This window comes from Paenibacillus sp. CR_12, from assembly GCF_041953985.1.
Lineage (GTDB): Bacteria > Bacillota > Bacilli > Paenibacillales > Paenibacillaceae > Paenibacillus_AQ > Paenibacillus_AQ lautus_A.
Window position 1 is genome coordinate 1,209,908 of the sequence record NZ_JAVFHO010000002.1, and the last position, 57,671, is coordinate 1,267,578.

59 protein-coding genes (2 of these 59 running past the window's edge) are annotated in these 57,671 nt (G+C 51.2%); all 59 read right to left on the bottom strand.

The annotated features are described in order from the left end of the window. Positions 1-160, bottom strand: the 5' end (the start) of a protein-coding gene (truB, locus tag RB297_RS09215; protein WP_375120304.1) for a tRNA pseudouridine(55) synthase TruB. 752 nt of this gene lie to the left of the window's left edge; only the first 160 of its 912 coding nucleotides appear in the window; it begins with the start codon at positions 158-160; its stop codon lies off the left edge, out of view. After that, positions 157-1,134: a DHH family phosphoesterase gene (locus RB297_RS09220; RefSeq protein WP_096774500.1), complete on the bottom strand. Its 978-nt coding sequence runs from the start codon at positions 1,132-1,134 to the stop codon at positions 157-159. Before RB297_RS09220 ends, truB begins: the two co-directional genes overlap by 4 nt. A 30-nt stretch (positions 1,135-1,164) precedes the next feature. After that, a complete protein-coding gene (rbfA, locus tag RB297_RS09225; RefSeq protein WP_090908225.1) occupies positions 1,165-1,518 on the bottom strand; it encodes a 30S ribosome-binding factor RbfA in 354 nt (117 codons plus the stop codon). A gap of 19 nt (positions 1,519-1,537) precedes the next feature. Further along, positions 1,538-4,222, bottom strand: coding sequence for a translation initiation factor IF-2 (gene infB, locus RB297_RS09230; RefSeq protein ID WP_192571287.1), 2,685 nt, complete (start codon positions 4,220-4,222; stop codon positions 1,538-1,540). Then, the gene (locus tag RB297_RS09235; RefSeq protein WP_175320809.1) at positions 4,215-4,538 is read right to left on the bottom strand and encodes a YlxQ family RNA-binding protein; all 324 of its coding nucleotides are present in this window, start codon (positions 4,536-4,538) and stop codon (positions 4,215-4,217) included. The genes infB and RB297_RS09235 overlap by 8 nt, the downstream gene beginning before the upstream one ends. Beyond that, positions 4,531-4,842 carry an RNase P modulator RnpM gene (rnpM, locus tag RB297_RS09240; RefSeq protein WP_009594698.1) on the bottom strand — a complete coding sequence of 104 codons (312 nt, stop codon included), beginning with the start codon at positions 4,840-4,842 and terminating at the stop codon, positions 4,531-4,533. Before rnpM ends, RB297_RS09235 begins: the two co-directional genes overlap by 8 nt. A gap of 25 nt (positions 4,843-4,867) precedes the next feature. Next, positions 4,868-5,965 (bottom strand): transcription termination factor NusA, encoded by a 1,098-nt coding sequence (nusA, locus tag RB297_RS09245; protein ID WP_009594773.1) that lies wholly within the window; start codon positions 5,963-5,965, stop codon positions 4,868-4,870. A 32-nt stretch (positions 5,966-5,997) separates the two neighbouring features. Further along, a complete protein-coding gene (rimP, locus tag RB297_RS09250; protein WP_009594781.1) occupies positions 5,998-6,459 on the bottom strand; it encodes a ribosome maturation factor RimP in 462 nt (153 codons plus the stop codon). Positions 6,460-6,638: 179 nt separating this feature from the next. Continuing rightward, positions 6,639-10,955 carry a PolC-type DNA polymerase III gene (locus RB297_RS09255; RefSeq protein ID WP_096774502.1) on the bottom strand — a complete coding sequence of 1,439 codons (4,317 nt, stop codon included), beginning with the start codon at positions 10,953-10,955 and terminating at the stop codon, positions 6,639-6,641. A gap of 250 nt (positions 10,956-11,205) precedes the next feature. Then, on the bottom strand, positions 11,206-12,663 hold the full coding sequence (proS, locus tag RB297_RS09260; RefSeq protein WP_375120305.1) for a proline--tRNA ligase: 1,458 nt from the start codon (positions 12,661-12,663) through the stop codon (positions 11,206-11,208). A 221-nt stretch (positions 12,664-12,884) separates the two neighbouring features. Next, the gene (rseP, locus tag RB297_RS09265; protein ID WP_374705884.1) at positions 12,885-14,153 is read right to left on the bottom strand and encodes an RIP metalloprotease RseP; all 1,269 of its coding nucleotides are present in this window, start codon (positions 14,151-14,153) and stop codon (positions 12,885-12,887) included. A 137-nt stretch (positions 14,154-14,290) separates the two neighbouring features. Next, positions 14,291-15,430, bottom strand: coding sequence for a 1-deoxy-D-xylulose-5-phosphate reductoisomerase (locus RB297_RS09270; RefSeq protein ID WP_096774503.1), 1,140 nt, complete (start codon positions 15,428-15,430; stop codon positions 14,291-14,293). Positions 15,431-15,447: 17 nt separating this feature from the next. Next, positions 15,448-16,248 carry a phosphatidate cytidylyltransferase gene (locus RB297_RS09275; protein ID WP_015736308.1) on the bottom strand — a complete coding sequence of 267 codons (801 nt, stop codon included), beginning with the start codon at positions 16,246-16,248 and terminating at the stop codon, positions 15,448-15,450. Between the two features lie 20 nt (positions 16,249-16,268). Further along, a complete protein-coding gene (locus RB297_RS09280) occupies positions 16,269-17,036 on the bottom strand; it encodes an undecaprenyl pyrophosphate synthase (RefSeq protein WP_009594721.1) in 768 nt (255 codons plus the stop codon). Positions 17,037-17,109: 73 nt separating this feature from the next. Continuing rightward, positions 17,110-17,664 carry a ribosome recycling factor gene (gene frr, locus RB297_RS09285; protein WP_009594750.1) on the bottom strand — a complete coding sequence of 185 codons (555 nt, stop codon included), beginning with the start codon at positions 17,662-17,664 and terminating at the stop codon, positions 17,110-17,112. Then, complete coding sequence (gene pyrH / locus RB297_RS09290; RefSeq protein WP_006211297.1) at positions 17,664-18,392, bottom strand: UMP kinase; 729 nt, start codon at positions 18,390-18,392, stop codon at positions 17,664-17,666. The genes frr and pyrH overlap by 1 nt, the downstream gene beginning before the upstream one ends. 297 nt (positions 18,393-18,689) lie before the next feature. Further along, positions 18,690-19,340: a translation elongation factor Ts gene (gene tsf, locus RB297_RS09295; RefSeq protein WP_009594741.1), complete on the bottom strand. Its 651-nt coding sequence runs from the start codon at positions 19,338-19,340 to the stop codon at positions 18,690-18,692. 234 nt (positions 19,341-19,574) lie between these two features. Further along, a complete protein-coding gene (rpsB, locus tag RB297_RS09300; RefSeq protein WP_009594753.1) occupies positions 19,575-20,273 on the bottom strand; it encodes a 30S ribosomal protein S2 in 699 nt (232 codons plus the stop codon). A gap of 238 nt (positions 20,274-20,511) precedes the next feature. Continuing rightward, positions 20,512-21,126: an endolytic transglycosylase MltG gene (locus RB297_RS09305; protein ID WP_145037611.1), complete on the bottom strand. Its 615-nt coding sequence runs from the start codon at positions 21,124-21,126 to the stop codon at positions 20,512-20,514. Further along, a complete protein-coding gene (locus tag RB297_RS09310; RefSeq protein ID WP_375120306.1) occupies positions 21,123-21,668 on the bottom strand; it encodes a DUF6115 domain-containing protein in 546 nt (181 codons plus the stop codon). Before RB297_RS09310 ends, RB297_RS09305 begins: the two co-directional genes overlap by 4 nt. A gap of 25 nt (positions 21,669-21,693) precedes the next feature. Next, the gene (locus RB297_RS09315) at positions 21,694-22,005 is read right to left on the bottom strand and encodes a hypothetical protein (protein ID WP_015736311.1); all 312 of its coding nucleotides are present in this window, start codon (positions 22,003-22,005) and stop codon (positions 21,694-21,696) included. 58 nt (positions 22,006-22,063) lie between these two features. Beyond that, entirely contained in the window at positions 22,064-23,473 is a 1,410-nt protein-coding gene (locus RB297_RS09320) for a flagellar assembly protein A (RefSeq protein WP_096774505.1), read from the bottom strand. 30 nt (positions 23,474-23,503) lie between these two features. Beyond that, positions 23,504-24,292 (bottom strand): FliA/WhiG family RNA polymerase sigma factor, encoded by a 789-nt coding sequence (locus RB297_RS09325; protein ID WP_009594718.1) that lies wholly within the window; start codon positions 24,290-24,292, stop codon positions 23,504-23,506. 15 nt (positions 24,293-24,307) lie between these two features. Then, the gene (locus tag RB297_RS09330; RefSeq protein WP_375120307.1) at positions 24,308-24,712 is read right to left on the bottom strand and encodes a hypothetical protein; all 405 of its coding nucleotides are present in this window, start codon (positions 24,710-24,712) and stop codon (positions 24,308-24,310) included. A gap of 2 nt (positions 24,713-24,714) precedes the next feature. Next, entirely contained in the window at positions 24,715-25,212 is a 498-nt protein-coding gene (locus tag RB297_RS09335) for a chemotaxis protein CheD (RefSeq protein WP_015736313.1), read from the bottom strand. Continuing rightward, positions 25,205-25,798, bottom strand: coding sequence for a chemotaxis protein CheC (locus tag RB297_RS09340; protein WP_285857496.1), 594 nt, complete (start codon positions 25,796-25,798; stop codon positions 25,205-25,207). The genes RB297_RS09335 and RB297_RS09340 overlap by 8 nt, the downstream gene beginning before the upstream one ends. A gap of 36 nt (positions 25,799-25,834) precedes the next feature. Further along, a complete protein-coding gene (locus RB297_RS09345) occupies positions 25,835-26,296 on the bottom strand; it encodes a chemotaxis protein CheW (protein ID WP_009594767.1) in 462 nt (153 codons plus the stop codon). Positions 26,297-26,347: 51 nt separating this feature from the next. Beyond that, positions 26,348-28,417: a chemotaxis protein CheA gene (locus tag RB297_RS09350; protein WP_192571281.1), complete on the bottom strand. Its 2,070-nt coding sequence runs from the start codon at positions 28,415-28,417 to the stop codon at positions 26,348-26,350. Between the two features lie 23 nt (positions 28,418-28,440). Beyond that, positions 28,441-29,775 (bottom strand): protein-glutamate methylesterase/protein-glutamine glutaminase, encoded by a 1,335-nt coding sequence (locus RB297_RS09355; RefSeq protein WP_192571280.1) that lies wholly within the window; start codon positions 29,773-29,775, stop codon positions 28,441-28,443. Between the two features lie 38 nt (positions 29,776-29,813). Further along, positions 29,814-30,704: a MinD/ParA family protein gene (locus RB297_RS09360; protein ID WP_213579192.1), complete on the bottom strand. Its 891-nt coding sequence runs from the start codon at positions 30,702-30,704 to the stop codon at positions 29,814-29,816. Beyond that, on the bottom strand, positions 30,701-32,140 hold the full coding sequence (flhF, locus tag RB297_RS09365) for a flagellar biosynthesis GTPase FlhF (RefSeq protein WP_192571279.1): 1,440 nt from the start codon (positions 32,138-32,140) through the stop codon (positions 30,701-30,703). Before flhF ends, RB297_RS09360 begins: the two co-directional genes overlap by 4 nt. Beyond that, positions 32,137-34,170, bottom strand: coding sequence for a flagellar biosynthesis protein FlhA (gene flhA / locus RB297_RS09370; RefSeq protein ID WP_009594696.1), 2,034 nt, complete (start codon positions 34,168-34,170; stop codon positions 32,137-32,139). The genes flhF and flhA overlap by 4 nt, the downstream gene beginning before the upstream one ends. 24 nt (positions 34,171-34,194) lie before the next feature. Next, on the bottom strand, positions 34,195-35,283 hold the full coding sequence (gene flhB / locus RB297_RS09375; protein ID WP_192571278.1) for a flagellar biosynthesis protein FlhB: 1,089 nt from the start codon (positions 35,281-35,283) through the stop codon (positions 34,195-34,197). Between the two features lie 20 nt (positions 35,284-35,303). Further along, positions 35,304-36,092: a flagellar biosynthetic protein FliR gene (gene fliR, locus RB297_RS09380; RefSeq protein WP_015736320.1), complete on the bottom strand. Its 789-nt coding sequence runs from the start codon at positions 36,090-36,092 to the stop codon at positions 35,304-35,306. A gap of 11 nt (positions 36,093-36,103) precedes the next feature. After that, on the bottom strand, positions 36,104-36,373 hold the full coding sequence (gene fliQ, locus RB297_RS09385; RefSeq protein WP_009594725.1) for a flagellar biosynthesis protein FliQ: 270 nt from the start codon (positions 36,371-36,373) through the stop codon (positions 36,104-36,106). A 40-nt stretch (positions 36,374-36,413) separates the two neighbouring features. Beyond that, positions 36,414-37,166 carry a flagellar type III secretion system pore protein FliP gene (gene fliP / locus RB297_RS09390; protein ID WP_009594726.1) on the bottom strand — a complete coding sequence of 251 codons (753 nt, stop codon included), beginning with the start codon at positions 37,164-37,166 and terminating at the stop codon, positions 36,414-36,416. Further along, complete coding sequence (locus tag RB297_RS09395) at positions 37,163-37,687, bottom strand: flagellar biosynthetic protein FliO (protein ID WP_015736321.1); 525 nt, start codon at positions 37,685-37,687, stop codon at positions 37,163-37,165. Before RB297_RS09395 ends, fliP begins: the two co-directional genes overlap by 4 nt. A gap of 11 nt (positions 37,688-37,698) precedes the next feature. Next, the gene (locus RB297_RS09400; protein ID WP_006211317.1) at positions 37,699-38,064 is read right to left on the bottom strand and encodes a response regulator; all 366 of its coding nucleotides are present in this window, start codon (positions 38,062-38,064) and stop codon (positions 37,699-37,701) included. Between the two features lie 29 nt (positions 38,065-38,093). Beyond that, entirely contained in the window at positions 38,094-39,356 is a 1,263-nt protein-coding gene (gene fliY, locus RB297_RS09405; RefSeq protein ID WP_192571276.1) for a flagellar motor switch phosphatase FliY, read from the bottom strand. Beyond that, on the bottom strand, positions 39,346-40,344 hold the full coding sequence (fliM, locus tag RB297_RS09410; protein WP_009594751.1) for a flagellar motor switch protein FliM: 999 nt from the start codon (positions 40,342-40,344) through the stop codon (positions 39,346-39,348). Before fliM ends, fliY begins: the two co-directional genes overlap by 11 nt. A gap of 35 nt (positions 40,345-40,379) precedes the next feature. Then, a complete protein-coding gene (locus RB297_RS09415; protein ID WP_009594755.1) occupies positions 40,380-40,844 on the bottom strand; it encodes a flagellar basal body-associated FliL family protein in 465 nt (154 codons plus the stop codon). Further along, complete coding sequence (locus tag RB297_RS09420) at positions 40,841-41,065, bottom strand: flagellar FlbD family protein (protein WP_009594749.1); 225 nt, start codon at positions 41,063-41,065, stop codon at positions 40,841-40,843. Before RB297_RS09420 ends, RB297_RS09415 begins: the two co-directional genes overlap by 4 nt. Positions 41,066-41,116: 51 nt before the next feature. Continuing rightward, positions 41,117-41,941, bottom strand: a complete 825-nt coding sequence (locus RB297_RS09425) for a flagellar hook-basal body complex protein (RefSeq protein WP_090908202.1) — start codon at positions 41,939-41,941, stop codon at positions 41,117-41,119. A 74-nt stretch (positions 41,942-42,015) separates the two neighbouring features. Then, positions 42,016-42,405, bottom strand: a complete 390-nt coding sequence (locus RB297_RS09430) for a TIGR02530 family flagellar biosynthesis protein (protein ID WP_090908201.1) — start codon at positions 42,403-42,405, stop codon at positions 42,016-42,018. Further along, on the bottom strand, positions 42,402-42,962 hold the full coding sequence (locus RB297_RS09435) for a flagellar hook capping FlgD N-terminal domain-containing protein (protein ID WP_090908200.1): 561 nt from the start codon (positions 42,960-42,962) through the stop codon (positions 42,402-42,404). The genes RB297_RS09430 and RB297_RS09435 overlap by 4 nt, the downstream gene beginning before the upstream one ends. 20 nt (positions 42,963-42,982) lie before the next feature. Further along, complete coding sequence (locus tag RB297_RS09440) at positions 42,983-44,332, bottom strand: flagellar hook-length control protein FliK (protein ID WP_096774513.1); 1,350 nt, start codon at positions 44,330-44,332, stop codon at positions 42,983-42,985. A gap of 46 nt (positions 44,333-44,378) precedes the next feature. After that, positions 44,379-45,311, bottom strand: a complete 933-nt coding sequence (locus RB297_RS09445; RefSeq protein WP_096774514.1) for a MotE family protein — start codon at positions 45,309-45,311, stop codon at positions 44,379-44,381. A 38-nt stretch (positions 45,312-45,349) separates the two neighbouring features. Further along, complete coding sequence (gene fliJ, locus RB297_RS09450; RefSeq protein WP_009594763.1) at positions 45,350-45,793, bottom strand: flagellar export protein FliJ; 444 nt, start codon at positions 45,791-45,793, stop codon at positions 45,350-45,352. A 9-nt stretch (positions 45,794-45,802) separates the two neighbouring features. Continuing rightward, positions 45,803-47,122: a flagellar protein export ATPase FliI gene (gene fliI, locus RB297_RS09455; RefSeq protein WP_009594717.1), complete on the bottom strand. Its 1,320-nt coding sequence runs from the start codon at positions 47,120-47,122 to the stop codon at positions 45,803-45,805. Next, positions 47,106-47,960, bottom strand: coding sequence for a FliH/SctL family protein (locus RB297_RS09460; protein ID WP_277746393.1), 855 nt, complete (start codon positions 47,958-47,960; stop codon positions 47,106-47,108). Before RB297_RS09460 ends, fliI begins: the two co-directional genes overlap by 17 nt. Next, positions 47,953-48,969 carry a flagellar motor switch protein FliG gene (gene fliG / locus RB297_RS09465; protein WP_015736330.1) on the bottom strand — a complete coding sequence of 339 codons (1,017 nt, stop codon included), beginning with the start codon at positions 48,967-48,969 and terminating at the stop codon, positions 47,953-47,955. Before fliG ends, RB297_RS09460 begins: the two co-directional genes overlap by 8 nt. 11 nt (positions 48,970-48,980) lie before the next feature. Further along, the gene (fliF, locus tag RB297_RS09470) at positions 48,981-50,561 is read right to left on the bottom strand and encodes a flagellar basal-body MS-ring/collar protein FliF (protein ID WP_009594716.1); all 1,581 of its coding nucleotides are present in this window, start codon (positions 50,559-50,561) and stop codon (positions 48,981-48,983) included. Between the two features lie 34 nt (positions 50,562-50,595). Beyond that, positions 50,596-50,904, bottom strand: a complete 309-nt coding sequence (fliE, locus tag RB297_RS09475) for a flagellar hook-basal body complex protein FliE (protein WP_009594713.1) — start codon at positions 50,902-50,904, stop codon at positions 50,596-50,598. A 44-nt stretch (positions 50,905-50,948) separates the two neighbouring features. Further along, positions 50,949-51,398: a flagellar basal body rod protein FlgC gene (gene flgC / locus RB297_RS09480; protein ID WP_009594707.1), complete on the bottom strand. Its 450-nt coding sequence runs from the start codon at positions 51,396-51,398 to the stop codon at positions 50,949-50,951. A gap of 6 nt (positions 51,399-51,404) precedes the next feature. Then, on the bottom strand, positions 51,405-51,812 hold the full coding sequence (flgB, locus tag RB297_RS09485; protein ID WP_015736331.1) for a flagellar basal body rod protein FlgB: 408 nt from the start codon (positions 51,810-51,812) through the stop codon (positions 51,405-51,407). Positions 51,813-52,269: 457 nt separating this feature from the next. Further along, entirely contained in the window at positions 52,270-53,676 is a 1,407-nt protein-coding gene (hslU, locus tag RB297_RS09490; RefSeq protein WP_096774516.1) for an ATP-dependent protease ATPase subunit HslU, read from the bottom strand. A 49-nt stretch (positions 53,677-53,725) separates the two neighbouring features. Further along, positions 53,726-54,268 carry an ATP-dependent protease subunit HslV gene (gene hslV / locus RB297_RS09495; RefSeq protein WP_006211334.1) on the bottom strand — a complete coding sequence of 181 codons (543 nt, stop codon included), beginning with the start codon at positions 54,266-54,268 and terminating at the stop codon, positions 53,726-53,728. Positions 54,269-54,297: 29 nt separating this feature from the next. Beyond that, a complete protein-coding gene (trmFO, locus tag RB297_RS09500; RefSeq protein WP_375120308.1) occupies positions 54,298-55,632 on the bottom strand; it encodes an FADH(2)-oxidizing methylenetetrahydrofolate--tRNA-(uracil(54)-C(5))-methyltransferase TrmFO in 1,335 nt (444 codons plus the stop codon). Positions 55,633-55,647: 15 nt separating this feature from the next. After that, positions 55,648-57,671: the 3' portion of a type I DNA topoisomerase gene (gene topA, locus RB297_RS09505; protein ID WP_096774518.1), read on the bottom strand. The gene runs 76 nt beyond the window's last position; only the last 2,024 of its 2,100 coding nucleotides appear in the window; the start codon falls outside the window, past its right edge; it ends in the stop codon at positions 55,648-55,650.

The following is a 57,671-nucleotide window of genomic DNA, read 5'->3' on the forward strand; positions in this document are numbered from 1 at the left end:
TCCCCAAGCATAACGGAAGCACGCCCGTCACTTCAGGGTCCAGCGTCCCGGTATGTCCGATCCGCTTCAAACGAACCATTCCCCGAACTTTGGCTACCACATCGTGGGAGGTCCATCCGGCCGGTTTGTGAACGGCCAAGATGCCTTCTAATTGCGTCATAGCTTTAATCTCACCTGCTCTACTACTTTAGGGATGATGTCTTGAAGGGAACCTTCCATGCTGCACCCTGCCGCCCGGACATGGCCGCCACCGCCAAAAATTTGGGCCAACGCGGCAACATCCACTTTGCCGGCTGAACGCAAACTCGCCTTGACCATTCCGGATCTCAGCGATTTGAACAGGATCCCGACTTCGACTCCCTGAATGTTTCGGGGATAATTGACGATCCCTTCAAGATCCTCGCTAACGGCACCGCATAGTTCCATATGCTCGGGGGTTACGTACACCCAGGCTATTTTACCGTCATCCGACAGACTCAACGTGTTTAACGCCTGAACCAACACCTTCATCTGCGGGAGCGTCATTTCCTCAAGCAGCGTTTCCGCAATTTCGGGGCCGTTCACGCCATAGGATAACAGATCGGAAGCCATGCTCATGACCTTGGGCGACGTATTGGAATAACGAAAACCGCCGGTATCCGTTAACAATCCGGTATATATCGCAGTGGCGATTTCGGCATCCCAATCGATTTCAAACAAATTCAGCAAATCATAAAGGATTTCTGCGGTTGCAGCCGCCTCGGGCACAACCAGGTTAACGGCTCCGTAACGATCATTCGTTGGATGATGGTCAATATTAACGATGCTCGCATGATCGGCAAACACCTGCTGCGTATAACCTACTCTCGCAAAATCCGCGCAATCCACGCAAATGACGTTTGAAAACGTCCTTCCCGGCTGCTGTTCGGACAGATTGAGAATGTCTTCTGCATGCCACAGCTTTTTCATGCGCTTCGGGATAGGCCCTTCGTTGATCATCGTGAATTTCTTGCCCAGACATGAGAGAAGCCAGCCCACCGCAAGGGTGGAACTGACTGCATCTCCATCGGGCTGAACATGCGACACAACCAAATAATCATCGTGCTCCAGCAGAAACGACTTCACCTGCTGCAGCTCTTGTTCATAGGTCTGCATTCGCCCTCTCCTTTATAAACAAAAACTACTCTATTTCTCTTCGCGATCCACGATTTCAGTCAGCAGCTTCTCAATATGGCTGCCATATGCAATGGATTCGTCGAATTTGAAGATCAGCTCCGGAACATGCCGGAGGCGAATCCGCTTGCCCAGTTCGGAGCGGAGGAAGCCGCTTGCCTTCTCCAGCCCTTTCAAGGAAGCCGCCTTCTGCTCGTCGTCCCCGAGCACGCTAAGGTATACCTTCGCTTGGGACAGATCGTTAGTTACATCCACGCCGGTCACGGTAATAAAACCGATTCTCGGGTCTTTCAATTCCGTTTGGATCAGTTGGCTGAGCTCTTTTTTAATCTGCTCGCCTACGCGCCCAGTTCTGATTTTTGCCATGGTCTGATCACCTCATTCGTTAGCGCTCTACCGTCTCCATGATGAAGGCTTCGATTACGTCCCCTTCTTTGACGTCGCTATAGCCTACCAAGGTAATACCGCACTCGTAACCCTGTGCCACTTCTTTAGCGTCATCTTTAAAGCGCTTGAGGGAATCGATCTTGCCTTCATGAACGACAATGCCGTCACGGATCAAGCGAGCTTCTGCGTTACGCGTAATTTTACCGGATGTCACCATACATCCTGCAATCGTACCCACTTTGCTCACTTTAAAGGTGTTGCGGACTTCCGCATGACCGATCACGGATTCTTTATACTCCGGATCGAGCATCCCCTTCATAGCTTGCTCAATTTCCTCGATTACATTATATATTACACGGTGCAGACGGATATCAACCTTCTCCTGCTCGGCGGTTTGCTTCGCTTGAACGTCAGGACGAACGTTAAACCCGATTACGATCGCGTTAGAGGCAGCTGCCAAAATAATATCGGATTCGGTGATGGCACCGGCACCGCTATGGATAATCTTGACGCGCACGCCTTCCACTTCGATTTTGTTCAAGGAACCTTTCAGGGCCTCGACGGAACCTTGCACGTCACCTTTGATAATCACGTTAAGATCCTTGATTTCGCCATCTTTAATGTGCTGGAAGAGATCATCCAGCGTCACCCGCGTATTCGTGTTCAATTCGGACTGACGATGGGTAATCGCACGCTTATCCGCGATATTACGCGCTTTACGCTCATCCTCGAACACCATGAACGGATCGCCGGCGCCCGGAACTTCAGTCAAACCGGTAATTTCGACCGGCGTAGATGGTCCGGCTTCTTTTAAACGACGGCCTTTATCGTTCACCATGGCGCGAATACGTCCAAAGCAGTTGCCGGCTACGAAGGCGTCGCCCACTTTCAACGTACCATGCTGAACGAGGATGCGGGCTACCGGTCCTCTGCCTTTATCAAGCTCAGCTTCAATCACGGTACCGCGCGCGCGTTTATCAGGGTTTGCTTTATATTCGTTCACTTCTGCTACCAGAAGGATCATTTCAAGCAAGTCTTCCAGACCCATCCGCTGTTTCGCCGAAACGTTAACGAAGATGGTATCTCCGCCCCACTCTTCAGGCACTAACTCATATTCCGTCAATTCTTGTTTGACTTTATCCGGGTTAGCGTCCGGCTTATCGATTTTGTTCACGGCAACGATGATCGGCAAACCTGCCGCTTTAGCATGGTTAATCGCTTCGACCGTCTGTGGCATCACGCCGTCGTCGGCCGCGACCACGATGATCGTCATATCCGTTACTTGCGCACCGCGGGCACGCATGGCCGTAAACGCTTCGTGACCCGGTGTATCCAGGAACGTAATCTTCTTGTTATTGATCTCGACTTGGTAAGCACCGATATGCTGCGTAATTCCGCCAGCTTCGCCACTAGATACGTTCGTGGAACGGATCGCATCCAGCAGCGTCGTTTTACCGTGGTCAACGTGACCCATAATCGTAACGACCGGTGGACGCTCTTTCAGTTCTTCCGGAGCATCGTTTTCTTCAACGGTCTCAAAACGATCTTCCTCTACCGGAATTTTCACTTCGACTTCTACACCGAATTCGCCAGCGAGCAATAGAATCGTATCGATATCCAGCTCCTGGTTGATGGTGGCCATCACGCCGAGGAAAATCAGCTTCTTGATGACTTCGGAAGCGTCCTTATGAAGCAGCTTCGCCGTTTCACCGACGGTCATGTTGCCACGGACGATAATTTTCTTCGGCGTGTTGTCGATTTTCTCACGAGGCGGCTGCTGATTATGTTGATTCCGGCCGCGGTTGTTCTTGCCACCGCGATTGTTTCCACGGAATCCTCCCTGACGGTTGTCATCAAAACGCTTGGAGTCTGAACGATTGTTATTGTTGTTTCTGGAACCGCGGTTCTGGCCGTTGCTGTTATTGGATCCTGAGAATCCGCCTCCGGTTCCACCCGGCTTGCTCTGAGGACGCGCTCCGCCTTGGTTGTTGCCGCCCTGCGGACGCGATCCTCCTTGATTATTGCCTTGCGGACGCGATCCGCCCTGATTATTGCCTTGCGGACGCCCGCCGCCTTGACCTCCGCCTTGTGGACGGGATCCGGTCTGCGTGCTGCTGCCGCTCGGTCTGGAGCCTTGGCTGCGATTATTCTGCTGGCTTCCTTGTGCGGAGCCAGATTGGTTTCTTCGGGTATCCTGCCCTCCTTGGGGACGCTGGGAACCTGAAGCATGTTGTGTGTTTGAATTCGTTCTACTATTCATACCTACCTGCTTTTCCTGTTGTTTTTTGGGCTGGCTTTGACCTTGTTGTCCTGATACTCGTTGTCCTGAATGACGCATACCGTCCTGCCCATTACGGTTGCCGTCTGCACTCACGTTAGTGGAAGTGCCTTCTGTTTTAGCATTGGATACGGATGCGGCTGCATTCGCTCCGGAACCCGAAGGTTTGCGGTTCTCGGTTCGGGGAGCGTCGCCACTGTCCCGCTTGGCTGCCGCATTCGATTTGATATCTTTGAAGAACTGCTCTACCTTCGACACCGTATCGTTTTCCATTACGCTCATGTGGTTATTGACCGGAACGTTCAAACGCTTAAGGATCGTGATAATTTCTTTACTGCTCATGTTCAACGATTTAGCATATTCGTACACTCGAAGTTTATTGTCTTTGTTTTCCTGTTTACTCAATATACTCCACCTCCGACATTGTCTCCATTTTCTTGGAGATCATTTCTGCGAATCCTTGATCCGTAACTGCCAGCACAACCCGCTCGGGTTTACCTACACTTGTGCCCAGACTTTCCCGGTCAAATCCGATTACCAGAGGGATATTGTAAGAACCGCATTTGTCGCGGAACTTCTTTGTTGTATTATCTGAGGCGTCACCCGCCAGAATAACCAATTTTGCTTCAGAAGACCGGATGGCTTTGAGCACGATCTCATCTCCGGTAACCACCTTGCCTGCCCTCATGGCCAGGCCGAGCTGAGAAAGCGCCCTATTCATCATCGGCAGCACTCTCTTTTGCAGCCAGGAATTCATCCTCAACCTTGATGAAATCCTGTGCCAACTGTTCGTAGATCTCAGGCTTCACATGTTGTTTCAACGCTCGATCCAGTGCTTTATTTTTGTGTGCCAGCTTGAAGCAGGAAACCTTGCCGCATAGATACGCTCCCCGTCCCGACTTTTTGCCGGTGAGATCGATCAGGACAGCGTCATCGGGAGTCCTGACAATTCGGATGAGCTCTTTCTTCGGCATCATTTCCTGACACGCCACACATTTACGCAGCGGTATCTTTCTCTGTTTCAAGACGACAACCCCCCGTCATTTGGAATTAATCGACAGAGACGGAATCCTGGTGCATTTCACCTGATTGGGACTTCGGTCTGCCAAATTCCTGCTCCGCCTGACTTTCGCTCTTAATATCAATCTTCCAGCCGGTCAGCTTCGCCGCGAGACGAGCATTCTGGCCTTTGATCCCTATCGCCAGCGAGAGTTGGTAATCCGGAACGATTACGCGCGCCATCTTCTCATCTTCAAATACTTGGACTTCAAGCACTTTGGATGGGCTCAGCGCATTGGCCACGTATTCTTCGACCTGGTCGGAATAACGCACGATGTCGATTTTTTCGCCGCGAAGCTCATTGACAATCGTTTGTACGCGCAATCCCTTAGGCCCTACGCAAGAGCCGACCGGATCGACTTCATCGTTGCGGGAATACACCGCAATTTTGGAGCGGAATCCCGCTTCGCGCGCAACCGAGCGAATTTCCACGACGCCGTCGAAAATTTCCGGCACTTCCAGCTCGAACAGGCGCTTCAAAAGGCCCGGATGCGTACGGGACAGCATAATCTGCGGCCCTTTGGTTGTGTTCTCAACCTTCGTAATGTACGCTTTGATCCGGTCGCCATGCTTGAACTTCTCGTTGGGCATAAGCTCGGTAAGCGGCAGCGCCGCTTCGATCTTGCCAAGGTCGATATAGATGTTGCGCAAATCCTGACGCTGCAGCGTACCCGTAACGATATCGTCTTCCTTGTCAATAAAAGCGCTGTAGATCAGGCCGCGTTCGGCTTCTCTAATGCGCTGGGTAACAACCTGCTTTGCCGTTTGAGCGGCGATCCGTCCGAAATCACGCGGCGTAACCTCGATTTCCGCTATATCTTCGATCTGAAAATGCGGATTGATCTCACGTGCGGCATGCAGCGAAATTTCAGTGCGCGGATCCAGAACCTCGTCCACGATCAGCTTCCGTGCGAACACCTTGATAACACCCGTGTTGCGATTCATGTCTACCCGTACATTTTGCGCGGTGTTGAAATTGCGCTTGTAACTTGAGATCAGTGCCGCTTCAATGGCTTCAAACAGCACATCCTTGCTGATGCCCTTCTCTCTTTCCAACTCATTCATCGCTTCAATAAAATCCATACTCATTGAAAATCGGTTCCCCCTTTCAAAACTTCCGTTTAAAAAATGATGGCCAATCTGGCACTGGCTACTTTTGCATATGGAATCACGTGCTGCTTCTTCGCGGTCTGAATGACCAGCTCCTCGTTATCAAAGGATTCCAGCTTGCCTTCAAACTCCTTCAACCCGTTAATCGGCTCGTATACCGTAACAAACACGTTCTTGCCGACCGACTTCGCAACATCCTCTTTTTTCTTCAGGGGACGTTCCGCGCCAGGAGAAGAGACTTCAAGAAAATAAGCCGTCGGAATCGGATCGTTCTCGTCCAGCTTCTGGCTCAGGTGTTCACTGATTAAACCGCAATCGTCAATGTCAATGCCGCCGTCCTTATCAACAAACACGCGCAAGAACCAGTTGCTTCCTTCCTTAACGTATTCCACATCTACCAGTTCAAAGCCGTGTTCGTCCAAATACGGCTGCACCATTTCTTCCACAGTCGTTTTAATCTTTGATGTGCTCAAAGAACATAACCTCCAAGTTGATTTCCTATATACCAAAGAGTAAAGAGTGGGTTGCCCCACTCTTTACACAACGGTTTTATCTCCATGATTACCAAAAAAATTATAACATAGTCTGGTAATAGTGACAAGTATGACTCCTTGACTGTCAAGGCGTCACGGCCATGAAAGAATGACAAGAATCAGAACAATGACAACTGGTTGCTCTCCGGCAGACCGCGGAAGCATCCCATTTGAGTCAACAGCTCCACGGCGGTTTTGCTTGCCTTCGATTTTTGCTGGAAATCCTCGATGGAGAGGAATTCTCCGAATTCACGCGCGGCGGCAATATTGCGGGCAGCGTTATCGCCGATTCCCGCAAGCGCCGAGAACGGCGGAATGAGCGAGTCTCCATCCACCTTGAATTTCAAGGCGTCGGATTGATACAAATCGATGTTCTTGAATGAGAAGCCCCTTGCCGTCATTTCCAGCGCCATCTCCAGAATCGGCAGCATGCCTTTTTCCTTCGGGCTCGCCCCGAAGCCGAGCTGCTCGATCTCTTCAATCCGGCGATAGATCGCCTCATAGCCCTGACAGCATAATTCGATATCAAAATCCTCGGCGCGGACCGAGAAGTAGGTTGCGTAATATTCAATCGGATAATACAGCTTGAAGTAAGCCGTTCGCACCGCTGAAATAACATATGCGGCGGCGTGGGCTTTCGGGAACATGTACTGGATTTTGAGACAGGAATCAATGTACCACTGCGGCACTTTGCATTTCTTCATCTCGTCGATCCATTCCTGGGACAACCCCCGGCCTTTACGCACGCTTTCCGTAATCTTAAACGCGAGGCTCGCGTCCATGCCGGCCTTGTAAATCAGGAACAGCATGATGTCATCGCGGCAACCGATAACGGTTTTGATGTTGCAGGTTCCATTCTTGATGAGCTCTTGTGCGTTGCCGAGCCATACGCCGGTTCCGTGTGAAAGTCCCGAGATTTGCAAAAGGTCAGCAAAACTCGACGGCTGCGACTCCACCAGCATCTGGCGCACGAACTTGGTCCCCATCTCCGGCACGCCGAAGGTGGCCACCGGCGAGCGTATTTGCTCCGGCTTCACGCCCAGCGCCTCCGTTGAATTGAACATGCTCATCACTTTCGGATCGTTCATCGGGATGGTCGTTGGGTCCACTCCGGTCAAATCCTGGAGCATTCTCATCATCGTCGGATCATCGTGTCCGAGAATATCCAGCTTGAGCAAATTCGCTTCAAAGGCATGGTAATCGAAATGCGTCGTTTTCCACTCCGCGTTGACATCATCGGCAGGGTACTGCACAGGCGTTATCTCTTCAACCTCGATGTAGTCCGGCACAACGACAATACCGCCGGGATGCTGGCCCGTGCTTCGCTTGACGCCGGTACAGCCTGACGCCAGCCGGTTTAATTCCGCGCCGCGCCAGCGCTTGTTGTTGTGCTCCTCGTATTTCTTGGCAAAGCCGAACGCCGTCTTCTCCGCCACGGTGCCGATGGTACCGGCACGGAATACGTTCTTCTCGCCGAACATCTCCTTGGTGAAATTATGGGCATGCGGTTGATATTCGCCGGAGAAGTTCAAATCGATATCGGGAACCTTATCCCCTTTGAAGCCCAGGAAGGTTTCGAACGGGATATCCTGTCCTTCGCCCTTCATCATGTTTCCGCATTCCGGACAAGCCTTGTCCGGCAAGTCGAATCCGCTCGGCACGCTGCCGTCCAGGAACCATTCGCTGTGCTTGCAGTCGCTGTTCAAGCAAATGTAATGCGCTGGCAGCGGGTTAACCTCGGATATGCCGAGGAACGTCGCAACGACGGAGGAGCCAACGGAACCCCGGGAACCAACCAAATAGCCGTCCCGATTCGATTTTTTCACCAGCTTCTCGGAAATCAGATAGTTCGCGGAGAAGCCGTATCTAATAATCGGCTCCAGCTCTTTCTCCAACCGGGCCACAACGACCTCGGGCAGGTTCTCCCCATAGATCGACTTGGCCGTGTCGTAGCAGGTGTTGCGGATTTCTTCGTCGGCTCCCTCCAGGATCGGCGTAAACAGCTTATCCGGGAACAGTTCCAAATCTTCAAAACGGTCGGCCAATTCGCTTGTGTTCGTCACCACGACTTCATAGCATTTGTCCTGACCCAAAAACTCGAACTCTTGCAGCATCTCTTCCGTCGTCCGAAAATGCGCGTCTGGCTTGCGCATATCCTTGAGCGGGCTGAAGCCGGTAATGCCATGGATGGTGATGTCCCGGAACAGCTTGTCCCGCGGTTCCAGATAGTGCACATTCCCTGTAGCGATGACCGGTTTGTTCAGCTTTTCGCCGATGCGCACGACTTTGGAAATCGCGGTTTTGATCTCTTCGGGGCTGCCTACCAGGCCTTTGTCCACCAAATGCATATACATCGTCAACGGCTGGATTTCCAAAACGTCGTAAAAGCCTGCAATCTCTTCGGCTTCCTCCTCCGTCTTGTTCAGCACAGTTTCGAAGAACTCCCCTTTTTCGCAGCCGGACAGCACCAGGAGTCCGTCCCGCATCTCTTGGAGCTTGGATTTCGGGATGCAGGGCACCCGCTTGAAATATTCGGTATGCGACATGGAGACCAGTTTGTACAGATTCTTCTTGCCCGTCATGTTCAAAGCGTAAATCCCGCAATGGAACGGACGGGTATTGGACAGGTCCATGCCCACGTAATCATTAAGACGGTCCAGCATCTTCACGCCTTTGGTTTTGTCTACGTCGCTGAGGAGCCCGTTCAGGATTCCCGCCAGCGCAATTGTATCGTCGATCGCGCGGTGATGGCTTTCCAGCAGCACCTTGTACTTATCCGCCAATGTGTTAAGGCGGTGATTCTTAAGTCCCGGATGCACCAGTCGGGCCAGCTCCAAAGTATCCAAATACGGATTCTCCAGCGTGTCCATGCCTGCATTCTTGAGTGCTGCCTGAATGAACCCCATGTCAAACCGCGCGTTGTGAGCCACGAGCACGCCATCGCCGACGAATTCAACAAATTCCTTCAGTACCGGCTCCAGTTCAGGAGCATCCTTGACCATATCGTCATTGATGTTCGTCAATTGCTGGATATGGTACGGAATTCGCTCGTGCGGATTAACAAACGTGGCGTACCTGCCAATCTCCTTGCCTTCGTGCATCTTCACGGCTGCAAGCTCGATGATCTTGTTCGCGGTGATGGACAAACCCGTGGTTTCAATATCGAATACCACGTAAGTCGCGCTGCTCAGCTCAATCGGCTGTGCCTGTTCCACGATGTTGACGGCATCATTCACGACATTGGCCTCGATGCCGTACATCATTTTGATTCCATGTTTCTTGGCGTTCTTGGCTGCGTCAGGATAACACTGCACGCCGCCGTGATCACTTACGGCAATCGCTTTATGTCCCCAGGCGGCCGCGGTTTTGATGTACCGGTCGATCGGCGTGACCGCATCCATCGTGCTCATAGTGGTATGGAGATGGAATTCCACCCGCTTCTCGGCAGCGTTATCCTTGCGGGAAGGGGGCGCCTTGACTTCATTGAGGTCGGACGGGATCATGACCAGCTCCGGCACCTGCATAAACCGGTCATATTCCACGCGTCCGCGTGCCTTCACCCATTTGCCGTTCTCAAGAAGGCTCAGGACCTTCAAGTCATCCTTCGTTTTGCCAAACATCTTCATCTGCAAGGAATCGCTGAAATCGGTTAAGTTGAAGGTAAACAGCGTGCTGCCGTTTCGGAGCTCCTTGCGGTCCAACCCGAAAATGGTACCCTGGATCGTAATTTTCTTCTCTTCGTCCTGGATCTCCTGGATCGAAACCGGCTGATCCTTGATATCATATCCGACCTGCAGCCGAATCTCACCTTCTTCCTCGTCCTCGGCATCCAGCTCCGCTTCCATGCTGCTCATGATCTGTTCGATAACCTCGCGCTCTTCCTCGCGCTTCCTCTGCTCGAACTCCTCGTAAGCGGCCTGGCCGTTATCGCCGACCTGCATCTTCACGCGAAGTGTCAGATCGAAGTACTGCCCGAAGAATCGGGTTATGGCGGTATCGATCTGTTTCTTGCGGGCAAGTTCAAGCGACATGCCATCCGACATGGAGAGAAGGACCTGCCCGTCTTCCACCTCGTGTTTCGCCCTAGTCATCCAGCCATTGACCGATGGAATCTCCCGGTGTGCCCACTCCAGAAACAAGCCCCAATACTCCTGCACGATATCGGCCTCCGGAACGCCGCTTCCATACCGGAACACAAATTTGATCTTAGCGATATGTCCCATCTTCTCCTGAATCCTCAGGCAAAATGTGCGATAAACTTCGGCCGGGACCAAGGTCTCCTTCTGAACGGTTATCCTCCAGTCCTTGCTGTTCCTGCTGGTCTCTACTTGTTCAATCACACCGTCTAAAAAATAGGGTTCCACCAGATTGGCCGGAACTTCTCCCTGCTTGATCAGCAGTTCAAATCGCTTCCTTTTATCTTCAGTCGTGCCCATGGTTCCCTCCCCCTGCATAACATAAAGCTGTAAGAAAAACTTCTATCGACCTACATCCACAGAAGACAGACCGCGTTTAGCGGATAAAAAACAGAATAAAGCTTCCGCCGGCAGCACTCCATCGTCCTGCCCCGAGAAAGAGAGCGTCCGTCATACTGCCATCCGGAAGCTTACTCCAGATGATGAATCCCCGACGCGGACGAAAAATTGCCCTTCGTCATGCAAGTCGGAAACTCATAATATCGAATTCCTAGTACGCTCTCGCGAACAGCACCGTATGCTTCGCATCCTCGCCGCATACGAGACACTTCGTTTTGTTCTCGGCCGGTTCAAACGGAATGTTTCTGCTCGTCGCGCCGGTTTCTTGCTTCACGGTGTCTTCGCAAGCTTCCGAACCGCACCATCCTGCCAAAGTAAACCCGCGCTTGTCCTCCATGCTGTCCTTCATTTCATCCAGCGTCTCCACGGAATAGAAATGATCCTCGCGGAACTGCTTTGCACGATCGAACATTTCCTGATGCACCTGCTCCAGCATGCTCTGCACTTCCTGGATCAGGTTGCCCTGCTCCACAACCTTCTTCTCGCCCGTAATGCGGGAAACGAGCACGCAGACGCCATTCTCCATATCACGAGGCCCGATCTCCAGACGAACCGGAACGCCGCGCATTTCGTACTCATTGAATTTCCAGCCTGGACGCACATCCGGATTGTCGTCCACCCGTACGCGGATCCCGGCGGATTTCAGTTCACGGAACAGCTCGTCCGTACGGCCCACGACGGCGTCTCTCGTCTTCGGAGGCCCGATTGGAATCATGATTACTTGAGTCGGCGCAACTTTTGGAGGAAGCACCAAGCCCCGGTCGTCCCCATGGACCATGATCAAGGAGCCGATAAGACGCGTGCTGACTCCCCAGGAAGTCGTATGTGCGTATTCCAGCGTATTTTCACGGTTCAAATATTGAATATCAAAAGCTTGCGAGAAATTGGTACCCATGTAGTGTGATGTGCCTGCTTGTACAGCCCGACCGTCTTTCATCATCGCTTCGATGGAGAACGTGTCCACGGCACCCGCGAATTTCTCCGAAGGCGTCTTCTGCCCCTTGATCACCGGAATCGCGAGATAGTCCTCTACGAATTGCTGATAGATATCTAGCATTTGCATGGTTTCCCCTCTTGCTTCCGCTTCCGTTTCATGAGCGGTATGCCCCTCTTGCCATAAAAACTCGCTGGTGCGGAGGAACGGCAGCGTGCGTTTCTCCCAGCGCACCACGTTGGCCCACTGATTGATCAGCACAGGAAGATCACGATAGGATTGAATCCATTTGGAATACATGTGCCCGAACATCGTTTCGGAAGTCGGACGAATAGCCAGACGCTCTTCAAGCTTCTCGCCCGCCGCTTCGGTCACCCAAGGCAGCTCTGGATTGAAACCTTCCACATGCTCCTTCTCTTTCTGGAAAAAGCTCTCCGGAATGAACAACGGGAAATAAGCGTTCCGATGTCCCGTTGCCTTAAAGCGCCGATCCAGCTCCGCCTGGATATGCTCCCAAATTTCATAACCGTCCGGTTTAAAGACGATGCAGCCCCGGACTGGGGAATAATCCATCAAGTCCGCTTTTTTGATGACATCGATGTACCAGCGCGAGAAATCTTCTCCTTGCGGCGTGATCTCCGTCACGAATTGTTTATCCTTCGATTCCTTAGACATATAAATCGTGTTCCTCCCATTAATAAAACGCGTGGTCTAAGCCGTTCATTCAGGCGGCTTGACTGGACGTTATTGGCGATATGTGTGAACGGGCCGCGGCTATAAAACCCGCCCTGTGTTATAGAACTCCATGCTGGATATCGTTATGCGTGAAACTCTGCTAACAATAGAAAAAGGTACGGCTTTCGTCGCGGCTGGCGCACCGAGCCGTACCTTAAGGTCTATCCGTTGATCAAACGCAAAATATCGTTATAGGTGACGGCAATCATTAACAGGAACAGCATCGCAAACCCGATAAAGTGAACCATGCCTTCCCTGTTCGGGTCAACCGGCTTGCCCCGTAATGCCTCGATCCCCAAGAATACGAGCCGGCTTCCATCCAGCGCCGGAATCGGCAGCAGGTTGAATATGCCCAGGTACAAGCTTAGAATGGCCGCCCAATAGGTCAGCTGTTCGATACCCTGTTTGGCGATTTGACCCGTGACCTCAAAGGTGCGCACCGGACCGCCTAAATCATCCATGGAAAACTTCTGAATCAACTGTCTGAAGCCCTGGAAAATAATATTGGTGGTGTCAACCATCGCCGTCCCGGAGCCGGTAATCGTCTCTCCAAGCCCTGCGGATCGGGTAGGAAGCTCAGGAACGATCCCGACCTTGCCGCCTTCCTGGCCCTCCATGGTCCGAGGCGTCAACGTCAAATCGAAAGATTCCTCTCCTCGACGTACGGTCCATTCCATCGGCTTGTCCTTGGAGGCCGCAATCAATTCGATCATCTTCTGATAATCGGCCCCAATCGCCGTTCCGTTGATGCTCTCGATGATGTCGCCCTCTTTCAGATTGGCTTCGTCTGCTGGCATGCCTTTCGTAATCTCGCCTATCTGTACGTAGGTTGGATTCTCGACCGGTATACCGGCCATCTGAATGTGAAGGGCAAACAGCACGAAGGCCAAAATAAAGTTCATGACAGGACCGGCAAATATCGCAAGCGCTCTTTGGCCGACGGTCTTGCTGCCGAACTGGCGGTCTCTCGGTGCGATCTGCGTCTCGACACCTTTAGCTACCGTTAATGCTTGCGGATGGATCTCGTACTGCTGAAATTCACCATCCACATCAAGCCTCACCGACAAACGGTCCACCATGTCGATAAACTGGACTTCGCCGCGAATGACATTTTTACGGTTGTCGAGTTGATCCAGATAAATCTTTTTCACTTGATTCTCTGCATTCACTCGAACCGCAATCGTCTGACCGGGCTGAATCTCGACAAGTTCCGGATCTTCCCCGGCCATGCGGGCATATCCGCCGAACGGGAGAAGACGAAGCGTGAACTGCGTTTCATGGCGTTTATATGAGAACAGCTTAGGACCAAATCCAATCGCGAACTCGCGTACCAAGATTCCGGCACGCCGGGCAAAATAATAGTGACCCCATTCGTGCACGGTAACGATCACAAAAAACATGAGCACCGTTAAAAAAACGACCCGAACCATTTCCAATTCTTTACATCCCCCTTTTCCTCTGAGAACGCAGTATGTCCCTATAGATTATCATTATTCTCCTGTCGTCCACAAGAGAATCACAAGCTGTCCGCTTTTTTTCAAGGGAGATTTCAAAAACACTTCAAAACTTATAGTCGGGAAGCTATTTCACGTGCAATCCGATCATTCTCTTCAATCGTCTCCAGCGCCGGTTCCGGCACGTTATGGTGACTATGCAGCACTTCCTCGATAATCTCTTCGATTCGCAGAAAAGAGATTTCGCCGCGGAGAAAGCGGGCGACCGCGATTTCATTGGCCGCATTGAATACCGTTGGCGCTGTACCACCCATTTTACCACATTCATAAGCGAGCCTTAAACAAGGAAAACGCTCAAGGTCCATTTCCCGGAAGTGCAGCTTTCCTGCTTCTGCCAAGGAGAGCCTTGGTGCAGGCGAAGACCACCGCTCGGGATAAGTCAGCGCATATTGAATCGGGACCCGCATGTCCGGGTTGCCGAGCTGCGCGATAATGCTGGAATCGCGGAACTCCACAAAAGAATGGATGATGCTTTCCGGGTGGAGAAGCACGGAAATATTGTCGTACGGTATGCCGTACAACCAATGCGCTTCAATGACCTCAAGCCCTTTATTGACCATGGTCGCTGAATCGATCGTGATTTTGGCGCCCATGGACCAGTTTGGATGCTTAAGCGCATCCTCCACCGTAACGTTGACCAGCTGATCGCGGGTGTAATCCCGGAACGACCCGCCGGAAGCGGTCAGCGTAATCCGTTCGATATCTTCATGCCGTTCTCCGTTCAAGCATTGGAATATGGCGGAATGTTCACTGTCGATCGGCAAGAGCTTTACCCCTTTTGCAGCGGCTTGAGCGGTAACCAGGTGACCTGCGGTAACCAATGTTTCCTTGTTGGCAAGCCCGATCGTCTTCCCCTCGTTAATGGCCGCAAGCGTAGAAGAAAGGCCCAAACTTCCAACGACCGCAGTAACGACCAGCTCCGCGTCTGTCGCTGCCGCAATCTCGATCAGGCCTTCATGGCCATGAAACACTTCGGTTCCGGCAGGAAGATCATGCCTTAAACTGTCAGCAAGCTCTTTCGTCGCAACGGACACTTTTCGCGGAGAAAACTCCTGAACCTGCTGAAGCAGCAATTCCTTATTGCTCCCCGCAGCCAAGCCTTCAATCTGAAATTGTTCCCGGTGCTTCCTCACCACATCCAAGGTTTGGGTGCCAATGGAGCCCGTGGAGCCGAGTACGCTGATCTTCTTCATGCTCATCTTTCCTTTCATCAGTAAGGCAGGAGACTCAATATATGTACAAACGGAAATACGACGATCCAACTGTCGCATCGATCCAGTATTCCTCCATGTCCCGGCAGCAGCTTGCCCGAATCCTTGATGTCATACACCCGTTTATAGGCGGATTGCACCAAGTCGCCGAGCTGGCCGATAACGGCGCAGGAAAGCCCAATCAGAACCGCATGTCCAGCCGTCAGGATTCCATCTGAGTAGAATGAAAAGAGCAGCGACGTGAACACGGCGATGATCACACCGCCGAGCGCACCCTCCACCGTTTTGTTCGGGCTTATGGAAGGCCATAATTTATGGCGCCCCATGGCGCGGCCGACAAAATACGCGCCCGCATCACTTGCCCAGATCGAGGCCAGCAGCAAAAAAGTCCAAAATACGCCATGCCCGTCCGGAGCATGCCGAGATTCGGCTATGAAGGAAAATCCGATGCCGATATAGACCGATGCCAAAAACAATAAAGAGATCCGCTTGATATCTATCGTATTTTTCGTGGTCACCGTCGCCAGCAAAAATAAGAGCAGCAGGAGCCAAAGCACATGTTCCCATGGGATCGGAAGTTTCAGATCAAGCGGACCCCATGGAAATACAAGCAGCAGCACTCCCGCATACCCGATCCATGCCGTTCCCCCGAACGGTGCCGTATGGGTCATGCGCACAAACTCATAGTAACCGACTAGCGCCATCGCCAGAATTAGAAGATGGTACCACAGACCGCCTATGAAACATAATCCTAAAAAGACCGCTCCCGCTATAATTCCGGTAATCAATCGCTGTTTCAAAACGTTCCATCCTCCATCGGCTACGACAGTCCACCGTAGCGCCTAGTTCTTTGTTGATAATCGGCTACGGCCTCCACCAAATGGTCTTTGGTGAACTCCGGCCAATAGGCATCCGTAAACCATAACTCGCTGTACGCGAGCTGCCACAACATAAAATTGCTCAGCCGCAGCTCGCCGCTTGTGCGGATCAGTAAATCCGGATCCGGCAATTCGCCTGTGAGGAGCCGCTGGCCAATCAGTTCCTCTGTAATGTCCTCAGGACGGAGAATTCCGTCTCGCACTTCCCGTCCGAGCGCCTTGACACTTTCGGTGATCTCTTTCCGGCTGCCGTAATTGAGCGCAAAGTTAAGCACAAGCCCGTCATTGCCGGCAGTTTTCGCAACAGCTTCTTCCATCGCAGACACGGTATGGGACGGAAGGTCTTCCGGATGCCCCATCATGCGGACCTGGACATTTTTCTCGATCAGCTCTTCCAGCTCAATAGCCAGAAACTCCTGCGGAAGCTTCATAAGAAAATCGACCTCATCCTTCGGACGCGTCCAGTTTTCCGTAGAGAAAGCATACATCGTCAATATTTTGATTCCCAACTCATCGGCGGCTATGGCGGCTCTTTTGACAGCCTTCATGCCATTCTGATGGCCAACGATCCGCGGCATGCCGCGCCGTTTCGCCCAACGCCCATTGCCATCCATGATGATGGCAACATGATGCGGGATGTTGTCCGGAGAGAGCTGATGCGTCTGCTGACTGTCCTCCTGATTCAACCACGATCGAACCCGTTTGATCATTCCATTTCCTCCAGGCATCTTTCTGCAAAAAAAGAGACAAACCCCACCATTGACAGGAGGGGCCACAAGTCTCTTATACTTCCATAATCTCTTTTTCTTTAGCAACGAGGACTTTGTCGACTTCTGCGATAAATTTATCCGTCGCTTTTTGGATATCTTCCTGATGTCTCCGGGACTCGTCCTCGGAAATATCCGTTTTCTCCAATTTTTTGATGTCGTCGTTGGCATCACGGCGAATGTTGCGGATGGCCACTTTCGCTTCCTCGCCGAATTTCTTCGTCATTTTCACCAGTTCGGTTCTGCGTTCTTCCGTCAATGCAGGTACGACGAGACGAATTTGATTACCATCGTTCGCCGGTGTCAATCCGATGTCCGATTTCATGATCGCTTTCTCGATATCCGCCAAGGACGACTTGTCCCAAGGCTGAATCATGAGCGTTCTGGAATCCGGCGTGCTGATGTTAGCCAGCTGATTCAGCGGGGTTTGCGCTCCGTAGTATTCCACCGTGATCCGGTCGAGGAGCGCCGGCGCTGCCCGCCCTGCGCGCAGAGTTGCCAAGTCACGTTTCAAAGACAGGATCGCTTTTTCCATGCGTTCTTCTGCATTCTTTTTCACCGATTGCGGCATTAGTCTACACTCCCTTTAACGATCGTTCCGATTTTCTCGCCCAGAACGACGCGCTTGATATTACCTTGCTCCGTAATAGCGAAGACGATGAGCGGGATGTTGTTGTCCATACATAACGATGAAGCTGTAGAGTCCATTACCCCAAGGTTTTTGTTCAATACGTCTAGATACGTCAGCTGCTCGTACTTCTCGGCAGTTTCATCCTTAAATGGATCAGCGGAGTACACTCCGTCCACCTTGTTCTTCGCCATAAGAATCACTTCTGCTTCGATTTCCGCGGCGCGAAGCGCTGCAGTCGTATCGGTGGAGAAGTATGGGTTCCCTGTTCCTGCCGCAAAAATAACGACACGTCCCTTTTCCAGATGCCGAATGGCTCTGCGGCGAATATACGGCTCGGCGATTTGCTGCATGGAGATCGAGGTTTGCACCCGGGTCGGCACATCGATCTGCTCCAAAGCATCCTGAAGGGCCAAAGAGTTCATCACCGTTGCAAGCATTCCCATATAGTCCGCTGTCGCACGGTCAATTCCGTTCGCGCTGCCGGCAATGCCGCGCCAAATGTTGCCGCCGCCGCATACGATCGCGACCTCCACACCAAGCTCGACAACCTCGCGAACCTGCTCAGCGATCGATGAGATCGTCTCAGCATCAATACCATATCCATTCTGCCCTGAAAGGGATTCCCCACTGACTTTCAATATCACTCGTTTATATACAGGCTGTTCCAAATGATAACCCTCCACTTTAAGACGGCGCCTTAAGTATACGACGCCCGTTTGAAAAACGACAGACAGACACACCGGCACTGCTTGACGGTTTATAAAAATCGGGTAAAAACATCCGTCTCAAGTAGAAACTTCTGGTCGTCTAATCAAGACCTAAGTCCATTCTTTCTTGTGAGATAAGGGTAGCCTTTACTCCGAATTTATAACAATCTTATCTCTCTTATGCCTTTATATCTCTTAAAAAAGAAGGAACACAGGTGTGTTCCACTCTTTTCTATAACTTATATTAGCCTATCCGGCTTATTTATTCACCTGGGCCATAACTTCTTCTACGAAGTTGTCTTGTTTTTTCTCCAAGCCTTCGCCCAATTCGAAACGGGCAAAACGACGAATGGAGATGTTCTCGCCGATTGTGCTGATTTTTTCGTTAAGCAGCGTGCTGATCGTTTTGTCCGGATCCTTGATGAAAGGCTGCTCGAGCAGGCAATACTCTTCATAGTATTTGTTGATGCGGCCTTCAACCATTTTCTCAACGATTTTTTCAGGCTTGCCTTCGTTCAGGGCTTGGTTTTTCAAAATTTCTTTTTCTTTCTCAAGCTCGTCACTAGGTACTTCTTCACGACGAACGTATTTAGGGTTTGCAGCAGCAATATGCATTGCGATATCGCGAGCAAACTCTTTAAATTGATCCGTTTTGCCTACGAAGTCTGTTTCACAGTTGATTTCCACGAGAACGCCGATGCGTCCGCCACCGTGAATGTAAGACTCGACAACGCCTTCCGTTGCAACGCGTCCAGCTTTGTTAGCCGCTGCGGACAAGCCTTTCTCGCGAAGCACCGCGATCGCTTTTTCGATATCACCGTTTGTTTCGTCGAGCGCTTTTTTGCAATCGAGCATGCCCGCGCCTGTTCTTTCGCGAAGTTCTTTTACCGCACTAGCTGTTACTGCCATTAGAATTCCCTCCATATTGGTATGATCAAGTTTGGCGTTCGGATCTGAAGCAGCCGTCCTTCGACGTGCCCTCCAAGAAATCCGTACGCTTAAGTATTTGTTTCCCTTGCCCTGCCAGAAGCCTGATGTTTCTACCGCAATCCGGCCTGACATCTTAAAAAAAGGGCAGTGAGAGGTTATACACCTACCAACCACCCTTTTCATTTAATTCATGGTTTATACGTTTAATCCCGATTAAGCTGTTGTTTCTTCGCCTTGGTGAGCTTCAACAACGGCATCGGCCATTTTACCAGTCAACAATTTGACAGCGCGGATCGCGTCATCGTTACCTGGAATTACATAGTCGATTTCATCCGGATCGCAGTTCGTATCAACGATACCAACGATTGGGATACCCAATTTGCGAGCTTCCGCAACAGCGATGCGCTCTTTGCGAGGATCGATAACGAACAATGCGCTTGGAAGGCCCTTCATGTTCTTGATACCGCCCAGGAATTTCTCAAGACGATCTTTCTCTTTGCGGAGAAGGATGACTTCTTTCTTAGGCAATACTTGGAACGTGCCGTCTTCTTCCCAAGTTTCAAGCTGCTTCAAGCGGTTGATACGCTTTTGGATCGTTTCGAAGTTAGTCAAAGTTCCGCCGAGCCAACGTTGGTTGATGTAGAACATGCCGCAACGCTCCGCTTCTTCCTTCACGGAATCTTGAGCTTGTTTTTTCGTGCCGACGAACAGGATCGTACCGTTCTCACCAGCTACGCTTTTTACGAAGTTGAATGCTTCTTCAACTTTCTTGACCGTTTTTTGCAGGTCGATAATGTAGATACCGTTTCTTTCAGTGAAGATAAATTTATCCATTTTCGGGTTCCAGCGACGAGTCTGGTGACCGAAGTGAACGCCAGCTTCCAAAAGCTGTTTCATGGAAATTACTGCCATCTTCACGCACCTCCTAAGTTTGGTTTTTGTGTGTCCCTCCGCCAAGATCATTTTCCATTAAGACTCCCATTCCAGGAAGCACCCTCAACGGAATCACTCTGGCGTGTGTTTTAACACCGTCAATTACTATAACATAACCATGGGCAGGTTGCAATGTCTTTTGTGTGCATGACCAGCTCAAGCCAATCAGGGGCTTGAAGAGTTACGCTAAAGAAAAAAACCACTCTCAACCGGAGTGCTAGTTGGAGGGTTTTGTCGTGATCTTCGTGATAATCGAATTGTAGCTCTCGCCGATCGTAAACGAGTAAGTACCGCTCAGGATTCTGGTGTTGATTTTATTCTCGGTAGCTTTTTTGATGAATGCCTGTTTGTTGTCAATGACCCCGGCATTCAGAAGGCTGTTTGCTACATCGCTGAGATTGTTTCCGGATGGAATCTTTACTTGAATAGAAGCTTCGGCTTTAGCCGGTGTTTTCGGTTTGGCCGGATTCGTTACCTGGGAGGAAGCTTCCTGTTTCTTCTGCGCGTCCGTTTCTGGTTTCTCCGGGCTCTCCGGTTTCTCCGGCGCCTCAGGCTTCGTCGCTTCAGGCTTATCGACCGGTTCGGCACCTTCGGACTCGCCTTCTCCCTCGCCCAGCTTCTTCTCTTCCCACTGCTCCGCCGTCATCAGCTCGTCCGTACCTTCGACGACCTGCATATCCAAAGCCTCCGCTGCAGCCACCAACTGCTCCTTCGTTAATTCCTTTGTCTCCGAAGCGGTTGCGCCTTGGCCGATCCACATCAGCTGCAGCAGCACAGCGGCGATCACAAGACCGCTCCCGAGGCCCATCATAAACATTCGGTTCTTGATCACACGGATTCCTCCTGTTTGGCCAACTGGATAATGAGTTGAACTTCGCCTCGCTGAAGTCCCGTGGACTTGGCTATCATATCGATAGATTTGCCTTGTTCATATAAATCAAACAGTTCCGCGTATCTGGATTTGATGGAATGGACCGGAGGGGCATGATCCGCCTCCGATGTCGCTGCAGCCGCTCCTGCAGACAAAGAAGCCGCCCCAGCTGCCTGCGCCAGCTTCTCTTCAGCCGTTCGAAGACGCGTTTGCGATTCGGTCATTTTCTGCTCCATGGCCAGCATGCGCTGCCGCAAATCGCTGACCTGCTCCTGATGCGCTTGCTGTTTGGCATCAAGTTCTTTCTTCATTTGACTAACCAGCTCGACCAGCTGCTCGTTCTCGTTCTGGATTTCCGCCATGTATCCTTCAAGCGTGTTCTCGACTTCCTTTACAACCCGCTCGCTGGACACGGTCTCTTCCCGGCGTTTCGGCAGCATGAAAGCATACAGCACGGCCGCAATGCCTAGCAGCACGATATATATCCACGGTTTCAAATCCATTAACTCCTTTGTGCCTATAAATTATCTAGAGCGAAACATCGAAATTTTTGCCTTTATAGGGGTGCTCCGCCGGCTGTTCCAAAGTCTCGCCCGCTTCTGCAGACCCCCGCCCTTGCTGCTGGCCTGAGGACTGGCGGCTCCCGTCATCCCGCACGGCTGTTTCGGCCGTCTCGCTCACTTCCGTGCTTCGCTGGGCTTCGGCCCGGCTGTTCTTGGTTTGTTCACCTGCTAGCAGCATCTGTTCGTTCTGCGGCCGCTGCTGGAATTCGTTATGAACCTTGCCCGCTTCATTGGTTCTCGGGACCGCAATTTGCATCTCAACCGATTTTAAACTCAATGGAATCACCTCATGGTATAGGGATCATGTCCACAAGCATTGTGAATGTCTTTCATTCCTACAACAACGGAACCATGGTGATATCTCCTTCATGATAGTAAAAAGAGACCCGCTGCGTGGGATCCTTAACAAATCGGGTGTACCGCCCGATGACGATTTTGGCGCCGCCGTAGATCGTCTTTACCACATTCACTTTGGCTTTGCCGGTATCCTCCAGCATCTTCTCGATTTCCAGCATGCGTTCCTTGATGTCGGCTTGCTCTGCCATGTTGGATTTTTTGGTCGCATTCAGCTTGATTCGCAGCGCCAGCTTGTCCGGCGACAATTGTCCGGAGGAAGCCAACTGGTTCAAGAGATAAAGCGCTTTATCGGTTTTGTCCATGCTCTCTAATGAAAGCTTCAATTGGGCTCTTAGATCCGCCAGTTCATTCCGCAGCTCGGGAAGAACGCCCACTTCAATGACGGTAGCCGTCGACATGCTGTTTCCGATCGTGCGCGCAACGACCTTTTCCCCGGCTTGCAGAATGCCGCCCACTACGAGCCCTTTCATCCCGTTGCATTCGATATTCTGGACAGCTCGTATATTGGAATGCATGATGCTCTGCGACACGAATACGCTGGCGCCCGCAACGACGTTGCCATCCTGAATGAACGAGCTTTTGACGTCCTGGCCCGCCTTTACGTAACCCTTGTTATAACCGATGATCCCGCCTGATATATCAATGGATCCTTCAGCCTCCAGCTCGGCACCTTCCACAAAGCCCGTGACTCGAATGTCCCCTGCCGCCTTGATTTTGAACCCGGTCAGCACATTCCCGCGAATGACCACCGTACCGACAAAATCGATATTGCCAATGCTGTAATCCACGTCCCCGTTAATCTCATATACCGGGAACACATTGATTTTGCCTTTTTCGGTTTTGGTGAGCAGTCCGTCAAGCGCGGCGTACATGGCGCTTTTCTCGGCGTTGACCACCACGTTCTTCCCCACCTTGAAATGTGCTTCCTTTCCCGGCTTGCTCGGTATCTCTTCGCCGGTGACCGCAGTTCCAGGCACACCCTTCGTAGGCGGGATTCGGGTAGCCAACAGCTGGCCCTTCTTTACATTATTTAAACGAATCACTTCTTTGAAGTCCACTTTGCCGTCCTCGTCCTCCAGCGGCTTCAGATTCGTCTCATTCCCGAAATCGACGGTAAATTGAATTTTACCGTTCTGTCCGTGCGTCGGTTCCGTTCCCATGGCAATGGGCGTTCTGCTATATTGATATTCCTCCCCATGGTCCGCGATTCGCCGCAAGGTATCATATTGAATGCCATACCGAATCTGATGGCTTCTGAGAAACTGTTCAAGAGCCTCGACGGAGCAAGAAAAATCCTTCTCCCACTTGGTGAACTGTATATAGGCGACGACCTTGTCATCCGATAGCGAAACGCTAAAGTATTGATCCAATGCATAATCTACAGACAATCCAGGAACCCCCTTCATAAATGGCAAGCGTCAATCGTTTTGCATCAGCAAATCCCGATCTTTATCGAGCGCGCCCCGAAGTCTCAAAATCGCTTTGGAATGAAGCTGAGATATTCGTGAAGGTGATAGCGACATCACTTCAGCTATTTCGCTGAGTGATAAATCCTCATAATATAATAAGGAAACTACGGTCCGCTCTTTCGGGGTTAATTTACCGATACCCTTCATCAGGGCTTCTCGCAGATAAAATTCATGGACCTTGTGATCCGGATTCTTCGCTTTCTCATCAACCAGGAGCGACATTCGGGTCTCAGACTCCTCCTCGCGGATCGGATCTTCCAAAGATGTCAATGTCATGACCGCCACTTCCTGCAGCATGTGCCGGAACTCCTTCTCGGTCACGTCAAGGTAATCGCTCATCTCGGAATCACTGACGCTGCGTAAATACTTCTGTTCCAACTGCTGATATGCAGTTTCAATCTTCTTCGCCTTCTCACGGACAGAACGCGGTACCCAATCCCCTTGGCGCAGCGAATCCAGAATAGCACCCCGCACCCGCCAAGAGGCATAGGTTTCGAATTGCAGCCCTCGTTTGTAATCGAACTTCTCGATGGCGTCAATCAGACCCATTACCCCATTGCTGGCCAAATCTCCCTTAGAAACGTTCTTCGGAAGACCGATGGCCAATCGGCTTGAAACATAGTCAACGATGTGCAAATGATATTCGATAAGTTTCTTCTTCGCTTCATGGTCTCCATCTTCCTTCCATGCGCTCCATAAATCCGCATGGTTAAGGACGGAAGTTTTACGTTCGTCCAATTGCCTTCACCCTCCTTATTTTTCCGTAAGGTGACGAACGGCCTTGGCCAGTTCTTCAGGATCTTTCGTTGAAACCAGCTTAGGAGGATTCAGCGGTACAAAGTCTCCATTCTCTTTGCTGCTGGATTCGGCATGGATCAAATCCATCAATTCCCGATCCTCATCAGGCGTGGATAAGTCAAGAACGGTTCCTCGGTCCTGCTCCCGCTGCGAGCCTGCGTCCCCTTTTTCGGCTGCTCGCGTCCCCGTAATGGCAGCAAACATCCAATTCAGCAGGAACGCCAGAAGAAACCAGATCGCGCATGCAATCAGCGCCCGATACATGCTAGTCATCCACAAATTGTTACGTATGGAGAAAATAAATGTGAACACAAACCCGGCAATTCCGGTAATCAGATAAAAACGGAGTTTTCCCATCATCGCTACAATTCCTTTATGCCCTTTTGTACGCTTCGTATTGTAAACTTACCCGTTGCGCAGTCCAACTCAACGGTTCTCCCGTAATTTCCTCCGGTGTCCTCGGCTATCAGCGTGATTCCCATCTGCTCGAGTCCCGCTTTGCATGACTCCACATTCCGGGGACCGATGCGCATCGTATCGCCCGAACCCGCAAAAGCAAACATCTGAGCCCCTCCGGCCATTTTGGCTACCATCCGCGCCGGAGACGCCCCCAAATTCCTCATCTTGTTCAGCAGGATCGGAAGAGCCGTATCGGCGTATTTGGCCAGATTCAGCTGCCCCTCCCTGGCAATCGCCGAGGATGGCAGCATGACATGCGCCATGCCGCCAATCTTCGTGACCGGATCATATAACGTCAGTCCTACGCATGAGCCGAGTCCCGTTGTACGCAATATACCGTTTGGACCTGCGACGTTCAGATCCGCCATGGCTACTTTCACTATTGCTTGTTCTTCAATCATGCTCTAAAGGCACTCCCAAAGCTTCGAATATTTGAGCAAATGATTGTGGATCAGGTATGAGGAAGAATTGGCCTTCCACCTCGTTTTGCCCTTCCAGGAACGTCGTGTTGATTAAGAGGGCATCGTCTCCCATTTCTCCGAATTGCAGCAATCCATAACTCAGGATGGCACCTGCCATATCCATTGCCAATGCCGGCACCGTGGGTGTCATGGACAGATTGGTGAAGTCAGCGAGCGACGATAAGTACGAGCCTGACAAAATATTTCCGATCTCGCATAAGGCGGACTGCTCCATCTCGGAGAATGGCTCCTCCTCCGATACTTCAATGCCCGCCAGATTCAGCAGAAGGTTCTTCCCCGCTTCCGGACTCATAATAAAGAAGAGATTCCCCGGAGCGCTTCCTTCAACCCGTAAAAATACGGCAAGTACGAGCTGTTCGCTCCCCCCGACGCTTTCGGCAATCTGTTCGAACGGCAGGAGTTGAACCTTAGGAACCGCCATATCAATAGGCTTGTTAAGCAAACGGGAGAGGGCGGTTGCCGCATTGCCCGCTCCGATGTTTCCCACTTCCTTCAAAACATCCATTTTGATTTCTTTGCCATGCTTAAACAGCTCCACTGTCTACTCCTCAAGGCCTTCCAGCTGAATGATCTCACTCTTGTTCAACACTTCGGACAAATTCAGCATGACGAGAAGGCGCTCCTCTCCTACCTTCGCGACACCGCGCAGGTATTTCGCTTTAATTCCGCCGACAACCTCAGGTGGAGAGTCAATGCTGTCCGTATTCAGATCGATGACATCACTTGCCGAATCCACGATAAAGCCAACCTGCATATCATTGACCGCTACGATAATAACCCGTGTCTGATCGGTTGCTTCAACCTCTTCCAGACCGAATCGGCCGCGCAGATTGATCACTGGGATGACGACGCCTCGTAGGTTGATAACCCCTTTTACGAAAGCAAAGGTTTTGGGAACGCGCGTAATGGGCATCATTCTTTCGATGGTTTGAACCTTGTCCACCTCGATGCCGTATTCTTCCTCGCCAAGTCTAAAGACGATAACCTTGATTTCTTCTCCCATGAATAAGTCCTCCTTCAGAATGTGTGGCCTGCCGTGCTTGATAGCAACCCATTATTTGATAAATGCATTTGCGTCGATGATAAGAGCCACTTGGCCATCTCCAAGAATGGTCGCGCCGGATACCCCTTGTATGGCAGGCAAATATTTGCCCAGGTTTTTAATGACGATTTCACTCTGTCCGATAAAATCATCGATGGTGAGCGCAGCCAAACGATCCCCTTTGCGGATCACAACAATCTCCGTTTCCTCTTCCCGCTCCTCATCAAAATCCGGAACTTCAAACAAACGGCTAAGCGAGATCACCGGTATCATCGACTCCCGGAACTGAATCATGCGGCTTCCGTGCACATGCTTGATTTGCCCGCGCTTGATGATGCCCGTTTCAACGATGGAAGACAACGGAATCGCATATTTCTCCGATCCCATCCGGATCAGCATGGCTGCAATGATGGACAGCGTTAATGGAAGCTGAACCGAAAAATTGGTGCCTTTTCCCGGGGTGGAGTAGATCGTGACGTTACCGCCCAAGGCAACAATCTTCGATTTAACGACGTCGAGCCCTACGCCGCGGCCGGATACATCCGAAATTTTCTCGGCCGTGCTGAATCCGGGAGCGAACAGCAGCTGATTCACCTCGTCATCGGTCATGGACGCTGCCTCGGTCTCCGTGACGACGCCTTTGGCCAGCGCATTCTTCAAAATTTTATCGCGGTAGATGCCGCGCCCGTCGTCTTCAATCTCGATGAACACATTGTTGCCGCTATGGAACGCGCGCAGGTGCACGGTACCGGTCTCCGGTTTACCGGCTGCAATGCGGTCGGCAACAGGTTCGACGCCATGGTCAGCCGAGTTCCGCAGCAAGTGGACCAGAGGGTCGCCGATCTCGTCGATCACCGTGCGGTCCAGCTCCGTGTCGGCCCCGGTAATAATCAAGTCGATCTTCTTATCCAATGTTTTGGCAAGGTCCCGCACCATCCTAGGAAAACGGTTGAATACCGTATCCACTGGCACCATGCGCAGCTTCAGGACGATATTCTGCAAATCGCTGCTTACGCGGCTCATATGCTCAACCGTGTCCGTCAGCTCCTGGTTCCTGGACTCGCTGGCCAGCTGCTCCAGGCGCACCCGGTCAATCAGAAGCTCGCTGAACAGATTCATCAATACATCCAGCCGTTCAATATCTACCCGGATCGTTCTGGAAGGATTGCCTCCACCCGCATTACGCGCAGGTGCCTTGGATTCTTTGGCAGGCGCCGGAGCGCTTTTTGCTTCCGTTGAAACCCCGGCCGCCGGAGCTACAGAAGGAGCTTCGGGCTTTACCGCTTCGGCTGTAGCCGCGCTCTCCTGAACCATTTGCTGCAAGGATTCATGATCGAGCGCCACCACTGTCGCAGCTTCAATCTCTGAAACGCCCAGAATCTGGCTTTCAATATCTTGCGTTTCTCTTTGCGTTATGTAATACAACGAAAATACGCGATCGAATTCACCTTGTTCAATCTCTTGAACGTCCGGATAGGTCTTGACGATTTCACCGGATCTCTCCAGCGCTTCGAATACCATGTAGGCCCGAACCGCCTTGAGTTGGCAATCCTCTCGCAATGTCACTTGGATATATAGAACCTTATGACCTTCTGAAATCGATTGATCCAGCACGGAAAATTGAAACTCATCCAATTCGATTCCCTGAACGGCCACAGCGGCATTATTCCCTTCGACAGATCCCCCGTTAGCCGAGGCGCCTTCTCCGCGCACAATGGACTGCAAGGAAGCTACAATAGCGGACACGTCCGCCTTCCCGTCGCCGCCTTCGGTAATATCCTGCACCATCGATTCAAGAGCGTCCAAGCTTTTGAAGAGCGTATCAAAGATAAAATCCTGCATCTTAAGCTTTTCGTTCCGGACAAGATCCAGCACGTTTTCCATCTGGTGGGTAAGAGAAGCCAGATCCTCAAATCCCATCGTTGCCGCCATGCCTTTCAACGTATGAGCCGATCGGAAAATAATCTGTACGATCCCGATATCGTCCGGGTTGCTTTCTAATTGAAGCATGTTTTCATTTAATGATTGCAGATGATCATTTGACTCATCAATAAACATTGTCAAATATTGATTCATGTCCATTGAGAGACACCTCCTCTTCAAGTTCACTTTCCGTTATTTACAGCTTGAACCATCCTCGGTGCAATTTCATGAAGCGGCAAAACGTGGCTTACGCATCCCAGCTCGACGGCAGATCTCGGCATCCCGTATACGACGCAGGTTTGCTCGCTCTCGGCAAAGGTGGATGTCACGCCGGCATCGTAAAGCTCCTTCATCATTCTTGCTCCATCGCTCCCCATGCCGGTCATCAGAATGGCGTGCCGCGTGACCGAGGTCAACGGCAGCAGGGATTCGAACAGCACATCCACCGAAGGGCGATGGCCGTTGCGAGTCTCATCCTGGCTTATCCTGATTTGGTATGCACCGCCTTCCGAGCGATGAACCCTCATATGGCTGCCGCCCGGAGCAATGTATGCCTTGCCCGGCTCTAATACCATGCCGTGTTCTGCTTCCATGACCTCCAGCTGACTGAATGAATTCAGGCGCTGGGCAAGCGATTTGGTGAAATTCGGCGGCATATGCTGGACGATGACGATCGGGGCATGGAAGTCGCCGGGAATTTTCTCGAGAAAAGCTTTTAATGCTCTAGGGCCACCCGTTGAACAGCCGACCGCCACCAAATCTTTCAGGTCAGTTGACGGCTGGGCATTTGCCTCTCTCGGCGGGCGGCTCTCGTTCTTGGGAAGCACGGCTGGGGCCGACTCCGCTTCATTTTTGCGTTCAACCCGTTTTCGCTTGAAACCGGAAAGCTCCGGTACATCCGGGAGAGCCGCCTTCTCCCCGGCCGAGCGGGATACCGGCATGCGAAGCGGTTCAGCCGGCTTGCCGCGCTGATCCGTTCCTTTGGCCGCCGGTCTCGTTTCTTTCACCTGCGGCTTCTTTTTCGGCGTCGTCTCAGAAGGCTTTGGCGAAAGAGGAAGCGTGATGTCCGCACTCCGCCGTTTCTGCTCTTCTTCTTCCCACAAGGCCCTCCGCTGTTTAGCCTGCATCGCCGCATTCAGCTGCTTCATCAATTCGGAACGCACCTGCTCAATATCAAGCGCATTCGATATGGAAGGCTTTCGTATAAAATCAAACGCTCCTGCCTCGAGGGCAAGAATGGTCTCCCTCATGCCTTGTTCATTAAGGCCGGATAACATGATAACCGGACGGGGTCCCGCATCCATAATGAGTTTCAAAGCATCCAGCCCGTTCATTTCCGGCATTTCTACATCAAGCGTAATGACGTCAGGATTCAGTTCCTTTACTTTCTCAACAGCGTCAAGCCCGTTCTCGGCTGTCCCGACAACCTGGAAAGACTTGTCGCGCTCGATGAAATCGGAAAATATTTTCCTCATAAATGCGGAATCGTCCACGACGAGCACACGAAAAGGCTTCATAGATGTCCACTCCTATTTCCATTAATCCAACCGAAGAATCATTTCGTACGTTTAAGCCATCGATGCATAAATCCTTTGATTCCCTTCGGGGTTTCCGGCTCTGCGGCAGCAGGAACGGCCAAGTAACGAAGCGCGATCCGTCTGATATCGCTGGAAGCGTTGCACCGTGGATAAGCTGCCGTAAACGGAACCTGCCGCTTGACGGACTGGACTACATGCGTATCATCGGCAATCGAGCCGAGCAGCTTGATGTCGATGTCCAGAAAACGCTGGGCCGTCAAAATAATTTTGCCCGCCGCCTCACGAGCCTCTTCCTCATCCCCTGCACGGTTGACGATCAGGCTGAACGGAACCTTGCTTTCCGTGCCGTGGACCACCTTGATTAACGCATAGGCATCCGTGATGGACGTCGGCTCCGGCGTCGTAACGACAAGGCATTGATCAGCGGACGTAATAAACTTCATGTTTTCCTTGGATAGCCCGGCCCCTGTATCGAAGATAATGTAGTCCATCCCGGAAGCAATGCGCTCGATCTGGGATATGAAATAATCCATCTCTTCCTCGGACAGGGACATCATGTCCGCCAAACCCGAACCTCCGGCAATGTAAGGCAGCTTGTCCGGCCCATACTGAATCACTTCTTCTATGCTCTTCTCCCGGCGAATGAGATGATACAGGCTGTACCGAGAGCTTACACCCATCAGAACGTCAATGTTTGCCATGCCGATATCGGCATCAAAGACCAGAACCCTTTTTCCCATCGATTGCAAAGTCAATGCAAAATTCAACGTGAAATTGGATTTCCCAACCCCGCCCTTGCCGCTGCTGACCGTTATGATCTTGGCGGTTCTTGCGGAGGTCGCCTTGGCGCTCTCCCCGGGCTGCTGGGCCGAAACCAACTGGCGAAGCGAGTGAGCTTGATCCGTCATGTACGACTCTCTCCCAGCAGCAGACGGCATAACCGTTCAGGGTCGGCCATCAACAGATCATCGGGCACATTTTGACCATTGGTCATATAAGACAGGCGAAGGTTGTGGGCATCGATCAGATTAAACAAGGCGCCATAGCTTCCGGTTTCATCCATCTTCGTGAAAATAACCTTATCCAGCTCGTATTTGCTGAAATGATCCGCGATTTCGATCATATCGCTGCTCTTGGATGTGAGGCTGAGGACAAGATAAGTTTCGCTTTGATCGGAATGGGAGAACAGGCTTTGAAGCTCGGAAACGAGCAGCTCATTCCGATAGTTCCGGCCGGCCGTATCCATTAATACCAAATCGCAGTCCTGGAGCTTCTGAAGGGCTCGCTGCATGTCGCCGGGCGACTGCACGACCTCCATCGGCACATTGAGAATGGAAGCATAAGTGCGAAGCTGTTCAACGGCGGATATCCGATACGTATCGGACGTAATGAAGCCTACCTTGCGTTGATTGCGGAACAGCTGCTCTGCAGCGATCTTCGCAATCGTGGTTGTTTTGCCGACCCCCGTTGGGCCAGCGACATATACGATCCGCGTCCCGGGCTGAACGCCGTCGCCGATACGCCCCTCAAGGAACGCCTCGGCCTGCTTGTAAATCACGTTCAGAAGCTCGGTCTCGCTCATCTGCATTTGGCTGGCTTTCCAGGCATCTTCCGCGGCCGCGAGCCACTCTTCCGCCAGCTTGGCCGATAAATCCTGCTTCAGGAGCTGATCCCGGATAACATGCAGCGGCTCGGGAAGATGCTGCGCCTCCAGATTCTGCCTGGATAATCGCGCGATCCATTCCTTCATTTCCTTAAGCTCTTCAAGGACTCTCTGTTCGGATTCGCTGATTCCCAGTCGTGAACTTAACGACTCCTCCTGTCCCCCGCGGGATGGTTTCTTTGCTTCAAGAGAAGCAGCGGCTTCCGTTGAATCGCTGCGTTCCGCTGCCGGATCAGCCTCTGCAGGCTGCTGCGTCTGGCTGACCCCGTCCTTTTGCCTGTCCACAACCTCCTCGGAAGCTGCCACCTGGCTAAGCAACTCGGCAAAGCGGCTATAGTCGGCCTCTTGCCGCGCATCCGCTGCGGCATCCGCGTTATTCACTGGAAGCGGGGAGGTTTTAGGGCCTTGCTTCGAAATTTCAGCCGTTCGTTGGTAGGCTTTGGGTACCGCCCCTGATGGAACAGAAGGCGTAACCTTGGGCTTGACCGGCGCAGAGCCCTTGGGCTTTTCCGCCTGCTCTACCGCCGCGATCACCTCTATTTTCTTGCGGGTGAACATCCCGAGGAACCCGCCTACCTTGGTTTCCTTCGTGCTCAGTATGACGGCATCCGCACCCAAATCCGTACGAATATGCTGCATCGCCTCTGGCATCGTGTCGACGATATACCTTTTCACTCTCATAAGTTCACCACTCCGACACTTTGAATTTCGACGTTAGGCTCCAGCTCGCTATAGGACAACACCGGGATATCCTGCATGCTTCGTTCTATGACCTGCCGCAAATACATTCTTATGGCCGGCGAGGTCAGAAGCACGGGCTGCTGTCCCATCTGAATAATACGATTGACCTGCTCACTGAGCTTTTGAAACACGCTCTGCGTGGATGCCGGATCCATCGCGAGATAGCTTCCTTGGTCGCTCTGCTGAACGCTCTCGGCGATCTTCTTCTCCAGCTGCGGTCCGACCGTGATGACCCGCATCGCCTCTCCTTCTTGAGCGTATTGCTGTGTAATCTGCCGTGAGAGGGCTTGCCTTACATATTCGGTAAGGACATCAGGGTCCTTCGAATAATGCCCGTAGTCGGCAAGGGTCTCGAGAATCGTAACCATATCGCGGATGGAGATCTTCTCGCGAAGGAGCTTGGCCAATACCTTTTGCACTTCCCCGATGGTCAGCACGGAAGGAATGAGCTCGTCCACAAGGACCGGATAGCTTTCTCGAATATTGTCGACCAATGCCTTGGTTTCCTGGCGTCCGATCAGCTCATGGGCATGTCTCTTAATGAGTTCCGTCAGATGGGTAGCAACGACGGACGGTGGATCCACAACGGTATAACCGGCCAGATCCGCCCGTTCCTTCATGGCTTCGTCAATCCACAGTGCAGGAAGCCCGAACGCCGGTTCCGTGGTTTCGATCCCTGTTACGGAATCGTCCTCGTATCCCGGGCTCATGGCGAGATAGTGATTTAATAATAATTCACCGCCGCCGACAGCATTCCCTTTTATTTTTATGACATATTCGTTCGGTTTTAGTTGAATATTGTCGCGAATTCGGATGACCGGCACGACGAGTCCCAGTTCAAGCGCGCATTGTCTCCGGATCATAATGATACGGTCCAATAAGTCCCCGCCCTGCTGAGCGTCTGCCAGCGGAATCAACCCATATCCGAATTCGAATTCGATAGGATCGACCTGCAAGAGGTTGATCACGCTTTCCGGGCTTCGCACCTCTTCGATCTGCTGTTCCTCTTCCAGCTGCTCCACTTCCACCTGCTTGCGATCCAAATTGTTCTGCATCGTCCGTGCCGCGATAAATAGTATGAGTGCAATCGGCGCGGTCGTGATCAGATGAATCGGTGTGAAGATTCCCAGCAGCAGGACGGTTCCTGCAACGATGTACAACAGATGAGGATATGAGAAGAGCTGCCCCGTCAGATCCTCAGCCAGATTTCCTTCGGATGAAGCACGCGTAACAATCAGGCCCGCGGCCGTGGAAATCAGGAGAGCCGGAATCTGGCTGACCAATCCGTCCCCGATCGTCAGGATCGAGTAGGTGCTCATCGCGTCTCCGAACGACATGCCGTGAATCGAGATCCCGATAATAAATCCGCCGATCAGGTTGATGAGCATGATGACGATCGTGGCGATGGCATCACCCTTGACGAATTTACTCGCACCATCCATGGCGCCGTAAAAGTCGGCTTCGCGCTCGATCTTGCTGCGGCGCTCCCTGGCTTGCTGCTCATTGATCAGACCCGCGTTCAGATCCGCATCGATGCTCATCTGCTTACCCGGCATCGCGTCGAGGGTAAATCTTGCCGCAACCTCGGCTACCCGTTCCGACCCTTTGGTAATGACGATGAACTGTACGACGACGAGGATCAAGAAGACGATGAAGCCAACCGCAATTTCGCCGTTGGCAATCCATTTGCCGAACGTGGCAACAACTTCGCCTGCGTTAGCTTCCGACAGGATCAGCTTCGTTGTCGATATGTTAAGCGCTACTCGAAAGAGTGTCGTGATGAGCAATAAGGAAGGAAAAATGGAGAAATCGAGCGCTTCCTTCGTATTCATGGCCACCAGCAAAATGATGAGCGCCAGCGAGATGTTGATAATCAGAAGTACATCGAGCAGCCATATCGGGATCGGAAGAATCATCATGAGTACGATGCCAATGACACCCGCAAGGACAGATAGATCTTTTATTTTCACTGCACAGACGCCTCCGGTCCCTAGTTATTTCGCTTTACCTTTTAGTTTATATACATAGGCCAGCACTTCCGCTACGGCCTGGAACAGGTCTCCCGGAATCGAATCCCCGATTTCCGACCGTTGGTACAAAGCGCGTGCCAGCGGCTTGTTTTCCATCGTTATAATTCCGTGTTCCTTCGCGATTTCCTTAATCCGCAAGGCCATGAAATCTTGACCTTTTGCAATGATTTGCGGAGCTTCCATCGTGGACCCGTCATATTTGATCGCCACTGCAAAGTGGGTCGGGTTCGTGATGATGACGTCGGCATTCGGAACTTCCTGCATCATCCGCTGAAGTGCCATCCGACGCTGGCGCTCCCTGATCTTTCCTTTGATCAGCGGATCGCCTTCCATTTTTTTGTACTCGTCTTTGATGTCCTGCTTGGACATCCGAATGTTTTTCTCGTAATCGTATTTCTGATACATGTAATCCAGAACGGCCAGAATGATCAGCCCGATGGCAATCTTAAAACCGAGCGACATGGTGATATCGGCCACGAAATGAAAGATGGTATCGGGTCCCATCGTCGATAAGGAGGATAAATCCTCCCTGGCAGCCCACAAGGTGCTGTACACGAGGTAACCGATAATGGTCAACTTGATGACCGATTTCAAAAACTCGACCAATGAACGCATCGAGAATATATTTTTGAACCCCTTGATGGGGTCGATTTTGCTGAACTTCATTTTCAGCGTCTCGCCGGTTAACATAAACCCGACCTGCAAATAATTAGCGACCAGCGCTATAACGAAAATCGAAATGAACAAAGGCGCGAGCAGAAGCAAGATTTGAACGCCATATTCTCCGAACAGCTGCATCACATTATCTTTCGTTACATTCATGGAGAGCCGATTAATGTATATATCGGTGAATAGTCGAACGGTGCGGTCCCTCATATAACCGCCAAAGATTAACAGGCAGAAGAAAGCCGCCAGCAAAACCGATGCACCCGATACCTCCATGCTCTTGGCAACTTGGCCCTTCTTACGCGTATCCTGGCGCTTCTTCGGTGTGGCTTTCTCCGTCTTTTCGCCAGCGAACAGCTGTAAGTCGACCGGATACCGGTATGACATCCGCTTCACCTCCATCCTCCTTAAGTCGGCTCGTCGCCAAGAACGCCGAGCAGCTCACGGAGCGCTTCAAACATTTTGGCAAACAGATGATCAAACAGGGACACCAGCATCGGCATGAGCAGCATCAGCAGCACGAGCCCAACGATGATTTTGATAATAATCCCGATGACAAACACGTTGAACTGCGGAGCCGTCCTTGCCAGAAAGCCAAGCCCGACATCGGTCAGGAACAGGGCTGCCACCAGCGGAGCCGCCATTTGAATTGCCAATACAAACGAGTGCGAGAAGGTCCGAACGAGAAAATCCGTTACGTTACCCTCATGTATCTTCCCAAACACGTCACCCGTGATCGGGATCCAATCATAACTGTACATAATCGCATCAAACAAATAATGGTGACCATTCATGCTCAGGAACACCAGCAGAGCGAGATAATACTTGAAGTTCCCGATTAATGGGGTGGACGTCCCCGTAAACGGGTCGATGACATTCGCCATGCTGAAACCGATCTGAATATCAATTAATGCCCCGGCGGTTTGGACGACAGCCATGATGAGATAAGCAGTGAAACCTAGAAGCAGTCCCACCAGCACTTCCTGGACGATTAAGATGGCGTAAGACAGATCTTGCGGAACCACTTCCCCGAGCCCGAACGATAGATAGACGATCAGGGCGATAATGGCCGACAGGGCTATTTTGTAAGAAGAAGGTATGCCGCGCGAAGCAAACACTGGCGATATTACAAAAAAAGATGTTATTCGACAAAAAATAAGCATGAAAACTGGTAAACTTTGCTGCAACCATTCCATGGACACTCAGCCTATCCGATATATTTGTAGAGATTGTCCAAAATACCGTGCGTAAAATCCACTAACGTCGTTAATATCCAAGGACCAAACAGCAGTAACGCTACAAGAACGATGATGATTTTGGGTACGAAAGCCAGCGTCTGTTCCTGGATTTGTGTTGTCGCTTGAAAAATACTGATGATTAGTCCCACAACCAGTGCGAGAACCAGCATCGGCGCGCTCACCTGGAGCACAATATAGACCGCTTGTCCTGCCAGACCGATAATAAATTCAGCGCTCACGGCTTAGTCCCCCTGTATTCGAATTGCTTGCCGCTTATTGCTACGGGTTAAAGCTCATCAGCATGGATTTCACTACCAGATACCAGCCGTCCACCAAAACAAAGAGCAGAATCTTGAATGGCAGCGAGATCATGACCGGCGGCAGCATCATCATCCCCATTGCCATCAGCACGCTGGCAACCACGATATCGATGACCAGAAACGGGATGAAGATCATAAAGCCCATTTGGAAACCCGTCTTCAGCTCGCTAATGGCAAATGCCGGAACTAAAACCGTTAATGGAATGTCCTCGTAGGATTCGGGTTTCTCCGCGCCGGTGTAATTCATGAACAGCAGCAGGTCCTTTTCCCTTGTGTGCGCGAACATGAACTTCTTCATCGGGTCTTGAGCCTTATCCAGTGCTTCCGCTTGAGTGATCTCCCCTTTGAGGTAGGGCTGCAGCGCGACCTCGTTCATCGAGGATAACGTGGGAGCCATAACGAACAAGGTAAGGAACAGCGCCAGGCCGATCAACACTTGGTTTGGCGGTGTTTGCTGTGTTCCGAGCGAAGTACGGACAAAGCCGAGCACGATAACAATCCTTGTAAAACTTGTCATCAGCACCAGAATCGCCGGTGCAATACTAAGAATGGTGATCAGGAGTATCAAGGACAAGGAGCTTGTCCCCGGTGCATCTCCCTCATTACCGATTTGAATATCAATGTTCGGAATCGGATCCGCGAATGCCGTATGGGAAAACAACAATCCAAACATGATGAAAATCGTGATAGCGTACGAGATCTTTTTATTCATGAATCCTTATGATCCTCCCGCAGCAATTCTTCGACCTTTTCTTTCCGGTTCGGTACGCTGCGCAGCTTGGATTCGAACACTTCATGGAAAGAAGATGTATCGTCCAACTCCATTTCTTCCGGTGGTTTGTCTTTACGGAGTTTTGCCGCCAATTTCGTTATAAAAGGCGGCAGTGCCCCATTATGTATTCCAGAATCCTGTTCAAATGCAGCTTGGATAAGCGCAACTTCAGCCGGATCAGAAATTTTGTCCACCAACCGGACGTCTTCGCCAACTCCGATCACATAGATGCTGCCCCCAATTTCGACGAGCTGAAGGGATTTGTTAGGGCCCATACCAACCGCACCCAAAGTACGAATGGAGCGGCCCTGCATCCAGCTCTGATTCTTTCTGCCTAGAAAGCGAATCAGGAACACGATCAACGCAATGATGATGGCAAGTACGATAAAGACATAAAACAACTGTAAATAATACCCGGTAGTACTACTTGAGCCCAATCTGTCAGAAGCTGCCATCATCATAAGAAGAATCCTTATACGCCAAGCGTCTTGTTGATGGCTTCAATAACTCTGTCCGATTGGAACGGTTTAACGATGAAGTCTTTCGCTCCGGCTTGGATTGCGTCAATAACCATCGCTTGCTGACCCATGGCAGAGCACATAATTACTTTGGCATTGGCATCTACTTTTTTAATCTCTTTAAGCGCTGCGATACCATCCATTTCCGGCATCGTAATATCCATCGTAATCAGATCTGGACGAAGTTCCTTAAATTTCTCGATTGCTTGTGCACCGTCCTGTGCTTCCCCCACAACCTCGAATCCGTTCTTCACCAATATGTCACGGATCATCATTCTCATAAATGCAGCATCGTCCACGATCAGAATTCGGTTAGCCATTGATAAAAATCCTCCCTAAAATGTTTGTGCTATTGTAATTTTTGAATCCGGTCCCATTGGCTTACGATATCCGTCACACGCACACCAAAGTTCTCATCGATGACAACGACCTCGCCTTTGGCAATCAGTTTATGATTGACGAGGATGTCAACAGGCTCACCGGCCAGCTTGTCCAGCTCGATAATCGAACCTTGCGACATTTCCAGGATATCCTTAATTTGCTTTTGGGTCCTCCCTAATTCTACGGTGACTTTAAGGGGAATGTCCATCAGTAAGTTCAGATTGTTTTCATCCACCTGGGTGTACGGTGCAGATTGCAGATTAGCGAACTGCACGGGCTGTACATTCACATTGCGATTCGGCATGCCGCCATACTGTTGCGGCTGTGCTTGGTAAGGCATCTGCGGCTGACCGTATGGCATGGATTGCTGCGGGATGGGCCCGCCATGTCCTGGCATAGGCTGACCGTAGCCTTGTCCATAATCGTAGCCTTGACCCATGTCTTGGGTTTGTGCCGGATTAACCGGTGCTTGTGCCGACTCCTGGGCACTGGCCGGCGCTTCCACCGCTGGAGCAGCTTCCTGCTTCGCAGGCTGCGGTTCTTCTGTCCCGTTGATGAGCATGTGAACCATATCCTTGGAGAAATGAACGGGCAGCAGCTGCATAATGGTTGAATCAATAAGTTCACCGATAATTAATCGGAAAGAAATCTTAATCAGCGTTTCATCCGGCGGCAGGTTGTTGACCCCTTCCCCGTTCGCCATGTTGAGAATGTCAATGCCCGGCGGTGATATATTGACAAACCGGTTGAAAATCGTCGACATGCTTGTTGCGGAAGACCCCATCATCTGGTTCATCGCTTCCTGAACGGCACTGATATGAATCTCATTGAGTTCCTCTTCCACCGGGTTGCCTTCCCCGCCTAACATGAGATCGGCAATGACCTGCGCATCGCGTGTCTTAATGACCAGCGAATTAATTCCTTCAAATCCGTCCACGTACTTAACGTGTACCGCAACATGCGGCTTCGGAAATTCTTCCTCGAACTCGCTTCGCTTAATGATCGAAACTCTGGGGGTCGTGATATCCACTTTTTTGCCCAGCAAGGTGGACAGGGCGGTTGCAGCGCTGCCGAAGGTTATGTTACCGATCTCACCCAGCGCGTCCTGCTCCAGAGGTGTTAATACGTCATCGACAGTCGCCGCCGAAGGAATTGATGCTGGTGATGCCATTTCCGACTGTTTTAACAAAGCGTCGATTTCTTCCTGGGATAAATAATCTTTACTCGTCAAATTCTTCAGCTCCTTCGATGACAATTTCATCGATTTGTACAGCAACCCGGTCTTTTATCGTTCCGGGACTGCCAATAAACTTTAATTTGTCGCCGACCTTGATGGATAGTCCGTCATGCATCGGCTTGTTTAACGAAATAACGTCGCCGACGCTCAGTCCTAAGAACTCGGACACGGTAAGCTGCGAAACGCCCAGCTCGGCAACGATCGGAAGCTTGGCTTTGCTTACGCGCTGTTTAAGAGCATCCACTTCCTCCGGAACGCTCGCTTTTTTCTCCGAGATGAACCATTGATGCGCGGACAGCTTGGACATGATCGGCTCCAGCACCACATGTGGTATGCACAGGTTAATCATGCCCGTGGTATCGCCGATTTTTGTGCTAAGGGATATTAGCGCAATGGTTTCGTTCGGAGACACGATCTGCATGAATTGCGGATTCGTTTCCAATGCTTCGAGGCGCGGGGATATATCCAGCACCGTTTTCCATGCCTCCTGGAGGCTATCGAACGCCCGGCTGAATATGCGCTCCATGATAATCGTCTCGATTTCGGTCATCGAACTGATGGAAGACGGAGCAATGCCCGTGCCTCCAAGCAATCGGTCCAGCATCGCGTAGGCAATGTTGGGATGGACCTCAAGCACCATCCGACCTACGAGCGGTTCGGCTTCAAATATATTAAGAACTGTCATTTTTGGTATGGAGCGAATAAATTCATCATACGGAAGCTGTTCAACCTGCACCACGTTGATTTGCACAAAAGTACGTAACTGCGCCGAGAAGTAGGTCGTCAAATAGCGTGCAAAGTTCTCGTGGATCCGAGTCAAGCTTCGAATATGATCCTTCGAAAAACGGAGGGCCCTCTTAAAATCGTAAGAACGGATTTTCTTTTGCGTTTCCTCTTTTTTCAGTTCTTCAGCATCCATTTCCCCTGAAGAGAGAGCGGCCAATAAGGCATCGATCTCATTCTGCGATAAAACATCAACCATCTACTCACCCCCTTACAGGTCGTCCGACGAACAGTCTAGATACCTACGATCATTACTTCTGTCATTTCGATTTGAATCAAGTGACCGGACGTTAACGACTTATTGATCAGGTTTTGCAGCTTGGCAATAAACTGTTCGCGCCCTTTGGAATCATTCAGTAATTCGGGTTTCGTGTCGGCCAGCGTTTTGATAATAATTGGTTTGATCTTGATTTCCTTGATTTTATCGAATTCTTCCTTTGCTTTTTTATCGTTAAGCTGAAAAGCAAAGGCCATCTGGGCAACAAATTCAGGATCTGCCAGATTCGTCTTGATACCGGTTATTTCCGATGTCATCTTTACGATCTCGTCGGCCGATAACTTGGATAAAGCCGCGGCATTGGCCGAAGCCTGACTTTTTCCGTTATCGCCAAGCAGCTTGTCCGACAACAGGAAGATGGCCAGGACAATCAGCGTAATCGATAACAGGATCGTAATTAACCAGGGGAGCATCTTTTTCATGAAGGTTCCTCCAATTGCTGCACTTTAATGGTGGCTTGATGAATGCCTACCTCGTGGTGATACGCCTTAACGGAAGCGATGATTTCATTTGCACTTTCAAGCACAATCATTCGCTTTCCATTAATCAAAGTAATGTAGGTGTCAGGAGTCTCCTCAACCATTTCTATCAACAGCGCGTTAAGCCACAACTGCGAACCATTTAACCTCGTTACCGATATCATGGATAGCCTCCTTGTTTAATTAGGGAGGGGAAGGCCCCTCCCTATCCATCCTTATCGTTTCAGATTGACAACTTCTTGAAGCACTTCATCCGAAGTCGTGATGATCCGGGAGTTAGCTTGGAAGCCGCGCTGAGCGACGATCATTTCAGAAAATTCGCCTGTCAAGTCAACGTTGGACATTTCAAGCTGACCGGCAATAATCGCACCGGTTCCTTCTTCCGCGTTGTTCCCTTCAAACATGACGGCAGCCAGATCGCCGTCCGGAACTGCATTCAGGGTCACGCGATACATATTGCCTCCGATTTTTTCAAGGCCTTCCGGATTCGGAATTTTCGCAACGCCGATAATGGCTCCTTCTTCCGTCGTTCCGTCACTCATCTTCTGAATAATGGCGCCATTCTGCGCGATTGTGAATGCCGTAACCTCTTCGTCCAGCTGGATCGGATCACCCGCCGAATCGAGAACGAGCATACCGTCCGAAGTGACCAGGTTACGCGCTACGTCGATATGAAAGTCGCCGGCACGAGTCAAGAAAGGCACTTCTTGATCCTCGCTGAGCTTCACCATGAAGAATCCGTCTCCGTCAATTCTCAGGTCCGTTGGGTTCGGAGAAATCATCGCGCTGCCTGGGGTATGCATCGTATCAATCGAACCGATCGATACACCAAGACCGACCTGCTTCGCATTTACGCCGCCGGATGGATCGTCAGTTCCTGGCGTAACACCGGACATCGTTTGACTTAGAACGTCTTTAAACATCACCCGTCCCGCTTTAAACCCAACCGTGTTTACGTTGGCAATGTTATTACCGATAACATCAAGCTTGGTTTGGAAACCTCTCATTCCGGAAATACCGGAATACATGGATCTTAACATCGATTTTCCTCCTTTTGTTATGGACCGCTTCTGTCGATCAGCGGCCGCCTGGCTTCCTCACGGGCCAGCCAGATTTATGAGATAATAACTGCACTATCAATTTGCGTGAATACGTTGTCCTTCATGGCCTTGCCATCCATCGCAGTGACCACGGTCCGATTCGCAATATTTACAATGAGAGCCATATCCTTCATCAGAATGAGCGATTCCTTACTCCCCTTCGCAGCAGCTTTGTCCACCGCGCTCTGGATCTGCGCAAGCTGATCACCCTTTAATTCAATCCCGCGCTGCTGAAGTCTCTTCGCCGCATGATTGCTAATTTTAAGCAGATTCTCATTTAAAAGTTCCTGGAACGTCCCGGCTGGTGGATTAGCCTGAGCTTGTCCTATCTTTCGCTCATTATGAAGAGCTGCGGGATGTATTTTTCCAGGGTATAGATGGCCTATCATCATGCGGTCACTCATGGCGCTGTCCCCCCAGGCTCTTCACCTTGTTCCACGTCTCCGGTTTCGGGCTCTCCCGAATCCGGATCGCCTGCTTCAGGTTCGGAAGGAACGGGATCCGTTGCTCCTGGATCATTCTGGGCTATAGCGTTCTCGATTTTCACGATCTGGTCAAGCGATACTTCACTTTCACCGACTTTGGCGTAATGGACGCCTTCGCGGACGATGATGGAATCCACAAGACCGCTCTTCATGACGGAATCCGAGCCATCCTCCGGTTTGAACAACCAGCTGATCTGTTTACCGATCAAACTTGAAGCAGCACCCAAAGACTGGCTCATTGCCGTCAATTGAGTATTGATATTCATTAGCTGCTCCAGGGAAGTAAACTGGGCCATTTGGGCAATAAATTCCCGGTCCTGCATCGGCTGAAGCGGATCCTGATGCCGCAATTGCGTAATCAGAATGCTTAAGAACTGGTCCTTCCCAAGCTCTTGGCCGTTTTCTTTTTTACTGCTGACGTTCCCTTTGGCATAATTGGGCCACATATTTTTCGTAGATACCGGATTTGTTGCCATCCAAGCTCACCTCCTCACTGTTAGGCTTTCGCGGTAAATGTTCCTGCTTTCAAGTTCTCATCGTCGGCTTGATGCTCGGCAATCCAATCGTTCAATTCTTCCGTCAAATTCGCGGCAAGAACGGCATCGTCGGAAGGCCTATCCTTCTCCTTCGAACGGTGCTGCGGCTGCTGCTGTCCTGATCCAGGCTGACGCCCATCCTGATAAAGATTGGCATTGGATGGTTGGCTGCTCTGCGTAACTTCAATTTTCTCGACTTGAAGTCCTTGGGCCATCAATGCGCTTCGAAGCTGTGCCATTTGCTGGTCAATCAGTTCTTTAGCATCCGTCGATCGCGTCATGAACTGTGCGATCAACTGGCCGTTCTGCATCGTTAGCTTGATGTCGACTTGGCCCAGATGCTCCGGATTCAAGGAGATTCTCGCTTCGGTAAATCCGGTTTGCTTCACGATTTCGAGCTTATTAATAATGAAGGAAGTCATTTCGTTAGAGAAATTCTCAACAGGAACCGGCGGAGCCGCAGGTTTTACCGCAACTTGGGTTCCGGAACGCAGGGCCAGCTGACCGGCAGTAACCGTTCCTTGCTCTAATAGCGAATCCCCTTCGTTTAAGGCGAATTCAGCTGCTGTGCCGTCAACCGGGGTGCTTGTGGCCAGAGCAGACCATTTAGCGTTCGCTTGCCCCGTTGTCTCAGATGAAGCCGACTGTCCTGCTGCAGTATTCGCTGCAATGTTAGGCTGTACCGCATCCGGCTGCTTTTGGCTTAGGATGTTGGCAAAACTGCCACTTGCTTTACTTTCTCCAGTCCCCGTTCCTTGACCAAGCAAACTTTGGAAGGACTGGACAAGCTGTTTGACGGCTGCCTCCGTCTGGAGGTCTACCTGACCCGATTTGGATAGCATCGAAGCCAGCTGGCTGATCGTGTCCTGTACCGCAAACCGAATCGTTTCCGGATGGGAAGCCAATGGCGACATCTCATTGCCGTCCGCGTTACCTTGGGCTTGAGGAGCTGTTCCGCTCAACAGAAGGTTCGCTTGCGTCAGCCAGTTTTGCAGCTCTTGCAATAAGGATGGATCCTCTTCTAACGCCTGGTCCATGGTATCTAGCTCCTGCAGCAATCCTTGAAGCAGCTTCATTAAGCCTTCAAGCGATTCGTCGGTTTCCGCTGAATACTGCGCAAGCAGGGATTCCAGCTTGGCCGCGACTTCTGTTGAAGTTGTTGCAGCGCCGCTGCCGCTGCCGTTCATCTGGTAAGTCAGCGTCGCATCAAAGGAAACACCCGCTGTCGCTTGACCGGCTGCGCTGGTCTTTCCGCTTCCCGCGGTACTGCTGACGGAAGAAGACATACTGCTTTGTACCGTTATTGTCATCGTCTATTTCACCTCCTTTCCTGAGGATGGAGATTCATTTCAGAGCTTATTTAGAGCCCATCAGGCGATTCAATATTTTAGCTGCCAGCTCCGCGTCTTTCGAGGACATCGCATTTAAAATTCGCGAACGCGTAGCATCGTCCACCGTATTTAGAATGGTCATCGTTTTCGCGGGGCTGATCTTGTACGTTTGCATCAGCAGGTCCGCGGCGTTGGCAGGCGTCATTCCGGCAAAAGTCTGATTCAGCTGGCTTTTATCCAGGTTCTCGGAGGTTTTCTTCTGCGCAGCCTCCGCGTCGTTCTTCTTCAGCCTGGATTGCAAAGCGGCAATGGCCAGATCTTCGGAGGTCTCCGCGTCTTTCAGCATCATGGTTGCATCCGCCGCCGTTTTCGGATCCATCTTCTGAAGGATCGCAACCCGGTTGCTGCTCTTCATTTGGCTCAGCATTAGCACCATTTCTTCCAGCGTCAGGTTCTGCATGATCGGTGCGGCTTTGCTGGGACTCATGTCCGCATAAAGCTTGGACAGCTCACGAATCTGCTTGGTGTACGCGTCTTCCTCTTCCGCCTCGCCGTCCGTGGATGTGCTTTGCATCGATTCTATTTGGGTTTCCAGCTCTTTCACCTTGTTTTCCTGCGTTGCTTTTTGCTCCGTTACTTCGTTTAACGTTTCTTCTTTCTCGGCAAGCTGCTTCTTAAGTTCCACGATCGTCGCTTCTGCGCTTTCTTCCTGCTGCTTCGCCTCTTTGAGCTTCTGCTCTTCCGGGGTCAACACCGGGTCAGGGACCCAGTTCTTAACGATCGGAATTTTATTGGCTACTTCGAGCAGCCCATCCCGGACATCGGCTCTGAAAAATACGGCGAGCGCTCCGAGCAGAACGATCGTGAATATAGCAGGTACCAAAATCAACAATATCCGTTCAAATCCACCGCCTGATTCTTCCTTATCAAGCGGCATGTCTTTTCGTGCCACACTCATTCCTCCCTCGCGGTCATACCCACCGGTGTTTGCAAACCTTAACGGGCTCTGATCGCAAAACGTACCGTCGCCATTTCGTCCAGCTCGTTTTGTTCCCGAAGGAGACTTTCATGCCGGAACTTTTCTTGGGATTTGTCTCTTGCCTTCAGCCACACTTTTTCGTCAAGCATTTTGTCGGATAATACCTTTTGTTTCTTCGTTACATTGACATGGGCGATCCGTATGTCATCCCGTTTCCGTTCAATGCATTCTTCCAGGTGCTCTGCATAGACCTGAATGTTTCGGATTTCTGCGACAGGCACGCACCGCGACGCCGCTTCCTGCTGAGCGCGGTACATTTGATCCCGCATCTCATACAGCTCATTCAGGCTTTTCTCTTCCGCCTGCAACTTCCCGATGGCGCTTGACAGCATCCATTCCGCTTGCGTTTTCTCGTTGCTTTTCAGGTCTACGATTTTCTGGAATGCATAATGAAATTTCATTCTTCAAAGTCATCTCCTTGAAAACTCGGAAATCAAACGTTCCTGAACCTCATCCAATGTGGTCTTCTCATTCACTTTTTGTTTCGTAAAATCCCAGATTCGGCCGATGTATTCGATCGATTCATCGATGTCGGCATTCGAGCCCTGTTGGTAAGCTCCGATATTGATCAAATCCTCCGAGTCCTTGTAGATCGCCATCAAACGCTTTACGTTCTCGGAGGCATCGATTTGTTCCTCAGGCGAGATGTCTTTCATGACCCGGCTAATGCTGGCCAGCACGTCGATCGCGGGAAAATGACCTTTGTTCGCGATATTCCGGTTGAGGACGATGTGACCATCCAATATCCCCCTGACCGCGTCCGCGATCGGTTCGTTCATGTCGTCGCCGTCAACCAGCACCGTGTAAAAAGCGGTGATAGAACCCGTCGGACCCGTGCCTGCGCGTTCCAGAAGCTTCGGCAGACTGGCAAATACCGACGGAGTGTAACCGCGCATCGCCGGCGGTTCCCCTACGGCAAGCCCGACTTCGCGCTGCGCCATCGCATAACGGGTAACCGAATCCATCATCAGCATCACGTTCAGGCCGCGATCCCTGAAATATTCGGCGATCGTGGTGGCGATCAAGGCTCCCTTAATGCGGATGAGCGCCGGTTGATCCGAGGTGGCCACGATCACAACGGACCGTTTCAACCCTTCGGGACCCAGGTCCCGCTCGATGAAATCAAGCACCTCTCGTCCCCGTTCACCGATCAAGGCAATGACATTGACATCGGCAGAGGTGTTGCGTGCGATCATTCCCATCAAGGTACTCTTCCCGACGCCGGAGCCGGCGAATATGCCGACACGCTGGCCTTTGCCGATGGAGAGCAATCCGTCAATCGCCCGGACGCCGATGCTGATCGGCTCCTGAACCCTGGGCCGATTAAGCGGGTTCTGCGGTACGTTATGGGTGGAATAATGCGGCATGCGTGCCGGAATAATGGATCCGTCGAGCGGTTGTCCCAATCCGTCCAGCACTTTGCCAAGCAGTTCCGAACCGACCTGCACGCTCAGCGGTTTGCCTGTGCCCACTACATCGCAGCCCGGGCCAATGGAGTGAAGCTCGCCGAGAGGCATCAGCAGCACTTTATTATCTCTGAAACCCACGACCTCCGCCTTGAGCGGCTTGGATTGCTTCGTGGGATAGATGTAGCAAACGTCGCCGATGCTGGCATCCGGCCCTTCGGACTCCACCATCAATCCGATGACCTGCGTAACCTTGCCGTTGATGCGGACGGGATCCAGATGTTTCAGATGGTCCATGTACCGGGCGCTATTCAGCTTCTTCATCTTGATTTCTCCGTTCCTCGACATCAAGGGCGATCCGTACGAGTTCTTTTTTGATCTCGGCCAGCTGTGTATCGATGCGTGCATCCACGCTTCCGAAGGAAGAACGGATGACGCAGCCGCGATCCTTAACCGTGGAGTCCGGCAAAATTTGAAGCTCCGCCTGGGAGTCGATCGATAATCCGAGCTCTTCCCGCGCGGCGTTTACGAATTCGAACTGATCGGGAGCTACGCAGAGGGAAATGATTCCTTTTTCCCGCTTGCGCGCCAGGTTCTTTCGAATCAGCTCCAGCGTGAATTCCGGTTCGATCGTAAGCTGACGATCCAGCACCTTCTCCGCAATGCTGCAGCTGAGCTCCACCAAAAACGGCTCCGCTTCCTGGATCAGATCTTCCTTGGCTTGGTGCGCGAGCTGAAGCAGCTCGCTCGCTTGCAGCGTCGCCTGCTCCATCAGTTCCTTCATCTCAAGCTCCGCCTTGGCAGAGCCCTCCGCATATCCTTGATTAAAACCTTCCATTTTCAGCGTTTCGGACAAATCCTCATCTTGAAGCCTTCTTTCTGTCCACCAAGCCTCAATCTGCTCCTGCGCTTCGGTCAACAGACGCTGCGCCTCTTCCGAGGCCTCCCGGATTTGCCTCTCGGCAAACTCTTGAGCGTCCTTCAGCATTTCATGTTTCAAACGTTCGGCTTCAGCCAGCGTTTGTACAGCGGCCGGCTCGGCCGTCGGCGGTGCAGGCTCCTCCACCGTTTCCTCGGTTGGCGAAGCGTAACGACGAGCAAGATCCAACTCTTTCAACACATCCATCGGTTTATAGTGGGACGATTTGATCAAGTTAGACAATGATGTCATCTCCTCCGCCGCGGGCAATAATAACCTCGCCCGCTTCTTCGAGTCTCCGGATCGTGCTTACGATCCGAGTCTGGGCTTCCTCCACGTCACGCAGCCGCACCGGTCCCATATATTCCATTTCTTCGCGGAAGGTTTCGGCCATCCGCTTGGACATATTGCGGAAAATAACGTCCCGCACCTCTTCGCTTGCCACCTTGAGCGCAAGCTGCAGGTCCGCGTTCTCGACGTCGCGGATGATGCGCTGTATCGAACGGTTGTCCACGTTGACGATGTCTTCGAACACAAACATCCGCTTCTTGATTTCTTCCGCAAGCTCGGGATCCTGGATTTCCAGGGAGTCGAGGATCGTCCGTTCCGTTCCGCGGTCTACGCCGTTCAGAATTTGAACGATGGACTCGATGCCGCCCGCACTGGTGTAATCCTGCGTCACCGTAGCCGACAGCTTCTGTTCCAGCACGCGCTCCACCTGAGCGATGACTTCCGGCGAGGTACTGTCCATGACTGCAACCCTGCGCGCAACTTCCGCCTGCTTCTCTTGCGGGAGCGAAGACAGGATCGCGGATGCCTGCTCGTATTGAAGATAAGACAATACGAGAGCGATGGTCTGGGCATTCTCATTCTGGATAAAGTTCAGGATTTGGCTCGGATCCGCTTTACGGGCGAAGTCAAACGGTCTTACTTGAAGCGTTGCCGTCAGCCTGTTGATCACTTCCATCGCTTTTTGCTGTCCAAGCGCCTTCTCCAAAATCTCCTTCGCGTAATTGATGCCGCCCTGCGAGATGTATTCCTGGGCCAGGCAAATTTGATGGAACTCCTGAATAATGCTATCTTTCTCGACGCTGTCGACTTTGCGAACATTCGCAATCTCGAGCGTTAATTGTTCGATTTCTTCATCTCGAAGATGCTTAAATATTTGAGCAGACACTTCCGGGCCAAGTGTAATGAGCAGTATAGCCGCTTTTTGACGTCCGCTTAACATTTGGTTATTTCCCTTAGCCAATGCTTCCACCTCTATTCCTCAGCTAGCCATGTGCGAAGTAAATTCACGAATTCATCTGGCTTCTTCTTCGCCAAGGTTTCGAGCTGCTTACGAACCTGGCTTTCATTGGTTATGCTTTCGAGATTAATCGACGGGAATTCCGTAACGGGCGGAAGCTGAATGTCCTCTTCAAGCTCCTCCTGCTGCTGTCTGCGTCTGCGGATGAAGAAATAGGTTCCTCCCGCAATCAATGCCAACGCAGCGATACCGATTCCCCATAATACAGGCTGTGAAAATACGGATTTCGGATTTTCATCCGCATTTACATTAAATACCTGCGAAATAACCGAAACTTTTTTGGACAAATCAGCGTCTGTATAAGTAGAGTCTGAATCCGAAAGCGATGCTCTTACAATATTGACCAGGATGTTCTGAATAGCCGTTCTTGTGGCATCATCCAAAGTTTGTTGCCCGGCAGGTGGTTCAACCGAGACATTTATGGTTAAATCTTTAACAGTATATGGACTTGCAATGATATCCTTCGTAATCCGGTTAACCTCATAGTTAACGGTTTTGGAGAGCTCTTCCGAATTCGTTTCTCCGCTTCCAGAATCGCTTGGATATCCCGGAACTGCCTCTTCGCCTACGCCGGCCACGCCGCCTGTAGGACTGCCGGTTCCCGAATAGTTCTTCTGGATCTCCTGAACGCTGAGCTCAATCCCCTTCATTTCTTCTTCATCCACAGGGGTTACGATGTTTTCCTTGCTTTGCACCTGATCAAAGTTCAGTTTGGAAGCTACAAGAACATTGACTTTATTCGAACCCATGTATTGCGAGAGGAATTGCTGGACATTTTGCCTTACGTCGTTTTCGAATTTTTTCTGAAGCGCGAAATTTTCTTCCACCTTGCCGATTAATCCGCCTTGACCGCCTTTAGCTGTTGCGAGCAGCTCGACTTCGTCATTGGTGATCGTAATGTTCTCGATCGGCAAATTGGGAATGGCCGTTTTCACGAGGTTGTAGTAACCGTCTATGACTTCCTGATTAGGACGATAGCCCGGTTTAAACTGTACAACCACGGAAGCGCTGGCCTGATCTTCGTTTCCGTTTTTCGCGAACACACTTTCTTTAGGCAGGTTCAATAATACCGTTGCGTCCTGAACGCCCTGCATCTTCTCCAGCAGCCGTTCGACTTCGCCGTTCAGTGCATTTACATATTTCACTTCGAATTCGTTATCCGTCATCCCGATGGCTGACGCATTCTTTTCGAAGGTTTCGAATCCGATCGTGCCGTTCTGCACCAGTCCTTGTGATCCTACATCGATCTGGACTTTAGCTGCGCTTGTGCTCGGAACCAGAATGCTTCTGCCGTCCTCGCTCAGCTTGTAGGAAATCCCCTGGGTCTCCAGGTGGCTGATGATGCCTGCGGCGTCGCTGGAATTCAGATCCCGGAACGCTACTTCATACTTCGTCTTAGAGAACTGCATCGTTAGTACGACTAGAGCAATTAGAACAAATGCTACGGTAGCGATTAACATTATTTTTTGTTTGTTGCTGAATTGGTTCCAATACTGGGTCATTCTCTCCCGATATTGGGTAATTCTCTCGTTCACATTGTCACCCCATCCGAAACTTTGCTAGAAACATTTAGATTTGCGTGCGCATGATCTCTTGATAGGCTTCTACCACTTTGTTTCGGACCTGTGTCGTGAGCTGGATGCTCAACAGAGCCTGTTGGGCGGATATCATCGCCTGATCTACGTTTACTTGTCCAATCATTAATTTATCGCTCATCACGTGCGCGTTCTGTTCCTGCGCGGCCACGGAGTTCAGTGCTTCATTCAGGTAAGAGCCAAAATCTCGAATCGATTCGGAAGGAGTCGCACCATTTTTCACTTGCTCCTGCATTTGCAGCGGCTGTACACCCTGAACACTGAACATTGCATTCTGAATCATCTCTCTCTCCTCCTACTATGCTGGTCTATGTATATATCCTCGTCTTATCTTCCAATCTCCAAAGCCTTCATGATCATCGCTTTCGAAGCGTTTATCGCCGTAACGTTAGCCTCGTAAGAACGGGTAGCTGCAAGCATATCCACCATTTCCTTCGTAATATCGACGTTAGGCATAAAGACATACCCTTCAGCATTCGCATCCGGATGTGTGGGGTTATATACCTGCTTCAACGGGGATTGATCTTCCCGCACCTGCGCAACCTTGACCCCTTGCCCTGCATTCTGACCGTTCATCTGGGCTCTGAGAAGCCCTTCGAAGGATTCCTGCTGCGGCTGAAACACAACCGTCTTTCGGCGATACGGAACGGCTTGTCCATTCTCGATTCGCGCGCGCGTGGTTTCCGCATTGGCTATGTTGGAGGAGATAACATCCATTCGAAGCCGTTGTGCCGTTAGAGCTGATGCATTAATTCCGAAGCTATTGCTAATATTCATGAATCCCTATCTCCCTTCAATAGCTGTACGCATCATTCGAATCTGCTCATTTACAGCTTGTATGTACGAATTATAACGAAGCTGATTCTCTGCAAGCAGCGACATTTCTCTGTCTGCATCGACATTATTCTGGTTGTTATTCATGGAACTGCTGCCGTCCTTTATGACCGAAGCATCCGGGATTGACCCGGTTGGACCGATGACAAAATGCCTGGGATCCGTTCTTCTGCCCTGAAGCGACAACTGGGCTCCATCCATTTCTTTCTTCAGAAGACTCTCAAAGGATACTTCGGATCTCTTAAAATGAGGTGTATCCACGTTCGCGATGTTGTTTGCAATCACGTTGTTCCTGAGATTCGCTGCATCCAAACCGCTTTGAAGCCGTTGAAAAGAACTATTATTCAACAGATTCACTAGCTCATTCCTCCTGACTGGATTTGCCGAAAGGTATTCCACTCTTCCTAGCTAAACCCTCTTTTTTCGACAAATAATATAATCCGTACGAACTAACCTAGGTCTTAAGTAGAAAAAGACAACATGATGTCACATAAACTAAGTTTCTTAAAGATTGGGACTTTTTACAATAAGAAAAAAGCCCTATCTTTTACCAAAAAGAAGGGCTTTGTGTTCATTTTTATCCGTTTTTTTTCTATATTATTGCAAATCGTACCACTAAATCTGTAAATTTTAAGTGAATTTACCCGCTAGGTAGGTCCTGTTCCCATCCTGAATATTCACAAAAAATTGCGAAATCCGTCCCGTTCCCTTCCAACATGCGAAAGCGCTTCGACATCCAGCAAGAAAGGCCGGGATGAATATCGACAATTATCTCCTTTTTGCATACCCGGCAGATAGACCTATACGAATGCAACTACAGAATATACTGGCTCAGGTCCCGATCCTGGGCGATGCCGGCAAGTTTCTCCCGGACATACTGCGGGGTGATCACCATCCGGTCCAGCGTCAATTCAGGCGCTTCAAACGACAGATCCTCCAGCAGCTTCTCCAATATCGTATGGAGCCTCCGTGCGCCGATATTCTCCGTGTTCTGGTTCACCGAAGCCGCGATTTGGGCAATCTCCCGTATCGCTTCCGGCGAAAACTCGATTTCCAGGTCTTCGGTACGAAGCAGATTGACGTATTGTTTGGTCAATGCGTTTTTCGGCTCGGTCAAAATGGACACAAAATCATCGAGCGACAAACTGTTCAGCTCTACCCGAATCGGAAAACGCCCCTGAAGCTCGGGAATCAAATCCGACGGCTTCGCGATATGGAATGCGCCAGCAGCAATAAACAGGACAAAGTCCGTTTTTACCGGCCCGTATTTCGTCATGATCGTGGAGCCTTCCACGATAGGCAGAATGTCGCGCTGCACGCCTTCCCTGGACACATCAGGACCCGATTGACGTCCCTGGCTGGCAACCTTGTCGATTTCGTCGATGAAAATAATCCCGGATTGCTCGGCCCGGCGTATGGACTCCTGGATGACATCATCCATATCAATGAGCTTGCCTGCTTCTTCCTGCGTAAGCACTTTTCTGGCTTCCTTGACGGATAGCTTGCGGCGCTTCGTACGCTTCGGCATCAGGTTGCCGAACATTTCCTGCATATTCATGCCCATCTGATCGTTGCCCTGTCCGGCAAACATATCGAACATATTCGGTGCGGCATCCTCCACATCGATCTCAATCGTTTCGTCTTCAAGCTTGCCGGACAGCAGGTTAAAGCGCACCTGTCTCCGCTTCTCTTTAAGACTAACGTCCTTATCGTCCGCCTCTTCCTCATCGGCCTGGGTTTCGTTGTTTCCACCGCCAAATAGCATCTCAAAGGGATTACGCTGGCTCTTCTGGCCTTTGGTTGAAGGCGCCAACAGCTGAACGATCCGCTCGTTCGCCATTTCCTCGGCTTTGTCCTTAACCTTCTCCGTACGTTCCAGCTTCACCATCCGGATCGCGGTTTCCACCAGATCCCGCACCATGGACTCCACATCACGGCCGACATAACCAACCTCGGTAAACTTCGTTGCCTCGACCTTGACGAACGGTGCATGGACCAGCTTGGCAAGCCTTCTCGCAATTTCCGTTTTGCCGACGCCGGTAGGACCGATCATCAGAATGTTCTTCGGTACGATTTCATCCCGCTCGTCATCGGTCAGCAGACTCCGGCGATAACGGTTCCGAAGTGCGACAGCGACCGATTTTTTAGCGTCCTTCTGGCCTACGATGTATTTATCCAGCTCGGATACAATCTGTCTAGGCGTCATCGATTCTTTACTCATCGCGAATACCTCCACCCCTGATATGGCTATATGTTGCTGCATGGCTCTCTTACAGCTCTTCAACAATAATGTTGCTGTTCGTGTAGACACACACCTCAGAAGCGATCTGAAGGGCTTCTCTGGCGATGTCTTTCGCTTCCATATGCCCTGCATGGCGTTTAAGCGCACGTCCGGCAGACAAGGCAAAATTGCCGCCTGACCCGATGGCCAGCACATCATCATCAGGCTCGATGATTTCGCCGCCGCCGGAAATCAGCAGCATCCCCGTTTTGTCCATAACAATCATCAAGGCTTCAAGTTTGCGGAGCACCCGGTCTTGACGCCAGTCCTTCGCAAGCTCGACAGCGGCCCGCTGCAGGTTTCCATGGTGCTCCTCCAGCTTGCCTTCGAATTTCTCAAACAACGTGATCGCATCCGCCACAGAACCGGCAAAACCGGCGACAACTTGTCCCCGGTAAAGACGGCGCACTTTCTTGGCGGTCTGCTTCATGACTACACTTTCACCGAATGTGACTTGGCCATCGCCGGCTATAGCTGCCGTGCCATTGTGCCGCACTGCGCAAATCGTCGTGGCGTGAAAAGTCATTTCCATGATGGCAAGACCTCCCTAAGAAAATAAGATTAGATTGTATTTAGTTCATGCTCGCTGATAAATACGCGGACCCCGTCAAGAGCACGGTTCGCAAGCGCTTCGTTCTTTTCCTTTTTGTTGCGAATCCGCTTCTCTAGGCCCGGAAGAAGACCGAAGTTCGCGTTCATCGGCTGGAAATTATCGGGATCCGCATGGGTTATGTAATAAGCCATGCTCCCGATGGTCGATTCCTGAGGGAATACGATCCCCTCACGCCCCTGAGCCGCCCTTGCCGCATTAATGCCAGCAATCAATCCGGACGCCGCCGATTCGACATACCCTTCGACGCCGGTCATTTGTCCCGCCAGGTACAAATTCGGCCGTGTTTTCACCTGATAGGTTTGTTCCAGCAATTTCGGCGAATTGACAAACGTATTGCGGTGCATGACGCCGTATCGCACGATTTCGGCGTTCTCGAGGCCCGGTATCATGGAAATGATGCGCTTCTGTTCGCCCCACTTCAAGTGAGTCTGGAAGCCGACAAGGTTGTAGAGGGTACCCGCCGCATTATCCTGACGGAGCTGCACCACAGCATGCGGCAGCTTGCCCGTATGCGGGTTCACCAATCCAACAGGCTTCATCGGGCCGAACAAGGCGGTTTGTTTGCCACGCTTCATCATGACCTCGATCGGCATGCAGCCCTCGAAATAAATCTCCTTCTCAAACTCTTTCAACTGTGCGACTTCCGCATTGATTAGAGCGTCATAGAAAGCGTCAAACTCTTCTTCCGTCATGGGACAATTCAGATAAGCCGCTTCGCCTTTATCATAACGGGATGCCAGATAGACCTTGCTCATATCAATAGAGTCTTTTTCCACGATCGGAGCAGCCGCATCGTAAAAATAGAAATAGTCTTCGCCCATCAGCTCGCGGATTTGCGACGACAATGCCGGCGAAGTCAGCGGTCCCGTAGCAATCACAACGATGCCTTCTTCAGGTATATGCTGAATTTCTTCATTTACGACCTCGATTAACGGATGCTGATGCAAGGTTTCCGTAATTTCTCCGGAGAAGCCGTCGCGGTCGACGGCCAATGCGCCGCCAGCCGGGACGGAATTGCGGTCAGCCGATCCGATGACGAGGGAATTCAGCATCCGCATCTCTTCCTTCAATACGCCAACCGCATTGGTTAATCCGTTCGCCCGAAGCGAATTACTGCATACAAGCTCGGCGAACTTGTCCGTATGATGAGCCGGCGTCTTTACGACCGGCCGCATCTCGTATAGTGTAACGGGTACGCCTCGGCTGGCGATCTGCCAGGCAGCTTCACTGCCAGCAAGTCCTGCCCCGATAACCGTAACCCTCTGTGAATCTGTCAACGTCATTACCCCCTGTATGCCTTACAAATCTGCTGCTTCGTCCTGTTCCTCGACCATTTCGGAATAATCGCAAGAGGTACACTGAAGCTTGATGCCTTGCTTGCTTTTCTTCTCTACCATTAAACTGCTGCAATTCGGACACGGCTTCGTTGACGGTTTATCCCATGATACAAAGTCGCATTCGGGATACCGGTCACAGCCAAAGAAGACGCGCCCCTTCTTGCTCCGGCGTTCCACGACATGGCCTTCCTTGCATTTCGGGCAAGATACGCCGATGTCCTTCACGATCGGCTTGGTATTCCGGCATTCCGGGAACCCCGAGCAGGCAAGAAACTTGCCGAAACGGCCCAGCTTATAAACCATGGGCTTGCCGCATTTTTCGCAGATCTCATCGGAAACCTCATCTTCGATTTCGATTTCCTTCATTTCTTCCTCTGCTACTTCAAGCCGCTTCTCAAAGGACTCATAGAACTCTGCCAATACCTTGACCCAGTCCTCGGAGCCTTCCTCCACATGGTCAAGATCCTCTTCCATGTTCGCCGTAAACTCCACATTGAGGATTTCGGGGAAGAACTGCTCCATCTGCTCGATGACAAGCTCGCCGAGCTCGGTCGGCATGAATTTTTTCTCTTCGATGGCAACGTAGCCTCTCTTCTGGATCGTCTCCAGCGTCGGCGCATACGTACTTGGACGCCCTATGCCGAGCTCCTCCAGCGTTCGGACAAGACGCGCTTCCGTATAACGCGGAGGCGGCTGCGTGAAGTGCTGCTTCGGCTCAATGTCCTGCTTCTCCAGAATGTCTCCGGAATGAAGCTCCGGCAGGTATTTGTCTTCCTCTGTCGTTCCGTCGTCATTGCCTTCAACGTAGACCTTCATGAATCCAGGGAAACGGACCTTCGAACCGGTCGCCCGGAAGACCGTATTCCCGGCAGTGATGTCCACGGAAAGCGTATCCAGTACTGCAGAAGACATCTGGCTTGCCACAAAGCGTTCCCAGACCAGTTTGTACAACCGAAGCTGGTCGCGGCTCATATACGGCTTCATGGATTCCGGATCGCGCAGCACGGACGTTGGACGAATCGCTTCGTGCGCATCCTGGGCGTTTGCTGCTTTTTTCGAATATTGTCTCGGGCTCTCCGGCACGAACGGATCACCGTACTTTTCGGTGATGTATTCTTTCGCTTCTTCTTGAGCCGTGCCTGAGATCCGCGTGGAATCCGTACGCATGTAAGTAATTAAACCGACGGTGCCTTCCTTGCCTAACTCAACACCCTCGTACAGCTGCTGGGCTACCGACATGGTCTTGGCGGCACGGAAACCGAGTTTACGCGCAGCCTCCTGCTGCAAGGAGCTCGTCGTAAACGGCGGCGACGGGTGGCGCTGACGCTCACGCTCTTTCACTTCGCCGACCTTAAAGGAAGCATCCCGAATCGACTCGAGGATTTCATTCACTTCCTGCTCATTGGTCAGTTCCTTCTTCGCGCCGTTTAGCTGCGTGAATTTGGCTTCGAAAGCGGAGCCTTTAATCGCCAGCTTAGCCGTTATAGTCCAATATTCTTCCGGAACGAAAGCGCTTATCTCATTCTCGCGGTCGAGAATGATTTTGACGGCTACCGATTGAACCCGGCCGGCCGAAAGACCCTTCTTCACTTTCTTCCATAGAATAGGACTGATCTTGTAACCAACCAATCGGTCCAAAATACGTCTCGCCTGCTGCGCATTAACCAGATCCATGTTAATTTTGCGCGGCGTTTTGAAGGCATCCTTCACGGCCGTTTTCGTTATTTCATTAAATACAACCCGCAGGCTTTGAGTATCATCCAGCTCCAACGCATGCGCAAGATGCCATGCAATGGCTTCCCCTTCGCGATCGGGGTCAGCTGCGAGGTACACTTTTTTCACCTTTTTGCTAGCATCCTTAAGTTCCTTTAAGACAGAACCTTTTCCGCGGATCGTAATGTATTTCGGATTGAAGTCGTTTTCCACCTCAACCCCGATCTGGCTCTTCGGCAAATCGCGAACATGACCCATCGAAGCCTTCACGA

Excerpts from the sequence above, each read along its gene's own strand:
- RB297_RS09330 (WP_375120307.1), bottom strand. The coding sequence starts at position 24,712 with ATGATGGGAAAACTCCGTTTTTATCTGATTACCGGAATTGCCGGGTTT.
- trmFO (WP_375120308.1), bottom strand. The coding sequence starts at position 55,632 with ATGACGTTGACAGATTCACAGAGGGTTACGGTTATCGGGGCAGGACTT.
- flhF (WP_192571279.1), bottom strand. The coding sequence starts at position 32,140 with ATGAGAGTGAAAAGGTATATCGTCGACACGATGCCAGAGGCGATGCAG.
- RB297_RS09220 (WP_096774500.1), bottom strand. The coding sequence starts at position 1,134 with ATGCAGACCTATGAACAAGAGCTGCAGCAGGTGAAGTCGTTTCTGCTG.
- RB297_RS09415 (WP_009594755.1), bottom strand. The coding sequence starts at position 40,844 with ATGAAAAAGATGCTCCCCTGGTTAATTACGATCCTGTTATCGATTACG.
- proS (WP_375120305.1), bottom strand. The coding sequence starts at position 12,663 with ATGTCTAAGGAATCGAAGGATAAACAATTCGTGACGGAGATCACGCCG.
- fliP (WP_009594726.1), bottom strand. The coding sequence starts at position 37,166 with ATGAATAAAAAGATCTCGTACGCTATCACGATTTTCATCATGTTTGGA.
- RB297_RS09435 (WP_090908200.1), bottom strand. The coding sequence starts at position 42,962 with ATGGCAACAAATCCGGTATCTACGAAAAATATGTGGCCCAATTATGCC.
- RB297_RS09420 (WP_009594749.1), bottom strand. The coding sequence starts at position 41,065 with ATGATATCGGTAACGAGGTTAAATGGTTCGCAGTTGTGGCTTAACGCG.
- RB297_RS09235 (WP_175320809.1), bottom strand. The coding sequence starts at position 4,538 with ATGAATAGGGCGCTTTCTCAGCTCGGCCTGGCCATGAGGGCAGGCAAG.
- fliI (WP_009594717.1), bottom strand. The coding sequence starts at position 47,122 with ATGAAGAAGCTGAATAGCGCCCGGTACATGGACCATCTGAAACATCTG.
- RB297_RS09400 (WP_006211317.1), bottom strand. The coding sequence starts at position 38,064 with ATGGCTAACCGAATTCTGATCGTGGACGATGCTGCATTTATGAGAATG.
- RB297_RS09310 (WP_375120306.1), bottom strand. The coding sequence starts at position 21,668 with ATGGATTTGAAACCGTGGATATATATCGTGCTGCTAGGCATTGCGGCC.
- rseP (WP_374705884.1), bottom strand. The coding sequence starts at position 14,153 with ATGGTTCGGGTCGTTTTTTTAACGGTGCTCATGTTTTTTGTGATCGTT.
- frr (WP_009594750.1), bottom strand. The coding sequence starts at position 17,664 with ATGCCGCAATCGGTGAAAAAGAATGCAGAAGAACGCATGGAAAAAGCG.
- RB297_RS09395 (WP_015736321.1), bottom strand. The coding sequence starts at position 37,687 with ATGATGATGGCAGCTTCTGACAGATTGGGCTCAAGTAGTACTACCGGG.
- RB297_RS09345 (WP_009594767.1), bottom strand. The coding sequence starts at position 26,296 with ATGGGAGAAGAAATCAAGGTTATCGTCTTTAGACTTGGCGAGGAAGAA.
- RB297_RS09350 (WP_192571281.1), bottom strand. The coding sequence starts at position 28,417 with ATGGACATGAATCAATATTTGACAATGTTTATTGATGAGTCAAATGAT.
- RB297_RS09445 (WP_096774514.1), bottom strand. The coding sequence starts at position 45,311 with ATGAGTGTGGCACGAAAAGACATGCCGCTTGATAAGGAAGAATCAGGC.
- fliM (WP_009594751.1), bottom strand. The coding sequence starts at position 40,344 with ATGGTTGATGTTTTATCGCAGAATGAGATCGATGCCTTATTGGCCGCT.
- RB297_RS09340 (WP_285857496.1), bottom strand. The coding sequence starts at position 25,798 with ATGGATGTTTTGAAGGAAGTGGGAAACATCGGAGCGGGCAATGCGGCA.
- RB297_RS09280 (WP_009594721.1), bottom strand. The coding sequence starts at position 17,036 with ATGATCAAACGGGTTCGATCGTGGTTGAATCAGGAGGACAGTCAGCAG.
- flgC (WP_009594707.1), bottom strand. The coding sequence starts at position 51,398 with ATGAATATTAGCAATAGCTTCGGAATTAATGCATCAGCTCTAACGGCA.
- RB297_RS09355 (WP_192571280.1), bottom strand. The coding sequence starts at position 29,775 with ATGAAGCCTTTTCGTGTGCTCGTCGTGGACGATTCCGCATTTATGAGG.
- RB297_RS09335 (WP_015736313.1), bottom strand. The coding sequence starts at position 25,212 with ATGATTGAAGAACAAGCAATAGTGAAAGTAGCCATGGCGGATCTGAAC.
- fliE (WP_009594713.1), bottom strand. The coding sequence starts at position 50,904 with ATGATTCAGAATGCAATGTTCAGTGTTCAGGGTGTACAGCCGCTGCAA.
- RB297_RS09425 (WP_090908202.1), bottom strand. The coding sequence starts at position 41,941 with ATGTTAAGATCCATGTATTCCGGTATTTCCGGAATGAGAGGTTTCCAA.
- RB297_RS09430 (WP_090908201.1), bottom strand. The coding sequence starts at position 42,405 with ATGAGTGACCGCATGATGATAGGCCATCTATACCCTGGAAAAATACAT.
- rpsB (WP_009594753.1), bottom strand. The coding sequence starts at position 20,273 with ATGGCAGTAATTTCCATGAAACAGCTTTTGGAAGCTGGCGTTCACTTC.
- RB297_RS09270 (WP_096774503.1), bottom strand. The coding sequence starts at position 15,430 with ATGAAGAAGATCAGCGTACTCGGCTCCACGGGCTCCATTGGCACCCAA.
- nusA (WP_009594773.1), bottom strand. The coding sequence starts at position 5,965 with ATGAGTATGGATTTTATTGAAGCGATGAATGAGTTGGAAAGAGAGAAG.
- RB297_RS09255 (WP_096774502.1), bottom strand. The coding sequence starts at position 10,955 with ATGGGCACGACTGAAGATAAAAGGAAGCGATTTGAACTGCTGATCAAG.
- hslU (WP_096774516.1), bottom strand. The coding sequence starts at position 53,676 with ATGAGTAAAGAATCGATGACGCCTAGACAGATTGTATCCGAGCTGGAT.
- fliJ (WP_009594763.1), bottom strand. The coding sequence starts at position 45,793 with ATGAAATTTCATTATGCATTCCAGAAAATCGTAGACCTGAAAAGCAAC.
- tsf (WP_009594741.1), bottom strand. The coding sequence starts at position 19,340 with ATGGCAGTAACAGCTAGTGCGGTAAAAGAACTTCGCGAAAGAACAGGC.
- flhB (WP_192571278.1), bottom strand. The coding sequence starts at position 35,283 with ATGTCATACCGGTATCCGGTCGACTTACAGCTGTTCGCTGGCGAAAAG.
- rbfA (WP_090908225.1), bottom strand. The coding sequence starts at position 1,518 with ATGGCAAAAATCAGAACTGGGCGCGTAGGCGAGCAGATTAAAAAAGAG.
- RB297_RS09440 (WP_096774513.1), bottom strand. The coding sequence starts at position 44,332 with ATGACAATAACGGTACAAAGCAGTATGTCTTCTTCCGTCAGCAGTACC.
- RB297_RS09360 (WP_213579192.1), bottom strand. The coding sequence starts at position 30,704 with ATGACGGATCAAGCTCACTCGCTTCGCCAGTTGGTTTCGGCCCAGCAG.
- hslV (WP_006211334.1), bottom strand. The coding sequence starts at position 54,268 with ATGGAAATGACTTTTCACGCCACGACGATTTGCGCAGTGCGGCACAAT.
- fliR (WP_015736320.1), bottom strand. The coding sequence starts at position 36,092 with ATGGAATGGTTGCAGCAAAGTTTACCAGTTTTCATGCTTATTTTTTGT.